40 protein-coding genes and 1 riboswitch are annotated in these 57671 nt (G+C 53.1%); of the genes, 11 read left to right on the top strand and 29 right to left on the bottom strand.

All coding sequences use genetic code 11. The annotated features are described in order from the left end of the window. The first annotated feature begins 103 nt into the window (after window positions 1-103). From HFN16_RS11075 to HFN16_RS11065, 3 genes are all read left to right on the top strand, one after another. Window positions 104-454: a DUF3088 family protein gene (locus HFN16_RS11075; RefSeq protein ID WP_168890811.1), complete on the top strand. Its 351-nt coding sequence runs from the start codon at window positions 104-106 to the stop codon at window positions 452-454. Window positions 455-458: 4 nt separating this feature from the next. Beyond that, a complete protein-coding gene (locus HFN16_RS11070; protein WP_168890810.1) occupies window positions 459-1760 on the top strand; it encodes a radical SAM/SPASM family putative metalloenzyme maturase in 1302 nt (433 codons plus the stop codon). 139 nt (window positions 1761-1899) lie between these two features. Beyond that, on the top strand, window positions 1900-2820 hold the full coding sequence (locus HFN16_RS11065; protein ID WP_168890809.1) for a YceI family protein: 921 nt from the start codon (window positions 1900-1902) through the stop codon (window positions 2818-2820). A 70-nt stretch (window positions 2821-2890) separates the two neighbouring features. Here HFN16_RS11065 and HFN16_RS11060 read toward each other — a convergent pair whose 3' ends face one another. Further along, a complete protein-coding gene (locus HFN16_RS11060) occupies window positions 2891-4597 on the bottom strand; it encodes a methyl-accepting chemotaxis protein (protein WP_168890808.1) in 1707 nt (568 codons plus the stop codon). A 165-nt stretch (window positions 4598-4762) separates the two neighbouring features. Between HFN16_RS11060 and HFN16_RS11055 the strand changes: the two genes are divergently transcribed. Further along, window positions 4763-7726, top strand: coding sequence for a PAS domain S-box protein (locus tag HFN16_RS11055; protein ID WP_168890807.1), 2964 nt, complete (start codon window positions 4763-4765; stop codon window positions 7724-7726). Between the two features lie 79 nt (window positions 7727-7805). Here HFN16_RS11055 and HFN16_RS11050 read toward each other — a convergent pair whose 3' ends face one another. From HFN16_RS11050 to HFN16_RS11025, 6 genes are all read right to left on the bottom strand, one after another. Further along, window positions 7806-10064, bottom strand: a complete 2259-nt coding sequence (locus tag HFN16_RS11050; RefSeq protein WP_168890806.1) for a hybrid sensor histidine kinase/response regulator — start codon at window positions 10062-10064, stop codon at window positions 7806-7808. A 633-nt stretch (window positions 10065-10697) separates the two neighbouring features. After that, complete coding sequence (locus HFN16_RS11045; protein ID WP_168890805.1) at window positions 10698-12131, bottom strand: sigma-54 dependent transcriptional regulator; 1434 nt, start codon at window positions 12129-12131, stop codon at window positions 10698-10700. A 16-nt stretch (window positions 12132-12147) separates the two neighbouring features. After that, window positions 12148-14781 (bottom strand): PAS domain-containing sensor histidine kinase, encoded by a 2634-nt coding sequence (locus HFN16_RS11040; RefSeq protein ID WP_168890804.1) that lies wholly within the window; start codon window positions 14779-14781, stop codon window positions 12148-12150. 72 nt (window positions 14782-14853) lie between these two features. Continuing rightward, window positions 14854-16185 (bottom strand): deoxyribodipyrimidine photo-lyase, encoded by a 1332-nt coding sequence (locus tag HFN16_RS11035; protein ID WP_168890803.1) that lies wholly within the window; start codon window positions 16183-16185, stop codon window positions 14854-14856. 19 nt (window positions 16186-16204) lie between these two features. After that, window positions 16205-17164 carry a DUF523 and DUF1722 domain-containing protein gene (locus HFN16_RS11030; RefSeq protein ID WP_168890802.1) on the bottom strand — a complete coding sequence of 320 codons (960 nt, stop codon included), beginning with the start codon at window positions 17162-17164 and terminating at the stop codon, window positions 16205-16207. A 100-nt stretch (window positions 17165-17264) separates the two neighbouring features. Continuing rightward, window positions 17265-18149, bottom strand: a complete 885-nt coding sequence (locus HFN16_RS11025; protein WP_168890801.1) for a hypothetical protein — start codon at window positions 18147-18149, stop codon at window positions 17265-17267. A gap of 316 nt (window positions 18150-18465) precedes the next feature. Between HFN16_RS11025 and HFN16_RS11020 the strand changes: the two genes are divergently transcribed. Beyond that, a complete protein-coding gene (locus tag HFN16_RS11020; RefSeq protein ID WP_168890800.1) occupies window positions 18466-21552 on the top strand; it encodes an AAA family ATPase in 3087 nt (1028 codons plus the stop codon). Between the two features lie 5 nt (window positions 21553-21557). Here the strand turns inward: HFN16_RS11020 and HFN16_RS11015 are convergent, their stop codons facing one another. After that, window positions 21558-22376 carry a hypothetical protein gene (locus HFN16_RS11015; protein WP_168890799.1) on the bottom strand — a complete coding sequence of 273 codons (819 nt, stop codon included), beginning with the start codon at window positions 22374-22376 and terminating at the stop codon, window positions 21558-21560. 310 nt (window positions 22377-22686) lie between these two features. On the opposite strand from HFN16_RS11015, the gene HFN16_RS18835 reads away from it, so the two are divergent. The 6 genes from HFN16_RS18835 to HFN16_RS10985 all read left to right on the top strand — a co-directional run bounded on the left by HFN16_RS18835 (window position 22687) and on the right by HFN16_RS10985 (window position 31123). After that, the gene (locus HFN16_RS18835; RefSeq protein ID WP_210772188.1) at window positions 22687-24966 is read left to right on the top strand and encodes a hypothetical protein; all 2280 of its coding nucleotides are present in this window, start codon (window positions 22687-22689) and stop codon (window positions 24964-24966) included. Between the two features lie 111 nt (window positions 24967-25077). Further along, window positions 25078-26772 carry an ABC transporter transmembrane domain-containing protein gene (locus HFN16_RS11005; RefSeq protein ID WP_168890798.1) on the top strand — a complete coding sequence of 565 codons (1695 nt, stop codon included), beginning with the start codon at window positions 25078-25080 and terminating at the stop codon, window positions 26770-26772. Then, window positions 26763-27275 (top strand): hemerythrin family protein, encoded by a 513-nt coding sequence (locus HFN16_RS11000; protein WP_168890797.1) that lies wholly within the window; start codon window positions 26763-26765, stop codon window positions 27273-27275. Before HFN16_RS11005 ends, HFN16_RS11000 begins: the two co-directional genes overlap by 10 nt. Next, window positions 27275-29386: an ATP-binding cassette domain-containing protein gene (locus HFN16_RS10995; RefSeq protein ID WP_168890796.1), complete on the top strand. Its 2112-nt coding sequence runs from the start codon at window positions 27275-27277 to the stop codon at window positions 29384-29386. Before HFN16_RS11000 ends, HFN16_RS10995 begins: the two co-directional genes overlap by 1 nt. 13 nt (window positions 29387-29399) lie before the next feature. Next, on the top strand, window positions 29400-30737 hold the full coding sequence (locus HFN16_RS10990) for an HlyD family type I secretion periplasmic adaptor subunit (protein ID WP_168890795.1): 1338 nt from the start codon (window positions 29400-29402) through the stop codon (window positions 30735-30737). Between the two features lie 176 nt (window positions 30738-30913). After that, window positions 30914-31123, top strand: coding sequence for a hypothetical protein (locus HFN16_RS10985; RefSeq protein WP_168890794.1), 210 nt, complete (start codon window positions 30914-30916; stop codon window positions 31121-31123). Between the two features lie 125 nt (window positions 31124-31248). Here the strand turns inward: HFN16_RS10985 and HFN16_RS10980 are convergent, their stop codons facing one another. From HFN16_RS10980 to HFN16_RS10875, 21 genes are all read right to left on the bottom strand, one after another. After that, complete coding sequence (locus tag HFN16_RS10980) at window positions 31249-32202, bottom strand: vWA domain-containing protein (protein ID WP_168890793.1); 954 nt, start codon at window positions 32200-32202, stop codon at window positions 31249-31251. Continuing rightward, on the bottom strand, window positions 32199-33272 hold the full coding sequence (locus tag HFN16_RS10975) for a VWA domain-containing protein (protein ID WP_168890792.1): 1074 nt from the start codon (window positions 33270-33272) through the stop codon (window positions 32199-32201). Before HFN16_RS10975 ends, HFN16_RS10980 begins: the two co-directional genes overlap by 4 nt. Next, the gene (locus HFN16_RS10970; protein ID WP_168890791.1) at window positions 33259-34065 is read right to left on the bottom strand and encodes a MotA/TolQ/ExbB proton channel family protein; all 807 of its coding nucleotides are present in this window, start codon (window positions 34063-34065) and stop codon (window positions 33259-33261) included. Before HFN16_RS10970 ends, HFN16_RS10975 begins: the two co-directional genes overlap by 14 nt. Window positions 34066-34074: 9 nt before the next feature. Further along, window positions 34075-34218, bottom strand: coding sequence for a hypothetical protein (locus HFN16_RS10965; protein WP_168890790.1), 144 nt, complete (start codon window positions 34216-34218; stop codon window positions 34075-34077). A gap of 13 nt (window positions 34219-34231) precedes the next feature. Then, window positions 34232-36328: an SUMF1/EgtB/PvdO family nonheme iron enzyme gene (locus HFN16_RS10960; RefSeq protein ID WP_168890789.1), complete on the bottom strand. Its 2097-nt coding sequence runs from the start codon at window positions 36326-36328 to the stop codon at window positions 34232-34234. Between the two features lie 170 nt (window positions 36329-36498). Then, window positions 36499-37962, bottom strand: a complete 1464-nt coding sequence (locus tag HFN16_RS10955; RefSeq protein ID WP_168890788.1) for a hypothetical protein — start codon at window positions 37960-37962, stop codon at window positions 36499-36501. A 20-nt stretch (window positions 37963-37982) separates the two neighbouring features. Next, window positions 37983-39248, bottom strand: coding sequence for a hypothetical protein (locus HFN16_RS10950; protein ID WP_168890787.1), 1266 nt, complete (start codon window positions 39246-39248; stop codon window positions 37983-37985). A gap of 30 nt (window positions 39249-39278) precedes the next feature. Further along, entirely contained in the window at window positions 39279-40196 is a 918-nt protein-coding gene (locus HFN16_RS10945) for a hypothetical protein (protein WP_168890786.1), read from the bottom strand. Window positions 40197-40493: 297 nt separating this feature from the next. After that, the gene (locus HFN16_RS10940; protein WP_168890785.1) at window positions 40494-40892 is read right to left on the bottom strand and encodes an Imm63 family immunity protein; all 399 of its coding nucleotides are present in this window, start codon (window positions 40890-40892) and stop codon (window positions 40494-40496) included. Window positions 40893-41298: 406 nt separating this feature from the next. Continuing rightward, complete coding sequence (locus HFN16_RS10935; RefSeq protein WP_168890784.1) at window positions 41299-41496, bottom strand: DUF4926 domain-containing protein; 198 nt, start codon at window positions 41494-41496, stop codon at window positions 41299-41301. A 13-nt stretch (window positions 41497-41509) separates the two neighbouring features. Beyond that, window positions 41510-42244 carry a DUF6883 domain-containing protein gene (locus tag HFN16_RS10930; protein ID WP_168890783.1) on the bottom strand — a complete coding sequence of 245 codons (735 nt, stop codon included), beginning with the start codon at window positions 42242-42244 and terminating at the stop codon, window positions 41510-41512. A gap of 437 nt (window positions 42245-42681) precedes the next feature. After that, window positions 42682-42927: a hypothetical protein gene (locus tag HFN16_RS10920; protein ID WP_168890782.1), complete on the bottom strand. Its 246-nt coding sequence runs from the start codon at window positions 42925-42927 to the stop codon at window positions 42682-42684. Next, a complete protein-coding gene (locus HFN16_RS10915) occupies window positions 42927-44900 on the bottom strand; it encodes a DUF637 domain-containing protein (protein WP_168890781.1) in 1974 nt (657 codons plus the stop codon). The genes HFN16_RS10920 and HFN16_RS10915 overlap by 1 nt, the downstream gene beginning before the upstream one ends. Before the next feature lie 151 nt (window positions 44901-45051). Then, a complete protein-coding gene (locus HFN16_RS10910) occupies window positions 45052-45396 on the bottom strand; it encodes a hypothetical protein (protein WP_168890780.1) in 345 nt (114 codons plus the stop codon). 11 nt (window positions 45397-45407) lie between these two features. Continuing rightward, window positions 45408-46247 (bottom strand): VENN motif pre-toxin domain-containing protein, encoded by an 840-nt coding sequence (locus HFN16_RS10905; RefSeq protein ID WP_168890779.1) that lies wholly within the window; start codon window positions 46245-46247, stop codon window positions 45408-45410. Between the two features lie 42 nt (window positions 46248-46289). After that, complete coding sequence (locus HFN16_RS10900; RefSeq protein WP_168890778.1) at window positions 46290-46949, bottom strand: transposase; 660 nt, start codon at window positions 46947-46949, stop codon at window positions 46290-46292. A gap of 469 nt (window positions 46950-47418) precedes the next feature. Next, on the bottom strand, window positions 47419-47913 hold the full coding sequence (locus HFN16_RS10895) for a hypothetical protein (RefSeq protein ID WP_168890777.1): 495 nt from the start codon (window positions 47911-47913) through the stop codon (window positions 47419-47421). Then, window positions 47906-49702: a DUF637 domain-containing protein gene (locus HFN16_RS10890; protein ID WP_168890776.1), complete on the bottom strand. Its 1797-nt coding sequence runs from the start codon at window positions 49700-49702 to the stop codon at window positions 47906-47908. Before HFN16_RS10890 ends, HFN16_RS10895 begins: the two co-directional genes overlap by 8 nt. Window positions 49703-49853: 151 nt before the next feature. Beyond that, the gene (locus HFN16_RS10885; protein ID WP_168890775.1) at window positions 49854-50069 is read right to left on the bottom strand and encodes a hypothetical protein; all 216 of its coding nucleotides are present in this window, start codon (window positions 50067-50069) and stop codon (window positions 49854-49856) included. A gap of 1 nt (window position 50070) precedes the next feature. Continuing rightward, entirely contained in the window at window positions 50071-55575 is a 5505-nt protein-coding gene (locus tag HFN16_RS10880; RefSeq protein WP_168890774.1) for a DUF637 domain-containing protein, read from the bottom strand. A gap of 15 nt (window positions 55576-55590) precedes the next feature. Beyond that, the gene (locus HFN16_RS10875) at window positions 55591-57330 is read right to left on the bottom strand and encodes a ShlB/FhaC/HecB family hemolysin secretion/activation protein (protein WP_168890773.1); all 1740 of its coding nucleotides are present in this window, start codon (window positions 57328-57330) and stop codon (window positions 55591-55593) included. A 98-nt stretch (window positions 57331-57428) separates the two neighbouring features. Next, window positions 57429-57506, bottom strand: a riboswitch (cyclic di-GMP riboswitch). Between the last annotated feature and the right edge of the window lie 165 nt (window positions 57507-57671).

The following is a 57671-nucleotide window of genomic DNA, read 5'->3' as shown; positions in this document are numbered from 1 at the left end:
TCAATGATTTCACCTCCGGGTTGCTCCATATTGGGCCTCGACGGCACTTGCAATCCGGGTCGATATAAGTATCCTCGCGCCATCCAATCACACGGGGGTTCCCATGAGTAAAGACATTCTGTTCCTGTTACAGGGCGATTTCATGCGCGGCCTTGAAGGCCCATTCTATTGCCCGGATTGCATAGCACTGGAAGGGCTGCTCGCCTATTTCCCGCGACTGCGCGACGAACTCGACGTGGTCCATTTGCAATTTGAAAGGCCACGCCCCGCCATCGTTGAAGTGCTGGGCGAAGATCATCAGGACAGCCCGTCGCTGGTTCTGGCTGATCCAGCCAAGGCCAAAGAATGGGACCTGCCGGTAAAAGAGGCCAACGGCAGACATTTCATGGACGATGAAAAGTCCATCCTCATGTACCTGAGCCTTGCGTACGGAGTTAGCCGTTCGCCTCGATAAATCAATGACAGAACAACGCCCCTATCCATCCAAGCTCTACGTGGAGACCACCACACGCTGCAACCTGCGGTGCTCCATGTGTGTGAAGCAGGCTGAAGGCGCATGCATCCCAGAGGGAGACATGCCTATGGAAGTCTTCCATGCCCTCAAGCCCGCATTTCCGCATCTGGACGGACTCATTCTCAACGGCATTGGCGAACCGCTACTGACCAAGGACCTTGTGGATATGGTGGCCGTGGCTCGTAAATCCATGCCGAGGGAAGCCACCATCAGCTTCCAAACCAACGGACTGCTCATGACCAAGCGCAAGGCCATGGAGCTGGTCCATGCCGGGCTGGATACGATCTGCTTGTCCGTGGACATGGTGGGCGATGACGGTGTTTTTCATGGCGATGAAGAGGTGGACCGTATTGTCCACGCCTTCGCTCATCTGCGCGAAGCCGCTAAATCCGTAGGGAGGAAGCTGCGTATCGGCGTGGAATTCGTACTCATGCGCGACACAGCCGAGTCTCTGCCCCACTCCATTGAATGGGCCGCAGATCAGGGCGCGTCCTTTGTACTGGTAACCCACATGCTGCCCTATGGCGAAGCCTCTGCAGATCAGGAGCTGTTCAACCCCAACACCGAACAATCCATGGCAGAGTTTGCCCGCTGGCAGACCGAGGCTGAGGAATTGGGCCTCGACATCGCCGGGTACTTCGGCAAGGCGTGGAAGATCAACCGCTCTGCTGAGGATGAACGAGTGGTCAGGTTCATCACCGAGCGAAAACGAGACGCCCTTGCCCGCAATATCCCCATCCACACTTCCAGCCTCCTCAAGTGGTCGACACCGGAGAAGCTGGCCGAACAGCAATGGCTGGCCTCCATCCTCGAGCAAGCCCAAGCTGTGGCTGATGCCTGTGGCATGGAAGTTACCCTGCCACCAGTCACCGCCACCCATGAACGCCACTGCGATTTCGTGGAAAAGGGTGTAGCCCATATCACCACTGACGGCGACGTGCGTCCCTGCTATTTCCTGTGGCACGAATATTCCTGCTTCATGGACGGCGGCGCCAAGCAGGTCACACCCAAGACCTTTGGCAACGTGCTCCAGAACGACATCCTCGATATTTGGCAGAGCGCACCGTACGCTGCATTCCGTCACGATGTGCTGGACTATGCCTACCCATACTGCTCCAACTGCTCAGTGGTTCCGTGTTCTGATGTCACCGGTATCATGGGTGAATTTGAACACGATTGCCACGGCACCAGCGTTCCGTGCGGCCACTGTGTGTGGTGCATGGGCGGGGTCCGCTGCCTGGTTTAAATCCTTTCCTTTACTACTTTCCACGAAAGTAATCGCTTTAATGGAACTTCGAGTTTCCGTTAAAGCGATTTTTAATGTATGGCTTAGGATAGAGTGGCCTATTGCAATCATTGAGAATGAACCGACTGTGGAGGTGGAGATGAATACGCAACTTGGAGATCGTTTGAACGCGAAGGACGTGGTTGCATTTCTCGAACGGGGCGAAGGAGCATTGGTGGACACTCTGACGCCCGAACACTTTGAAGCCAGACACATTCCGGGTGCGCTCAATGCCTGCGTCTACGAAATGACCTTTCTTGAAACCGTGGCAAAGCTTGTGCCGGACAAGGACACCTCGATAATGCTGTATGGAGCCGGCACCAACTCTCGGGACAGCATCACTGCCGCCGACAAGCTGGCCCGCGCAGGCTACTCGGATGTCTCCGTCTTTACCGGAGGCCTGGAAGAGTGGCGCGAGAAAGGACACCCGCTTGGTGGGTTGGCAGCCGATCAGGCGGACCCACCCCACCCTCAGTTGGAACTCGAGAGCCGCACTTATTCGTTGGTCAACGATGAATCCATCATCAAGTGGACCGGCCGCAACAACAACGGCGGACACCACGGCACTCTCAGCCTGTCCGAAGGAGAGCTGGATGCTGAAGGCGATCCGGTCGGTTCCTTTGTCATCGACATGACCTCCATCCGCAACATTGACCTAGAGGGCGACGAGTTGCATCCGGTTCTGGAAGCGCATTTGAACTCGGACGATTTCTTTTTCACCACCATGTTCCCGGAAGCCCGCTTCGAGACCACTCAAATCCGCATCGTGGAAGACGGCCACTCCACTCGTCCCAATGCCATGATTCAGGGGTACCTCTCTGTGCGCGGCGTTTCCAATGAGATCGCTTTCCCGGCCCACATCCGCAATCTCGAGGACGCCCGCATCTCCATCTCCGCCAACCTCGACATCGACCGCACCCAATGGGACGTCATCTACGGCTCTTCCCGCTTCTTCCGCCACCTCGGCTACCATGTGGTGTATGACTTTATCTCCCTCGACTTCAGACTGGTGCTTGAATAATACCGACAAGCATAGTCCAACAAAAAAAGGCCCGCTCAAAGCGGGCCTTTTCACATTATTTCCAGGTTCGTTAGAAGCGTTCGAAGTCTTCATCATCTCCCATATCCATATCGAGTCCCTGACTGGCGGCCGGAGCTGCGGCAGGTGCGGCCTGCTGCTGGGGGAGTGCAGCGGCCGGAGCCTTGCGAACTACGGGGCGACTTGTGGGCTGGGAATAGGAGCTCTTGCCGATATTGAAGTAGGCCATGGACTGCTGCAACTGAGCGGCATTGGCAGAGAACTCTTCCGCGGTGGAAGCGAGCTCTTCGGATGCCGAAGCGTTCTGCTGGATGACCTTGTCCAGTTCCTGAATGGCCTTGTTGATTTCCTGTGCGCCGGAATCCTGCTCCAGACTTGCGACGGAAATCTCCTGAACCAGCTCTGCGGTCTGACGGATGTCCGGTACCATCTTGGTAAGCATGTTACCGGCCTCATCGGCCTGAGCCAGAGTGGTTGCGGACAGTTCACCAATTTCCGCAGCAGCGGTACCGCTTCGTTCCGCCAGCTTACGAACTTCAGATGCGACGACCGCAAAGCCCTTACCAGCCTCGCCAGCGCGGGCGGCCTCAATGGCTGCGTTCAGTGCAAGCAGGTTGGTCTGGCGGGCGATCTCTTCGATGATGGAGATCTTTTCCGCGATATTCTTGATGGATTCAACAGCCTTCATAACCGTGTCGCCGCCACGTTGAGCGTCTTCAGCGGTCTGAGTAGCCATCTTTTCGGTCTGCTGTGCGTTCTCGGTGTTACGGCTGATTTGAGAGATCATCTCTTCCATGGAGGAGGAGACTTCTTCCACGGAAGCGGCCTGACGGTTGGCACCGTCTGCCAATGCCAGTGCGGACTCGGTCACCTCGGTACTACCCGAAGCCACCTGATTGGCGCCCACCTGAGCGGTTCCGACAGTCTGACGCAGGCGTGCAGTCATGGAACCGAGAGAATTGGTAAGCCGACCGGGCTCATCATTATATTCGGTGGAGATATTCTTGGTAAGATCACCACCAGCAACCTGATCGGCCAATGCAACGGCTTCGTTCAACGGCAATACGATGGAACGGATCAGCAAGAAACAGAACGGCATGAGCACAATTACGAAGACAAGGATGATGACACTGCCAAGCACCCATTGGTATCCCACGACGACTTCCTCAATGGACGCCTCGATTCGAGCCTCTTCATCCGCCACATTATCAAGATACACACCGGTACCGATCCACATGCTGGTGCCGGGGATCATCTCGGCGTAGGAGAGCTTGGGCTGATCTCCCTTTCCCGGCTTGGGCCAGATATACGTCAGATAGCCGCCGCCATTCTGGGCCAGTTTTTCCAAATCCCGGACCAGGTAGACGCCGTTCTTATCCTTAACATTACCCAAGTCCTTGCCTTGAGCGGCATGCTTGGGAGGCAATGCAACGTTGATTGTCTTGTTATAGACAAAGAAATATCCGGACTTATCCTCCTCGAAACGGACCTTGTCCACCAACTTGCGAATAACCGCAATCTTGCCTTCTTCATCAGGGATATCCTTGATGGCTTCACCTATGCTGACAGCCATGGAGTTCGTGGCCACCTGCAGCTTACGCTTTTCGCCTTCATGCATCGCATCGGCAGAACGATCAACGCCAAGACCCTTGACGTTGTTCATGCCATTCAGAAACGCCAGCGAAATGCCCACAGTGAACACGACGATGGCTCCCACAAGCACGAACATGCGAACTCGAATGGAAACCTTTCTCAACATATAATCATCCCCCATTTAGGTGTTTAACTTTTGTAAAGAGTGCCTCACAAGAAGCACTAATACCATTATAAATTATGTAACAGTTTTCAACAAACCTTCTTGTTTCATTTGCCGTTTTCCCTAATCACATATATGGTTGACGAACGATTATCTTCCGGAGCCTACATGAGCGACGAACAGAAAAGCAAAAAGGAACTTATCGCCGAACTAAAGGCATTACGCGCGCAACTCTCTGAAAGCCGCTCTTTCCCCAGTAACGAACCAGGTACCGTCGAGTACCATCGATTTCTGGATGGACTGCCCCAGGCCGTCTACGAAGTGGATTTGGAGTTACGGCTGACCTACGTCAACGCACGTATCATGGAGTTGTTCGGCGCAACGACAAAAAACGAAGTTTTAGGCAAGAGTCTCGGCAACTTCGTTCATCCCGATGATCTGGATCGGGCCAAGCGCAATGCCCTCAAATCCATCCGTGATGGGCTCTCTCCAGGGCATGAATACAAGGCATTGCGAAAAGACGGTCACATCTTTCCCATCCGCGTCTTTTCCCAGGGCATATATGAAGACGACAAGCCCATCGGCCTGCGCGGCGCCATCATCGATCTGAGCGCTCTCAAGAAAACGGAAGAAGCCCTTAAGCAAAGCGCCACCCACTACCGCACCTTGTTCGAGCACACCGGAACGGCCATGGCCATTTTCGGCGAAGATGCCATCATTTCCCAGATCAACACCCAATTTTCTATCCTGTCCGGCTATCCTTCCGAAGAAGTGGAAGGTAAAAAGTCATGGATGGACTTCATCCGACCGGAGAGAATCCGTCAGGTCGGCGACTGCGACAATCTCGACCCCATGGCGACGAGCAACATGCCCTGCACCTACCAGAGTCCATTCGTCACTCTCGACGGCAAGGAAAAGCAGGTCCAGATTTTCATTCAGATGGTTCCCGACTCCAAGGACCGCATCTGCTCGCTCATCGACATTACCGAAGCTGTTAAAGCAGAAGAGGCGCTCCGCGAAAGCGAGACATATTACCGCACCCTGTTCGGCAGCACCGGTACGGCCATGGCAATCGTGGACCAGAAGTCCATCATCAAGAGCTGCAACCCACAATTCGAAGCAATCGTCGGACTGCCCAAGAAAGAGATTGAAGGCAAGCGAAGCTGGTTTTCCATCGTGGATCCTGAGGATTTGGAGCTGGCACGCAGCTATCACGAAAGACGGACCCAGGGCGACAGCAGCACTCCGGGTGACTATGAATTTACCTGCCTGACAGCTGACGACGAAAGAAAACACATCCACGTATTCGTCCAGCTCATCCCTGGCTCAGAAGACCGCATCTGCTCCATGTTGGATATCACTGACCGGAAGCTCGCTGAAAAAGCTCTTCTTGCCAGTGAGGCCCGCTATGAGCTGGTGGTAAAGGGAGCCAATGACGGGCTGTGGGACTGGGATCTTGAGACCAACGAAGTATATTTTTCCCCGCGCTACAAAGAAATGCTGGGCTATGCTGATGAAGAGTTCCCGAACGTGGCCGAGTCGTGGACCAGTCATGTGCATCCGGACGACCTTGAACACACCATCGCTGCAAATATGGAGTGTATTGATGGCAAGGTAGACCTGTTTGAGGTGGTTTACCGGCTCCGGCACAAGGATGGCACCTACCGCTGGATTCACGGACGTGGCACTGGCGCCAAGGATGAGAACGGCAAGGTGTACCGCATGGCGGGCACCCACACCGACATCACCGACCGCAAGGTCCATGAACAGACCACCAATGCTCTCTACGCCATCTCCAAGGCGGTCAGTACCACTCAGGATCTTCAAGAGCTGTACGGGCAGATCCACAACAGCCTGGACGAAGTCCTCGATGCCACCAACTTTTTCATTTCTCTCTACCAGCCAGAGGAAGACAGAATCTCTGTGACCTATGTCCGCGACAACGTGGATGAATACACGACCATCGAGAACATCAGCGATTCAAAAGTCAGCAGTCCCACAGTGGAGATCATTCGTACAGGCAAGACCCTGTTTCTCTCCGCAGCCGACCCTGAGGCCCTCAAGGAATGGGACCGCATCGGGATGATTGGCACCATGCCTAAATCATGGGTAGGTGTGCCCCTCAAGATCAAGGACAAGATCATCGGCACCATGACGGTTCAGCACTACACGGACCCGCATCGCTACACCAAAGCCGACGTGGCTCTGCTGGAGACCGTCTCCGGTCAGGTGGCTCTGGCCATCGAGCGTAAAGCCAATGAAGAAGCTCTGACGCACCTTAACGAAGAACTGGAGAGCAAGGTTATCAAGCGTACATCGGAGCTGGAGAAAAAGGCGGCGGAACTGGAAAAGGTCAATCGTCGGCTCACGGAACTGGACAAGATCAAGTCCGGTCTGGTCTCCTCCATATCCCACGAATTACGTACGCCGCTGACCTCAATTCGTGGTTTTGCCAAGCTCACGGGCAAGGATTTCACCCGCCATTTTCTCCCTCTCGCCAAATCCTCCCAGCAAGAAAAGAAGGGACGCAGAATCAAGGCGAATCTCGGGATTATCGAGAGTGAAGGCGAGCGCCTGACTCGTCTCATCAACGACTTTCTGGATATCAACAAGATCGAATCGGGCAAGACGGTGTGGAATGATACGTTCCTCAACCCCTGCGCCATCGTACGGCAGGCGGTCAACGCCCAATCCGGTGCCTTCGCGGACAAGTCCGAGGTGGATCTCATCACTGATCTGCCCGAATCCGTGCCTCCCATTCACGCCGACCCGGATAAGATCCAACAGGTTATCGGCAACCTGCTTAACAACGCGTTCAAATTCACGGCTCGCGGACATGTCTGCGTCAACCTGAAGTCTCATCTGGACTCCATCACCATAACGGTATCCGATACGGGCGAAGGTATTCCGGAGAATGAACTGGAGCGCGTGTTCGACAAATTCCACAAGCTCAGAAGCGGCGACACGGTCAACGTCCACGATCAAGGCACCGGCCTTGGACTGGCAATCTGCCGAGAAATCGTAGAGCACTACGGCGGCTCCATCTGGGTTGATTCAACGATGGGCAAAGGCAGCGAGTTTTCCTTCAGCCTGCCCGCCATCCCCGGCAGCACCACAGCATGTGACGACTAACACCTGACCCAAGATCAAGAACAAGAAAAGGCCCCGTCTCTCAATGGAGCGGGGCCTTTTTTATGCAAAGATATCAACTTCAGGAATCACGAGATCGACGAACAATGGTCGCCAACAGTTCTTCCAGAGTGGCCTTTTCAAAAGGCTTGGTCACATAGTCGTTCATTCCCACTTCGCGAGCCTTTCGGATGTGTTCTTCGGCAGCGTGGGCGGAAAGCGCCACAATAGGTATATCTGCCAGATGAGCATACTTGGCATCCGTCCGAATACGTCGCACAGCCTCCAATCCATCCATGACCGGCATCTGAATATCCATGAAGACCAGATCGAAGTCTCCCTCGTCCAACCGGGCCAATCCCTCTTCGCCGTTTTCTGCACAGATCACATGGTGTCCCATTTTTTCCAGCAGGCGTTGGGCCATGACGCGATTGACCTTCTCATCCTCCACCAGAAGGATATTGAGGGGGCCGTTGGAAGCGACGACCCTTTCTTGATAAATGCCACTGGAAAGGGGGGTCACTTTCACCACCAACACACAAAACATGACATTGGTGCCTGATCCCAGCTCACTCTCGATGACGCAGGTTCCTCCCATGAGGTTCACCAGCTTCTTTACGATGGGCAGCCCAAGCCCTGTTCCTTGATGCCCTCTGGAAAGAGAGCCATCCACCTGAGTGAAAGCGTCAAAGATGCATTCAATCTTGTCATCCGGAATGCCGATGCCGGAATCCTCTATGGAGAAAAAGAGACGAACCCTATCCTCAGATGGATGTGGGAGCGTGAAGACCTGTACCTCAATGGATCCAGATTCGGTAAATTTGATCGCATTACCGATGAGATTGAAAAGGATCTGACGGATGCGCCCTACATCACCCATATACTGCCCTTCGGCAGCCTCACTGATATGATACTTGAGGACGATATCTTTCTCTTCTACCTGAAGGCGGAACAAATCCACACTCTGGCGCACCAGCTCTTCCAGCTCAAAAGGCTCTTCGAACAGTTCCAGTTTGCCGGCTCCCACCTTGATGAAGTCCAGCAAATCATTGAGCACCCGCAAAAGATTGCGAGAGGAATGGAGAGCCGTAGAAAGGAAGGACTGTTGTTCGCTGTCTACCCGGGTCTCTCGCAAGAGTTGGAGCATACCCATTACACCATTGAGCGGAGTCCGGACCTCATGGCTGATATTGGCCAGGAATTCATCCTTGGCCATGTTGGCAGATTCCGCAGCTTCCTTGGCGTCGTGCAAATCATTTTCGCGCTTACGCAACAGCATGGCCATGTCATCAAATGTGTGCGCCAACTGACCGATCTCACCGTCTTCATAGTCGACACCGCTGGAAACGTCTTTGCCTTCACCAAGTTTACGGGCGGCATAGGTCAAACGTTCCAACTGGCTGACGATAGTACGCCAACCAAGTATCCACGCCATTGACAGAGCGAGACAAAGGGAAAAGGCACTCACAATGACACTGTTGAACAACTGCCGGTCTGCCTGCTCCAGCACCTGTGCCCTATCCAACCCCACAAACATGTACATATAAGGCGGACTGTCAGGTGTAAGCCGGATCGGCTCGAAAGCCACGATGCGGTCAAGGCCGTCAGTGGCCTTTGCATGGACACTACCCGGAGCCTGGGCTTTATGCGCGGCCTCGAACACAGCCTGCCTGATAGGAACGCCGATGGAATCATCATCCAGGTAGGGGTAACGGAACAGTCGTATGCCTTTGTGATCGCTCAACCCCATGAAGGCACCCTTGGGAAGAGCAGCTTTCTCAAACAGTTCTTTGTAATGCCCCAGATTCACGCCAATGATTATGGCTCCGTTAGGCTTTCCATTTTCATCAAAGACGGGCATCCCGAAAGGGAAGATGGATTTATTCGAGGCCTTGCCCACCACGTATTCGCCGTGGGAGAACTTGCCGGTACGCATGGCATCCTTGAACTGTTTGCGATCGGCAAAATTAAAACCCTTGTTTTTGCCCTTGCCCATGGCGACCACGTCGCCTTTGGCATCCACAAGGATCACATTGGTATAGATGGGGTTGGCCTTAAGGAGCGTGGAGAGGACTCGCCTGGCCCCTTCCGCGTCGCCATTTCGAATTTCGGACATGGCAGAAACGGTTCGAAGCAGGTTGCGCGTGGAATCGGTGGTGCGCTCCTGCACCTCACTAAAGCCGCGGACAAAAATCTCAGTCTCGCTCTCAGCAATGCGTACATCGTTATTGCGCTGCTGGATATTGATCCACAAAAGAGCACCGAACATGGGCAACGTCGCCAATACGACGAGGTACATGAGTTTCCGGCGAACTGTTCCTTTTATCTCAATGAAATTCAAAACTTTCCCTCCACATCACAAACAGCTTTCCGATGTACAGGGTCTTCTATAGCATACACCCAACCAATCACGCGACCCCTTTATATCCATTCAGGCACAATGGAAAAGCAAAACCGCCCTTCATAATGAAGGGCGGTTCATCTAATGGGTCCGCAACCCACGCCTCTTTTTGTGATCCCGCGACGGCCACAAAAAGAGGGCGTAATTTAAAATATTTTCACCGGTTGCCCGAAAGGTCTCGTACTTGGGTCGGAGCGGCGTCCCGGAGCAAGGAGCTAACAAAAGCCCCGGGACGCCCCCCGCTTTCCCCATTTACATGACCCACGGAGTTTGCGGGCTCCGGAATCAAAGGCGAGGTTGAGGTCGCACGGTCTCTTTTATATCAAACGTCGTGCCAAACAAATATACTCAACAATTCTAAAAACTTATTGAAACAATCTACTATTCAGCCGTCCTCACAAACTCGTTTTTTCTGAAAAACAAGAATTATGGACCACACATCAACAAAAACTGTCTCTGAAAATCAGGAAATGGACAAATCCATCTGCCAAAAAACAAGGCGAGTTGAGAAACATCTCTCAAATCGCCTATTTTTATGGATTTGTGCTTTTCTGTTTTTTCAGAAAAACAAGTCTACTTTAGTGAAATGCCTGCTTTTTTCAGCAAGGAATACAAATGCGACTGGGAGCACCCAGAGATGGAGACCATGCGCTTGATGTCGCCATCCGTAAACGCCCACAGGCTTTCAAGATAATGACGCTCCATGTCGGTTTTGAACCCCTTGAGGGAGGTGCCGGCTTCCACGGCCTGCATGCCCGGAGCTTCGGAGCCGAGTCCAGGCATATTGGATACAGCCACAGGTGCGACCTGATTTTCCTCAGGTTCTGCCATTGCGACCTGAGCACGGGTAGCGGCTATACGCATCCGCGAAGAGAGGTGACGCGGAATGATCTGGGAAGCACCGTCAGCCTTGATGAAGGCGGTCTCCATGGCGGCAAAGAGTTCACGCACGTTACCGGGCCAATCATACGAAGCAAGGGCTTCAAATGTCTCCGGAGCCAATGTCACCTTGCGACCATACTGCCGCGCCAATTGGTTGACCCGGAACATGGCCAGCAACCGGATATCCCCTTCCCGCTCGCGCAGGGAAGGCAACTTGATGTGAATGGTCTTGAGTCGGTACAGCAGGTCCTTTCGGAACACTTCCTGCGCTACGTCCTCATCGAGATCACGGTTGGTGGCAGCGATGAGACGGAAGTTACTGGAGGTCTCCTTACTGTCACCCACTGGCCGGAAGGTGCGCTCCTGTAACACGCGCAAAAACGTTTTCTGAATGGAAAGGTCCATATCCCCCACTTCATCGAGGAACAGGGTGCCACGATCCGCCACACGCACCAGCCCGATGCGGTCACGCTCGGCCCCGGTGAATGCCCCGCGCTTGTGGCCAAAGAGGACACTCTCCACCAACCCCTTGTTCAGGGAGGCACAGTCTACAGGGACAAACTCGCCGTTCTTGCGCTGACTGTTGTGATGAATAGTCTGGGCCACCAACTCCTTACCCGTACCGGTCTCACCGGTAATAAGCACGTTGGAGTCAGAGCGGGCGGCAAGGCTGATCTGCTCGTAACACGCTTCCATCTTGGCGCTAACACCAACGATATTGCTCAGGTCGATGGTCTCAGACGGTGCCGTGGACATCTTCTGGCGGTGGTATTTCAGGGCGCGCTCGGCGCACAGCATGGTCTGCTTAACAGACGAAGGCTTGAGCAGATAATCCCACGCACCGGCCTGAATGGCGAGCTCGGCACCATCCGGATCGCCTTTGCCTGTAAGGATAACCACCTCCGGGCGGGACGCAGCCTCCAGAATGGTAGGCAGGGCTTCGAGCCCGTTGCCATCCGGTAAACGCACATCGAGAAAAACCAGCTCATAATCATTCTGCTCAAGCGCCCGCCGGGCCTCGGCCAATGTCCGCACCGAATCCGCCTCCAACTGGAGCCGGGCCATGATGCGGACCATGGTCTCATTGAGATGAGCGTCGTCGTCGATGATCAGTACGTTTGCCATGTGAAAATCCTAATGGTTAAACTTCGGTATCGTCCAGTACCTGCCGGATGGCGGCTGCCAGCGAGGAGCCCGTATAGGGCTTGAGCACAATCTTCGCAACGGCGGGCTCGCTTTGCGCAGCGGCTACGGCCTCGCGTCCGCCTGAAACCAGAACGACCGGCAGATCAGGGTCGAGCTGACGCAAAGTACGTGCCAGATCAACGCCGTGGAAGCCCGGAAGGTCAAAATCTGTCACCACCAGATCAAAATTCTCTCCCGAGGCCATAATATCCAAGGCAACCTGCCCACCGTTGGCCGGGACCACATCATACCCCAACCCGGTCAGGGCGCGCGGCACGAGCGAAAGCTGATCCTTGTCATCCTCCACGAACAGGATGCGCTCCACGCCTTCTAAAACAGCCTCGACAGACTCTTCCGGTCCAGCCTCCCCTTCAGCAAAGGGAATGAGGATGTCGAACACCGTATCGCCGGGGTAGCTGGCCAGTCTGACAAGCCCGCCATGGCCGTGCACAATGCCTTGCACGATGGCCAGCCCCAAACCGGTTCCTTCGCCACGCTCCTTGGTGGAATAAAAAGGATCGAACACCCGCTCCGCCATATCAGGCGGGATGCCCGGACCATTATCGTGAACCTTGAGCCGGAGCATGCGCCCGGGAGCCAGGCCAGGGGAGATGACACCGGCCATCACCTTCTCCACAGAGAGATGAACGGTAATGGTGCCACCACTCTCGCGCATGGCATGCTGACTGTTGGTACACAGGTTCATGACGATCTGCTGCAGGTGTGCAGGGTCGGCCATGCCCCAGCCCACATCATGCTGTACGTCGCGCTCCAGATGGGTGTTATCCGGCAGCATGGCTTCCACCAGATCCAGAGCCTCGTTCACAGGATCGGCGGCATCAATGAAGGCCGCCCCCTGCCGGGACGGGCGGGCATAGGAAAGAATTTGGCGCACCAACTGGGTGCCCTGCTCAGCCGCGGCCTTGGCACGAGACACATCATCGGCCACCTGACCATCGGCGTCCATGAGGGCGAGCTCGGCCGAGTTGATGACCGTGGTCAGCAGATTGTTGAAGTCATGGGCAATGCCGCCCACAAAGGTTCCCACGGCCTCCATCTTGCGCGACTGGATCAGCTCACGCTCCAACTCCACGCGGGAGGATATGTCTTCTGCCGTCGTCAGGACACCGGAAATATTCCCTTCGTCATCGTAAAGGGGAATCTTGCTGATCTCCAAATGAAGTTCGCGTTGATCGCCCCGCTCATAGGTCAGGACTTCATTGAGCACGGGGGTGTTGTGCTCCATGACCTGCTTATCCATCTTCTCGCCCTTGTCGATGAAGCCCTCAATGGTGATGAAATCGCGGTTCACCTTGCCCTTGGCCTCTTCCACGCTGCCCAGGCCGAAGAAGTCTGCGAAACGTCGGTTCACACCCACATACCGGCTCTTGAGGTCCTTCCAGTAAATAAGCTGTGGGATGGTATCGATGATGGTGCGCAGCATCTCGCGAGACAGGGCCAGCTCCTTTTCGGCGCGCACGGCCCGCTGGCGGCTGGTGGTCATCATCACGGAGAAACAGAGGAGCGTGAACAGGAAAATGACAACAGACCAGACGACCGACTTCTCCAACTCGTAGGTGCGCCCCGGGCGATTGATAAACTCCGCTCCTGCAGGCAGTGGGGCCTCAAGCAGATCGAACCGCTCCAAGACCTTCCAGTCAAAAACGAGGGGTGAATCATCCTTGGCTCGACGGAACTGACCGTCAGTGGATTTTCCATCCAGGTTCTCCACGACCATGGCTGCGGCCGCGCGTCCCTGACTGGCACCATCCAGCAAACGACCACCCACAACGCCGTGGCCCAGCAGGAATCGCCACGCCCCGTAGATGGGGGCATCCGAGTTTCTGTACAGCGCCTCCAGCACATCACCGGCCGACAGGTACTGACCCTCGGTGGCCACATAAAAAGGTACGCAAAAGAGCAGACAGTTATCAGGCAGTGCGCGGCTCCGCTCCAGCAGATCGTCCATGGGAACGTCTTTCCAGAACTCGAAGGTCAGGCGCCCTTTGAATTCCGGGATGGCCGCCCGTATCTGGGCTGCGATGGCGCGAGAACTCAGCGAGCTGTCCGTGACCACGACCACCCTCTCCTTGTTAGGATCGAGTTTGAGGGCCAAATTCAGATTGTAGACGATATCCAGCTCTTCCCTGACGCCGGAGAACCCCTTCAGGTCTTTAAGCACTTCAGGACGCAGGTCGTTTACGCCACAAAAGACAACAGGTACGCCGGGGAATAGCTCCTCATGGGTCTGCACGATAAACTGGAAAGCAGCGTTATCGGAGACAATGATGGCGTCAAAGCGTGTCTTGCTGAATTTACTGGTAAACAGTCGCTTGAGGATTTCCAGATTATCCGGGCCGGGATGCTTCTTGGCATCCATATACTCCACCTGAAGGTCCACCATGTAGGGACTTTTGCGGAAGGTCTCGCGGATTCCATGAAGGATATTATCCGACCACCCATACCCGTTCTGGTAGGAGTTCAGATAAAGCACCTGCTTGCGTCCCTGTCCGGCAAAGGAAGCCGGAGCAGCGAGCAAGCCGAGCAAACAGATAGCCAGCAGCCATTTGGTAAAAACGTCGTATCGCATCACCCTGCAACGTATCGACCGTCAGGCAGGCGTGTCAATGTCATGAGAATGGATACTAACGAGGTTTCAGGATCACAACCACGTACGGCAATACTCGTCCACGTTGAACTTTCGCCGACACCCGTTCTCGTTCATGTACCGGATGGAGCCATAGACAGACCGCGTTTTCCATGCCCGATCATGCAACCCGGCCACGGACCAGAGCACGCCGACATAGCCGTTGGGGTCACGTCCGTCGAGCTGGTAGCGGTCATTGAGCCTCAAGGCGATAGCGTGAGCGTCCTCAGGAGAAGCAGACCATTCAAGTATTTTCTTGGCCCAGAACATCCGCATGTAACCGTGCATGAAACCTGTTTTGAGGAGCTGCTGCTGGGCCGCATTCCACAAACCGGAATGAGTCTTTGCCTGCTCGAACTCCTCGTAAGTGTAGATAAAATCCCGCGGATCATCCCGGTGCTCATTCAGCGTCTTCAAAGCCCAAGGGGCTGCACCCTGCAACGAATCGTAATTCGGATTATGCAGACAGTAATTATCGGAAAGTTCTCGACGAACGATCAATTCTTCAAGATAGGACGCCTGATCTTCCCCCTTGCCGGAAGCAGCCACATCCAATGCTGCCCGTTGCGGTGCGAGCTGGCCAAAGTGAAAATATGCGGACAGCCGTGACGTGGCCTCTTCGTTGGGGTCATTTCTCTTCTCTGCATACCCCAGCAAACGGTTATGCACGAAGTCAGACAAGGCATCTCGCCCGGCCTTTTCACCCGGCCGAATGTTCACCGGGGCAACACTTCGGTCCACCTGCATGGACTGGCGCACACCCTGCCAATCAACCGGGTCGAACGAGGGCGCCCCAACCGTTACAGGCTCCAGTGGGGGCAATTCCTCCAGAAACTCGTGACTGAGCTTGTGGATTTTGGGCCGAATGGTCCGCGCAGCGTATTCCTGCTTATTGGAGACAACTCGTGCAGGAACGACATTGTGTCCGTCCACTTCAATGAGCGGCACTTCCAACTGCTGGCCGATGCCGCCCTGCCACTGCTGCTTGATTTTCACAGGATCAAAGTCTGTGACCACCGCACCTGCGCCGAGATCGCGAGCGAACTGGGGCAGCGTTTTTACCGGATCACCGGACAGAACAACAAAGGGAATGCCATGATCGGCAAGCTCTTGCTCGACCTTTTCAAGGCCGGTAAACATGAAATCGTAATGCCGGAGAGTTGCCCCCAGAAATGCCGGAGCAAGGCAGAAGGCCACGACCAGAGGACGGTCGTTCCCGGCCAGTTCCCGCGCATGGAGCAACCCCCAGTTGTCGTGAACCCGTTGTTCGCGGCTCATCCAGTAGATTATCGGCCCGGAAACAAGCGGTTTCCGGTTCAACGCAAAGATTCTCTTCTTATTGACCATGTGATGAATTGCCTTGGTCTTATACTTGATTTCGCAACATCAATTCCGCTGGATACGGATTGAGATAATATTGTTTGGCCAGATACTCTTTGTCATATTTCCTGACGTAGTGATTGATCATGGTGACGGGCACTACGAGAGGAACGAGTCCGGTCTTATATTGCCCGAAGAGTTCAAGCAATTCAGCCTTTTCAGCCGAAGTCAGGTCCTTTTTGAAGTACCCCATTGCGTGCTCGAGGACATTGACGTTTTTCTTGACCGTGTGCTTGTAGGAAAGGGCCTTGAAAAGCGTGTTGAAATAGTCCTCAAAGAGTTCATCGCTCCCGGCTTCGCCAGCCTTGGCAACGAGCTTGCCCATGGCACGATACAACTCGACATTGTGTGCCATGATCAGCATCTTGTGACGGGTATGAAATTCAACCAGTTTTCCGGCCGAGTATCCTCCAGCCATGATGTCGCGCCACCGTTTGAGGGTGAACACCCGGGAGATAAAATTCTCTCGAAGACGGGGATCATGCAGTCGGCCGTCGTCCTCAAAGGGAAGATGGGGGAAGGCATCCATGACCATGGCGGCCCACATTCCCCGCCCATCATGCCGGGGCATTCCTTTATCGTTATACACTTTGACACGGGCCATACCGCTCGATGGCGAGCCGTACTTGAAGACATAACCGCACAAGTCATCCTTCTGAAGCTGTTCAAGGCGTTTCTTGCCCCATGTCTGCATGCGATCGGTCCAATCCTCTCCAGACTGCCGTCCCACTAGGCGTGGCGAGTCCAAATCGCCTACCAGTCTGACCGCTTCCCGAGGGATGGGCATGCCCGTTTCGACTTCGGGACACACGGGAACCCACTCCACGTACTGACCAAGAGTATCACGGAGATAACGATCCAGCTTCTGCGAACCGTCGTAACGCACCTTCTCGCCCAGCAGGCATTTCGCAATACCGAGCCTGATCTTTCCTTCGTTTGACTTCATGCTGTCCTCACTTTGTATCACAAAACAGCTTAAGCCTTTTCAGGAAGATTTCGCAACTGATGCACAACATCTTTGTGATGAGACAGAAGAGGAGATCGCCTTACTCGGCAAACGGATTGAACCAAAGTTCCTTGCGATCAATGGGGGTGGAAACAGGAATATTGGGATTGACGAGGCGGATAAGTTTACGATCGGACAAGCCCGCCCTGCGGATACTCTCGCCATAATGGTTCTGGAACATCGTATCAAAAGAGCCGTCCCGAATCATGGAATCGAGCCCCTTGTAGATACGCTCGTTCAGCAACCGGCCTCGTTCGCTGTTGCCCGTCCAGAAATACCGGGCAAAGGGATAGTGCAGGAGAAGGGTTTCCTCCACATGCAACTGCGGGAGTTCTTCGTGACGCTCATCCCACTCGACAAGCGCCTCGCCCACCCCGCGGGGGAAGAACTGAAAACGATCAGACAGCAGCATCCTGAAGAGCCCTTCATACATTGTGCCTTCAACCACGGTCAGACCGTTGTGCCGCAGTATCTCCACGTCACTCCAACTGAACCCCTGACCGGCCTTGTACGCTTTCAGATCATCAATGTTTTCAACCTGTGCAAACGCTCCCTGCTTGCTTTTTCGGATAAGCAGGATTCGCCATCCGAGCAGTCCCTTGCCAAGTGGGATACGCACCGGAGTCAACAGCTGTTCCCATTTGACCGAGGTAGGCTTGATACTCACGTCCAGTCCGGGAGTTCCCCTTTCCAGCAGATCAAACTGACGCAATTGATTCATGACCAGCGAAGAAGGATGAAGCTCAAACGGTCCATACTCGGGAACCGTTCTATTCAGTGCTTCCCTAAGCAAAGAGAGATGGTAATCGAACCGGGTGTCACCGCCCGAGGCAGGCCGGGGATAGACGATGACATCTGGCTCCATTGCATGAACGCCTTGCGCCAGAAGCGCTAGCAGCAGGACCAGCAGAGCGAGTTTTCTCATACTTAAGACATAGCAGGATATGTCAGCCACGAAAAGCACTGGTGACCAAATCGTAACAAGGCACCCAATGACGTTGTTACCTCATCAAGACCCCTTACTGATAATAATTCACATTTAAGGAACAATTGTATACTTGTAATAGGGAGTATTCGGGATACAAACGCACGTCACGCTTTCAAGTCGAATGAAAGCAATGACTAACGCTGAATACTTGGGGAGCGAACAAGTGGTAGACGGTTATCGAATCAGGGAATCATTATATGAAAGCCCGAATACACATGTGTATCGGGGTATTCGAGAAGAGGACAATGCCAATGTGGTATTGAAGGTCCTCAATGAAGACTTTGCCAAGCCGGATGCAAGCGGCGAGAAGGCACGGTTCCTGATTCCACAAAATTTCTATGGCCGCGAGCATGAGATCAGCCAGCTCATGGACGGGTTCCATCGCGCCAGCCAGGGCAGACGGGAAATGATGCTGGTGGCCGGCTACTCAGGTATCGGCAAGTCCTCGCTGGTAAAGGAAGTCCACAAGCCTATCGTACAGAAGAAGGGCTACTTCATCTCCGGCAAGTTCGACCAGTATCAGCACACGCCCTACGGTCCGATCATGCGGGCCTTCTCCAAGCTCGTCGACTACCTTGTGAAGGAAGAGGAAGATCAGCTGAAGACGTGGCGCGAGCGCATCCGAAACGCCCTTGGCGACGAAGCACAGGTGCTGGTGGAAGCCATTCCCAATCTTGAGTTGATCATCGGCGCACAACCGCCAGTGCTGGAGCTGACCGGCATGGAAGCCCTGACCCGTTTCCGCAAGCTGGTCCTGCGCTTTCTCGATACGGTAAGCACCGCCGAGCATCCCCTGACCCTGTTCCTTGATGACCTGCAATGGGTCGACCCCGCTTCGCTGGGATTGCTCAAGACAATCATGATGGACAGGTCGGGCTCGCGACATCTGCTCGTGCTGGGGGCTTACCGGGACAACGAGGTTTCCGCGTCTCATCCCCTGATGCTCACACTGGATGAGCTGGCCGAAAAGGAATTGCAGGATACGCAGATCTCCACCATCACCATTGGCCCGCTTTCGCTGATGGATACCCAATCGCTGGTGGCCGACACCCTTCTGAGCGATGTGGACCACGTGGTTTCGCTGGCTGCCCAGATTCAGAAGAATTCCGGCGGCAATCCATTTTTCATCAAGCGGCTCCTGTCAAACCTCTACGAGACCGACCAACTTGCTTTCTCCACGGCTGAGCAGCGATGGATCTGGAACGAAGACGTCGACGCCATTGCTATCTGTGACAACGTGGCAGTGCTTTTGGCGCAAAAGCTGGAGACGTTACCGGAGAACACCCGAAATCTGCTGGGGCTTGCCAGTTGTCTTGGCAACCACTTTGATCTGGAGACCCTGTCCATCATCAGCTCCTCCCCCAAGAATGAGATCGCAGCAGGCCTCTGGGTTGCCGTCACCGAAGAACTGATCATCCCACAGGACATTGCCTGCAGCTACTACCGTCTGGTCCCCAACGACAGCAGCATCGAGGGTATTGGACAGGGACGCTACACCTTTTCCCATGACCGCATTCAGGAAGCAGCCTACCTGCTGCTCTCGCCCGAAGAGCGGAAGAAGACACACCTCAACGCAGGACAACTGCTGCTAGAGAACGCAGGAGACGACCCCACCGGGGAAGCCCTGCTCGACATCGTGAACCATCTCAACCTCAGTGTTGACCTCATCTCCTCCCGCAACGAGATCGAGTGGCTGGCAGCCCTCAACCTGTCGGCAGGAATGAACGCCAAAAAGTCCATGGCATATAACGCTGCCCGCGATTACTTCAAACAGGGAATCGAGCTTATGGGCAGGGATGGATGGTACACTCACCCCAACACCATGTTCCAGCTGTACCGCGAAGGCATCGAAGCCGAATTCCTCTGTGGCGATACGCCCAAGGCCAACGCCATGTTCGACGTGGCTGTTGAGCTCGTCCTTGACCGGCAGAGCAAAGGGCAGCTGTACGAATTGATGATCCGCATCAGCCAAAACGATTACGCCTATGACAGGGGTATTGAGCTGGGCTTGATCGCGCTACGCCTCTTCGACATCGTGATCCCCAACGATCAGGAAATGTACGACGCGGCCTGCGGTGAGATTCTCTCAGAAATTTCCGAGCACACGGAGAGCGAAGAAGCCCTCAGGGAGCTCGCCAACGGCAGCGAGATGACAGATAATGACATCATCGTCTGCTGCGGCATCCTTCACGAAATGTGGGTCTGCCTGTTCATGTCAGAGAACCCGCGCGTGTTGTTCCCGGCCATCAAGCTGATTCAGCTCTCCATCTCCTACGGACAATCCGCCGTCACTGCGGTGGGCTACATATTCTTTGCACTGATTCAGACCATGCAGAAGAACTATGATGCTGCCTATACCTTCGGCAAGCTGGCCATGGAACTCAAGGAACGGTTCACGGACCCGCTGCTGTCTCCGAAGGTGCTCAACACCTATTGCAACTTCGTCAATCACTACAAGGACCACGTTGGCAACAACATCCCGCTCTATGAGGAGTCCCATCGATTCTGCCAGCAATCCGGCGAAATCTGGTGGGGAGCATGGGCTGCGTCCTTCATTCGCAACGCCCGCCTCATCAAGGGCGACTCCCTTGATCAAGTGAAGGCGACAGGCGAGAAGTATGCCGACTATATCCACGAAGCGGAATTCGCCCCACTGATCCACATCATGCACGCCCAGATGTCGAAGATCACCAACCTGCTGGGAGAAACCGGAACCCGCACGTCCTTTGACACACCTGATTACAACGAGAAGGAGACCGAGGACATCCTCGCAGCCATGCCGTTTAATATGGGGCTGTTCTGGCATAACGTCACCAAGACGCTGGTCTACTATCTGTATGGGGAAAAGAAACTCGCCATGGAAGCGGCTCTGCTGGCGGAACAATTCAAGGCACACGACCCCGGTCTGATGCAGTTCCCCGATCATTTTTTCTTCAGCACACTGGTGTTCACAGACAACTGGGAAAATTTCACGGATGAAGAGAAGTCGCACTACGGCGAACTCATCGACCGCAATGTTGACCAGATGAACACCTGGCGCCAGCATTGTATGGAGAACTATCGACACCGCTATTTGCTCATCTACGCAGAGCGCGAACGCATCAAGGACAAAAAGCAGGCCGCACGCCTCCATTATGAATTGGCCATCGATGCCGCCAGAGAGAATGGGTATATCCACCATGAAGCCATGGCCAATGAATGTGCGGCACGATTCCACCAGAGAAACGGGAACGATCAGGACGCAAAACGATTTTTAAAGGAAGCCCGCCTGCTCTATCTGCAATGGGGCGCCAAGCGAAAGATCGAAGTCTTTGATGAAGAGTACCCCGACCTGGATTAAGGGAATCATTTTTCAAGGCTGCCGAATTTCAGCATGTACTTCTTGTATGATGGGTCAACGCCTTTCAAAAGCGGATTCTCAACGTCGAAAAAGGTGACGTCGCCTATCTTCGCGAATTCAAGGCTCGGTCCATAATGCTTCATCCAGAGCTCTTTTAGCGACCCGTCTTCATAGGCCATAACCAATCCTTCGAAAATTCTCTGGGCGGCCTTCTTGTCATTCTTGTTGGTGAAAAAGAACCTGGGCAATGGATAATGTATGCCTATTGTCCGGTTCAACATGAATCCGGGAATGTGGTCGTGAGACTTGAACTCCAACTCCACCTCGTTGATTCCCCTTGGGAACAACTCAAACCGCTGCTCGGCGACCATGTTAAACAGGCTCTCATAGTTGGGAGCCACGCGCACCTTGAAGCCTGCCGCCTCCAGTATTTCCCCATCCAACCAGCCAGCTCCCTGACCGATTGAGAATTCCTTGAGTTCTTTAACGCTTTTCACCTTGGAAAGCCTGTAATTCACGGTGTCTGACACGAAGAACATTCTGTATCCTACGATACCCAGATCAATCGGGAACGGCACGTATTCGAACTCTTCACACAACTCGGCACTGGCAGACAGTTTGAACATCGGATTGTCGAGTTCGTGTCCTTTGAGGAAATCAATGGCACGAGGAAAGTTCATCACAGGACTGGGGAGGAGTGAGTACCCACCCCACGTGTCGCTGGTCTTTTCCAGAGCCAACTCCAAGGCTTCTGTGTCATAGTTATATCGACTGTCATTGATGCTCTCCGGAGAACGGTAAGTAATCACCATATCCTGTGCCATAGCAGGTACTGCTAACAGCATCATGAAACAAAGACAGTAAACTATGAAACGAACCATCTACGTCAGCCCTTCGATTGCGTTGTTCAAATGGATACGTCTTTCATTATACGTTTTATGTATTTGAGAAAAGGGGGTTACTCTTCTTTTTTTAGTTCCAAGTAAGTCACTCCAGCATTTAGCGTTGCTAGGTGCTAATAAGCTTGCTCTAACTAGGAATAGTTATTATAAAGACAGAAAGGAATACTAATTGATTTCTTCTGAGATGAAGACGTATTCAAATAGTATCCCAGAATGACAACCCGGAGATGTCATGGCTGATGAACAAGATCGTAATGAAGAGCAACGGGAGCTTGATGAGCTGACGGTTCTGCAGGACGCGAAAAAGAAGGATTTGTCAGCAGAAGAGCAAGCCGAATTGCAGGGTGTAGATGGAGAGGGTCTCGACTCATCTGATCTCGCTGGAACCTTATTGGCAGGCGGCACACAAGAAGGTGGGCCCTCGACTGACGACGAGCAGACCGGTGAAGGTACCGCCTCGACCGAAGGCGACCTTACCCGTGAGAGCCAAACCGAATTCACTGATGAGGGTTCTGCAGCAGCAACTTCGCCCGGCACCGCTGCCGCATCTGGCGAAGAGACAACTTTTCCAACAGGTGACATAGATCGGCCTGCTCCCACCGCCACAGAAACGCCTCGTCCGACAGGCGGCCCCAGAATTGTTTCAGAAGATGTCCCCGCAGCCGAAGATGAAACCACTGCTCAATCCCAAGCTGGAGAAGGTGCTGATTCCGCTGTTTCAAGTGGAACCGCCCCAGCAGCCGAAGCAGCAACCGAAGCTGCCACGACTGAAGCGGAACCCATTGTAGCGGAGGACACAGCAGAGGCCGCTGAGACCGACGCCCCCTCTGATGCCGTGGAATCCACGACACCGACAGCCTCTCCCGCAGAACCGGAGCCGGAACCTGAGCCTGAGCCCACTCCGGAGCCCGAGCCAGAACCTGAACCGACTCCAGAACCGGAGCCGGAACCTGAGCCTGAGCCCACTCCGGAGCCCGAGCCAGAACCTGAACCGACTCCAGAACCGGAGCCGGAACCTGAGCCTGAGCCCACTCCGGAGCCCGAGCCAGAACCTGAACCGACTCCAGAACCGGAGCCGGAACCTGAGCCTGAGCCCACTCCGGAGCCCGAGCCAGAACCTGAACCGACTCCAGAACCGGAGCCGGAACCTGAGCCTGAGCCCACTCCGGAGCCCGAGCCAGAACCTGAACCGACTCCAGAACCGGAGCCGGAACCTGAGCCTGAGCCCACTCCGGAGCCCGAGCCAGAACCTGAACCGACTCCAGAACCGGAGCCGGAACCTGAGCCTGAGCCCACTCCGGAGCCCGAGCCAGAACCTGAACCGACTCCAGAACCGGAGCCGGAACCTGAGCCTGAGCCCACTCCGGAGCCCGAGCCAGAACCTGAACCGACTCCAGAACCGGAGCCGGAACCTGAGCCTGAGCCCACTCCGGAGCCCGAGCCAGAACCTGAACCGACTCCAGAACCGGAGCCGGAACCTGAGCCTGAGCCCACTCCGGAGCCCGAGCCAGAACCTGAACCGGAGCCTCCGGCTCCTGATCCCGATGAAGATCGGGATGATTCCGGCGGCGAAGATGGCCCCGGCAACCGCTGGGGACAGGTTGACGGAGGACCGGACGATGAAGGTGGTCAAGGCCAAGGACAGGGACAAGGTCAAAACGACAATGACGATGACTCCGGCACCGGCGATGATTCCGATGGTGGCCAAGGCAACCGTTGGGGCCAGGTCGAAGAAGGACCGGATCAAGGTCAAGCTGGCGATCAGGAATCAGATACTGGAGCCGATGACGGTGGCGCAGACCAAGGTGGCCCCAAGGGCAACATGGGAATCGGCAACGGCTTGGACGATGCCCCTCCCGGTGTGACCGAAGAGCATAAGTTCTACGATGAACGCGTAGATGACGGCAGCGGAGACGATGCTGGAGACGGCGGCGACTTTGCTACTGGAACAGATGACGATGGCGGCCGAGGTCAAGGTCGCGGGCGCGGCGGTGAAGATGATTCTGCCACCGGCGATGATGCCGAAGGTGGCCAAGGAAACCGTTGGGGTCAGGTTGAAGAAGGACCGGACCAAGGCAAGGGCGGCGATCAGGAATCAGACGCCGGAGCCGATGACGGTGGCGCTGACCAAGGCGGCCCCAAGGGCAACATGGGAATCGGCAACGGCTTGGACGATGCCCCGCCCGGTGTGACCGAAGACCATCAGTTCTACGATGAACGTGTAGATGATGGTGGCGGAGACGATGCTCTGGAAACCGACTTCTTCCTGTTCGACAACGAGGACGGCGGCGAAGGTTCAGACAGTTGGACTGACCAGACCGAATCCGACGATCCCATGGACGGAGATGCCGACATGGCAGGCGGCTGGACCGACGAAATAGAAGACGATGAAGGCGGTCGGGGGCGCGGGCAACAACGAGAAGACGACGACCAGGAAGGAATCGAAAGCGACGACACCCTTGATGCCTTTGACCAGGACGCCGAAGACTTCCAAGACAATTCTGACTGGTAAAGAGTCATTCAAATATGCGCCCCTGTTACAGGGGCGCATATTATCATCGCGATTTTGTTTTGCTTATTGTATGGTTGTATAAAAGCTGTAACCTGAAGCAAGTGAAACGCGATGGACTTATCCTATTTCAAACAGAAGCGGGGGCTCCTCAGGGACATCGTCTCCATGCCGCTCTTCCTGCGTAGCTCGCCGGACCTCCTCCTCGCATCGATTGGCATCAACGTCCTTTCACTGGCGCTGCCCATCATCCTGATGCAGGTCTATGACCGCATCGTCCCCAACAAAGCCGTGTCCACCCTGCTGTGGCTCGTTATCGGTTTCTTTGGCGCGCTGATTCTGGACTCCATCCTGCGCATTTGCCGTTCAACCATCGTCAACTGGATTTCCGCCCGGTTCGAGCATAGCCTCGCACACGCCTGTGTCTCGAGATGGCTCACAAGCAACCTCGAAGAGTTCGAACGCGATGGTGCCGGTGTTCACCTCGACCGCCTTCGCGCCGTTTCCGCACTCAAGTCATTTTACGCAGGCCAAGCGTTCCAGTTGATCATGGACCTCCCGTTTGCCTTGCTGTTCCTCGGTGTCATCGGCTTTCTCGGAGGAAGAATGGTGGCCGCATACGCTGGCGGCATGGCCATTTTGTATCTGATCATCATCAGCTTCATCAGGGCGCGGTACAGCAAGGACAGAATCCGACAAAAGACCATCGGCGATCGCCGCTACAACTTTCTGGTGGAGGCCTTGAGCGGTATCCACACCATCAAGTCCATCACCCTTGAGGAATCCATGCTCCGCCGCCATGAACGCCTCAAGGCGGACGGTGCCAAGGCAGATTACGACGTCATTTTTGTGGGCAACCTGCCCGTGAGTCTGGGCAACATGTTCTCCCAGTTCATCCTGTTTGGGGTCCTCTTCTTTGGCGGCAGTCAGGCCATCAGCGGGCAGATGACGCTCGGTAGCCTCGCAGCCTGCACCCTGCTCAGTGGCCGTTTCTTCTCGCCGTTCAAGTCTCTGGCATCGTTCTGGGTACGGCACGCTGACATCAAGATCGCCAAGGAACAGATCAAGGGCATTGCCGATCTTGGCGAAGAATACGACCCGACCGCACCATGTCTGGCCAGTGAAATCGCCGGGGTCATCCAGATGAAGAAGGTGTCTTTCCGATATGACGAAAAGTCTCCGTACGTTCTGAAAGACCTCAATCTCCATGTCTCCAAGGGACGCATGGTCTGCCTGAACACCCAAGGCTCACGGGGGACCACGACGCTACTCAACCTGATCTACGGAATGCTCAAGCCCACTGAGGGCGAAGTGTATATCGATGATGCCAACATCCAGGACATCTGCCACAACGACTACAAGGGGCGTATGGAGTTCATTCCCCAGAACGGCACGTTGTTCAACGGTACCATCTTCGAGAACCTGACACTGTTCAATCCGGCGCACCGAGACGCCGCTCTGGACGCAGCATCCCTGCTCGGTCTGGACACCATCCTCTCGGACTTGCCACACGGTTATGAAACCCATGTGGGCAACAGGCTCTATGAATTTCTCCCTTCGGGTGTGATTCAGCGCATATGTCTGGCCCGTTCGCTGGCCATACGGCCACGCATCATGCTCATGGACAGGGCCAGCTATGCCATGGATGCAGAAAGTGAAGAGCACTTCTACTGGCTGCTCGACAAGCTCAAGGGACAATGCACCATGGTCATTGCCACATCCGATCCGGTTATTCTGGCGAAGGCCGACACGGTCTACACCATTGCAGACGGACGCCTGACGGAACAGGAGGCAGAGCAATGCTTCTAACCCAACAGCAGAACATGGATCCCAAAGAGCTGGCATGGAGACGATGGGTGCTCCAGTCGGGCCGACTCTGGGCCGATGTCTCGGGGATCATCTCCAAGATCAACATCCAGATCATCGACGATGACCACAAGCGGTTCACCCAGTACGCCCTTGATCTGAATCTCATCATCCAGGCCCTGAGCAACCGTGACGTGTCCTTCTACAACCTCCATCGAGGTGAGGAAATTTTCGAAAACCTCATTGAATATGCTGAAATCCATTTCGGTCATGAGCAGCAGATCATGAAAGAGATGGAGACCCCGTTGATGGCGATGCACATGGGCCAGCACGCCAAATTTCAGGAGATGATCGACAACTATTACAAGGATTTCAAACGAGGCAGATTGCAGATGGTTTCCGGCCTGAAGCTCTCCATCCTCGACTGGTGGGTGAACCACATCAACGTCACGGATTACAAGACGTTCGTGCTGGGCAAAAAAGACAACAAGGATCAGGAGAAGTAATGCAACAGGGTGCGGTATCTTCTGAATTCACCATGCCGGGCGGATTGGGCGCGTGCATTCCTCCATTGCTTGATGCATTGGGGTGGCGTGGGTCCGACAACCATCTGGCTGAATCCATGCCGCACCTGAGTCCGGAGCTTGACCTGACCGACCTGCTCAACGTCATGGCCAACCTCAAGTTCGGCAGCCGCTCCATGGCAACCAGCCTCAACGCGCTGGAACCGCAACACCTGCCCTGCCTGTTTTTGAAGGATACAGGCGACGCCTTGGTACTGGCCAAGAGCGATGGCAACACCATACTCGCCTTTGACGCCACCACCAAAACATACAGCGAGATTCACCCGGACTCCACGAAAGGCACGGCGTTCTTCTTCTCACAGGTGGACAGTCGCGGCCATTCATTGCACCGCAAGCAAAGAGACTGGTTCATAAAGATCATCAAGCGATTCGGCTCGCCCTTGCGGCAGGGCCTCATCATCTCTTTCCTGCTCAGCCTGTTGGCGCTGACGCTCCCGCTGTTTGTCATGACCATCTATGACCAGATGCCATTTTTCAACGACAACAAGACGCTGGCCTACATTGTAGTCGGAGTGCTGGTATTCATCTTCAGCGACTTCGGCCTGCGCCTCATCCGGTCCGGTATCCTGAGCTTTGTCAGCGCACGAATGGGCAACATCGTTGGTAACGAGGTTTTCCGCCGCATCCTGTACATGCCGCCAGCCTACACCGAGTCGGCTTCCATCGGCGCGCAGGCCTCTCGCATCAAGGACTTTGATTCGGTACGCGACTTTTTCTCCGGTCAGGCCTTTGTGGCCCTGCTGGAAGTACCGTTCATCATCCTGCTCATCGTGGTCATGGGCATTCTTGGCGGCAGCGTAATCTTTGTCCCACTCGCGGCAATATGTTTATTCGCACTGCTGGCAGCCATCTACCTGCCTCTGGTCAAGGCCGCCAACGCCGAAGTGTCCACGCAAGGCTCAGCCAGGCAGGAACTGGTCATGGAAATGCTGACGAAGATGGAACAGATCAAGCAGACCAGTACTCCGGTAATGTGGGACAACCGCTACCGGCAACTCTCGGCCGAAAGCGCAGCTAAGGGGTACAAAGCCGCACAGTTGGCCTCTCAGATCAACATCCTGACCAACGCGCTGATCATGGGTACAGGCGTGGGCACCATGGCCGTTTCGGTCAACAATGTACTGGCAGGCAGCATGACCATGGGAGCGCTGGTGGCCTGCATGATTCTTGTCTGGCGGGTACTCTCTCCGCTGCGGTCCGGCTTCGTGGTCATGCTCCAACTGGAGCGCATCAACAAGAGTGTGCGACAGGTCGACCGACTCATGAATCTGGACATCGAGCAACACACGGAATCCTTGCTGACCCTCAGCAGAGAGCTACGTGGCAATGTCGAGTTCTCACAGGTCTCCATCCGTTACATGAAAGAGGCGTACCCGGCACTGCTCGGTGTCAGCTTCTCCGTATCCCATGGCGAGATCTTGGGTATTGTCGGCCACGATGGAGCAGGCAAGTCCACCATTCTCAAACTCATCATGGGCCTGTATAAGCCCCAGGCCGGTCGCATCAGTCTCGACCACACCAGCCTGAGACAGATGGACCCGTTATCCCTCAGACGATCCATCGGCTATACGCCACAGGAACCTCAATTTTTCTATGGCACCATTGCCCAGAACCTGCGCCTGATCAATCCGGTGGCAACCGATGGCGAGTTGCAGGACGCCTGTCTGCGCGCCGGTGTTCTGGATGAAGTGGAAGCCCTGTCCGACGGCCTCAACACCCGTATCGGCGACTACCAGATCAAACAGATGCCCATCACCTTCCTGAAGAAGCTCAACTTGGCCAGAACACTTATCAAGCAGGTTCCACTGTTACTGCTTGATGAGACCATGGAACGGGCAGATTTCGAGGACCGGGAAGTCTTCATTGATCTGCTGGACGAACTCCGAGGCAAATCCACGGTGATCGCCGTTACCAACAACTCAGATTACCTCGCCAAAGCCGACAAGATTCTCTGGATAGAAAAAGGCCGAGTCAGAAAATTCGGCCCCCGGGAAGAAGTGATCCCGCTCCTGCCCGAAGAATATAAATGCTGACAAGGATCATGGTATGAATTCAGCAAAAAAGAACGTGCGCGTTGCCAAGCGGAAGTCCATGCACCTGTCTCAGGCCCTCCTGCTGGAGGAGACCGGAGTTCCAAGGCTCATCAGGTTTGTGATCCTGACCCTGACACTGATCATCGCGGCCTTCATCGGCTGGGCGTCGGTGACGCAAATCGACGAAGTGGCCATAACCAGCGGTGAAATCATCCCCTCCGGCCACGTCAAATTGATCCAGAGCGAAGACGGCGGCATTGTCATGGACATCCTCGTCATTGAGGGAGAACCGGTAAAACGCGGCCAGCCCCTGATGGTTCTGGACCCGACCGAGTCCGCTTCCAACCTCGACCAGTATCTGGCGCGCAAAGCGACCCTGGCCCTTCGCAAGGAGCGCCTTGCAGCTCACATTGAGGACCGCAAGCCCGACTATTCGAATTTCGACGCCAAATTCGCTGAACAAGCCAATCAACAGATCCGTCTCCATGCGCAAAAACTCGAAGCCTTGGCTGTCAGCCGGGATATCCTGAAGAATCAGATCAAGCAGTACGAAGCGGAGCTCAAGGAACTGAGTAACCGAGAGAAGACCCTGCGCGAACAGCATGCTCTCATGAAAGAGGAATACGAGACCTACGAAGGCCTCTTCAAGCGGGAACTGGTCGGCAAGACCGAGTTCTTCGGCATCAAGCGGCAATTCCTCCAAATTCAGGAGTACCTGCATCAAATCCCCGTCAGGCGCATTCAGGTGCGGGAGAAGCTGACCGAGAGCAAGAACCGTCTCGTCAAGCTGCGCGAAGACGCCCTCGAAGGATGGATGGCTGAGCTTGCCACAGTTGAGGCCGAATATTCCGAGGTTCAGGAAATCATCAAGCGGTTCGAAATGGACGTTGATCAACTCTCCATCAAGGCCACGGTGGACGGCATCGTGCACAACCTCCAGGTCAATTCCCCGGGAGAAATCATTCAACCCGGCGAAACCGTCGTGGAACTGATCCCCGGGGGCAAGAACCTCGTCGCAGAAATTCAAATCTCCTCGCGGGACATCGGCCACGTTGAGATTGGGCAAGATGTGACCATCAAGCTCACGGCCTACGACTTTGCGAGGTACGGCGGCCTCAAGGGCCAGCTGACCGACATCGCACCGTCATCCATCGTAGACCCAAAGGGCCGGGTCTATTACAAAGGCACCATCACCCTTGACGTGGAACACCTCGAATCGGGAGGTAATAAGCACCTCATCCTCCCGGGCATGACAGTCCAGGCCGATATAAAAACTGGCAGCAAGACACTGATCGAATACTTCATGAAGCCGATCTATTTGTCACTGGCTCAATCATTCAGGGAACGGTAAGAGAAGGAATCTTTTCATATGGCGAAAAACGAAGGCACTGGAGAAAACAGCCCCCCTCCTAATTCCCCTTTTATCTGGACAGAAGACTCTGCCAAGAGGTGTCGATTCTGCCCCGCTTGCTTCACTTCAGATAGGACTTGAGTCTATTAAGGTCGAAAACCCTAGAAAGGTGACAGATGAAAAAGAATACCCAAACGCTTCCCAAAGATGACTCAAATCCAAACATCCCCCTTTCAAAGGAAGAGCTTGAAAATGCTTTTCCCCTGCTTCACTCTGGAAAGCTACATTGTTCAGGGCCGTTACGTCGTTTTGAACCTTCGAAGGAAGACTCCGATGAAAAGCCAAATGACAACCAGATAACCCTATCGACTATGAGTTCGAAATGATTGCGATAATTGCACGCAACAAGCAAAATAGTTAACGCCCATACAATTAACTTGAAATGGTTCACTTTTGAGGGGCGACGATGTTTCGAAGCCTAGTATTGATTCAATCCCTGATCTCTCCAAAACTATCGCGGCAGTGCTATAAACGTACCGCCGTTCTGCCTTGTCACTTCAGTCATAAGAACTGGGAATCGGCCCGTTGTATTATTCGACAAGAAGCCTACCGCATGAATTTTGGCTTGACGTTTGCCGTTATTCCCGGACCTGTTCAATCGGTTGATAGTACTCAGAACCTGATCAAATGCGGCTCCGGAGTAGTCATCGCCGATGATGTAAATGGAAAGGGAGGTGGCCTTGTGTGCATATTGCCTCAACGCCTTCTCAAGCCCCTCGACAGGACTGCTGTTGGAGGCGCGCTGCCAATTATTCAGGCGTTTGAGGATGGCCCTACGGCGCGACTTGGAGTCCGGAATCCATTTTCCTTGATACCCGACAAGGGCAAGAAAACCATTGTCGTTCATCACCTGAAAGCCCTTCACCTGTGGATGGATCTCAAGAATATGTTCCATCTCACGCAGCACCCGAGGCCAAATGGCCATCATACTGCCCGACGTATCGATGATGAAGATGATGTACTCACTGTCCACCGGGATGCCGCCCACTTCCTCTTTGTCCCGGACGGTAGCGGAATTTGGCCTGATAGCTGCGGCCTTCTTCAGGGACGACTGTACCAGAGCAAGACCTTCATTCTCTTCCATGAGCTTCTCAAGCTCCTGATTGGTCGCCCCTATACCCATCTTCTGGTCGGCCAGAAATTGCTTCAACCGCTGTAGCAGCAACTGACTGTCCGATAGTCCCTGCTTCTTTTCGGCAAGGAGCTGTTCAAGGCCCTGAAGTCTCTTCTCCTCGGAAAGGATCAGCTCAAGTTTGTCTTCGATCCCCTCGGTGGCCGAAACGGCAGCGTTGCTCTTGGTGAAGTTGGAAACCAACACCAACAAAATTGTTGCCCCCAAAGCACAGGCAAAGACGTCGAGAAACGACAGGCTGAAAATATCTAATTCGCGGCTCTTTCTTCTCATGGCCAATCCTGTGCAGGCGCAATGAACAGCCCACCGGTCAATGCCGTCCACTCCCAGTAATATCTGGGAGCATAGGGATCACCCTCGATGGGAAGCAAAATAACATTAACCTTGCGCGAGAGAGACAATCCGCTTTTCTTCACACTTTCTTCAAACAGCCGGGCCCGGCACTCACCAGAAATTTTGCTTGAACTCCCCAGAATGGAGCTGCAACCGGAAAACACATTGAGACGCCCCCAGCCAGAGTCTCCCTTGGTGGGCAGTCCATCGGTGATGATATACAAATCAGACGGATTGAGTTCCCGAGCGGCTTTGAGAGCGCTGGACAGATTGGTGGGACCTGTTGGAACAATCTCATTGGCATTGGACAGGATGTTCGTCAGCCCCTTTTCGTCCACAGAGCTGGTCCATTCTTTCGCGCCGAGATTTCTTGCCGTCTCGTTATAGGCGATGACAGTCACCATCGAGGCTCTGGGAAGACGGGCCAACAGCCAGCGAAGCGTGCGTATTGTCCGGCGCCATTTGGGCCCTTTCTTTTTCTCTGCATCGGAAGAGTTCTTGCGCCGAATGATGTCGATGAGTCTCTCATCGGTCATGGACGCGCTGCAGTCCACAAGGATAGCAATACGCTGGCCTTCAACCTTCAGGCCGATGAGGTAATCCTCTTCGCCAGACTGATCAGGCGTTTCGATTACATCCTCAGGGTTGTTCAGCTTGATTTTCTTTATGCCTTCGATAAGGGAGGCCTTGTTCTTGCGCGCTGTGTCGGCCACGTCCGACTGGCGGGCAGCCTTATCCTTCACCACTGCCAGCGCCTCGGAGGTATCCTTGATTTCATCACTGACCGCCTGACCGGATTGGGTGATTCTGGCGATCTCCTTCTCGACCTCAGCGCTACGGCTCTGCAGCTCGGCCAACTCCGTGGTCAGCCGCTGGTCTTCGCCGTTAAGCCCGAACACCTGCTCCTGAGCAAGGGTCAGCAACAGCACGACCGCACCCAGACCACAGGCCAGGACATCAAGAAACGCCAGGCTTGAGCCTGCGATTTCTCTGCTTTTACGCCGCTTCATCGACCCTGCTGATCCGGTTCAGGAGCTTTTCTTCACAGTAGCTTTGTGTCTCCACAAGCAAATCATCTTGGAGCCGCTGGAGATAATTCAGCAGAAACATGAGTACAATGGAGATGAGCAGGGCCACCAAGGTGGAGTTGAAGGCCACGCCCAAACTGCCGGTCATGCCGCCGATATCCCCTGAAAGAGCCTGATTGGCCTGCGAAAGGGCCTCACCGATACCCCGAACGGTGCCGATAAAGCCGATACTGGGAATGGCCCAGATGATGTAGCGGATCATGGAATTCTCCGCGTCCATGCGTGAACCCACTGCATCAATGCCCGATTCAATGGCATCGGCTGCGTTCTGGACGTTGCCGGTGATCAAGTAGCGGCGAAGGCCTGCACGCAGCACCTTGAGCAGGGCCGTATCGCGCAGGCTGCTGGGAAGGCTGTCGAGGCCGAGGAGGATATCCTTCTGGGTGACATCACCACCTCCGTTCTCCCTGGCAATCTCAATGGCATGCTCTTCGGCTTCTTTGTAGAGATCAAGGCTGAACAGATGACGTTCTTCCCGGAGGACGGCCAGGCATTTGGAAACAATCAGAAACGCGCCCCACAGCAGCAGGATGATGCATATCTCCTGCTCATAATCCCTCAGGATGATGGTGAAGTCGCGAGGAGGAGCCTGACCGGCCGCACGGGCTGCATCGATCAGCTTGCTTGCCTGCGGCCGAATATAAGCCAGATAGCTCATGTGAACCACTACGATAGAGGCGATCAGCGCCAAAATACTCTTGATCATATTGACCATGCGGGTCTCCTAAATATCTACCGGGAACGAAGCCGGAGAAGTGAGGCTGAAATACGACTGATTTGACCGAGCCATGGCGATGCCAAGGGCAGCCACCACAACCAGTGTGACAATGCTCGCGACGAGGAGCATTTTCTTGGTTTTGAACTTCATCTTGATATCTCCATTATTCGTCAGCGTACACGTACCTGGCGACTCTGAATCCAAGGTCATCCTTGCCTTGGGTAGAGGGATCGCGATAGGCGGCTCGAAGCGGCGTGCGCGTACCGGAGCGCCAACTGGAGCCTTTGTAAACGTGCTTTTCCCCTGCCGCAGGGCCAAGAGGATCAATGAGAATCTGACCTGCCTTGGGGACTTGCCATACGTAAAAATCATTCACCCATTCAGAGACGTTGCCAGTCAAGTCATACAGTCCGGATTCATTGGGCTTGAAAGAACCCACAGGAGCAAGTCCCGCGTGGTTATCATTGTAGCCCGGCACATAGAATTTGGTTTTCCCCTGAGCAGATTCGTCGGCAATGTTGCCCACGTCATCGGGAATCACAGCCGTATCGCCCCAGGGAAATATCGTCTGCTGCTTGCGCCCGGCTTTACGGGCAAGCCACTCCCACTCGGCCTCTGTAAGCAGTCGGTAGCCTTTGGATTTCTTATTCATCCCGCGCAGCTTTCCACCTTGAATCACATAAAACGGCGGCAGATGTTCCTGCGCGCTCAGCCAGTTGCAGAATTTGGCGGCTTCCAGCCAGGTCACGTTTACCACCGGTTGGTTTTGGGGGCCTCGAGGGCTGCCAGAGAACCGGGCAAACTGTCCGTTGCTGACTTCATATCTACCTGCCAAGAAGGGACGCACAAGCTTGACCTTGCGCTGAAACTCATTGGCACGCTGCCCCTGCTCGTGACGGGGTGCTCCCAGAATGCACATATCACCAGCGGGTGAGAATAAAGCCATCTCCATGCCCACAGCGCTTCCCTTGCCACCGCTCTGGGCAGCCTTCGTCGCCTTGGCCATGGCCGCCTGCTTGTTCGACACAAGCTTGACGTTCACCCGGGTCGTCACTCCTTTCTTGGGAATCACCTTCTGCGTGATAGACTGATATCCCTCGGCCCGAAGGACAATGGTCTGCTGCACGGTCGGCATTGAAATCGTCAGCGGCGCCTGCCCCAGAACGGTTCCATTCATCACGACCTCGGCCGCAGGAGTGGAGATGATTTCCACAACGCCCTTCTCGCTCTTGAGGTTCATGGTGATAGTGCGCTTTTCGCCGGGGGCAAGTGTCACGGATTCAGTCTTCTTGCTGAACCCGGGAATCTTATAAGAAATGAGAACTTCTTTTCGCGGAGGCACGGATTTGACCTCGGACGGTGTCGCCTTGAGGCCGTTGACCAGCAGTAGGCCTCCCTTGGGAGCGGCGTTGACGGTCAGCTCTCCCGGTTGCAGGAAGAGGTGATATTCGCGCTTTGCCTTGGTCTTTGCTGAGGTGATGGCAATGGTTTCAGTGACAGGTGAGTGCTCTGCCAAGCTGATCATGACCTCGTGCTTTCCGCCGAGGACATCCACGGTCTGGGGCGTAACGCCGATATCTTCCCCATTAAGAAAGATGGTTGCCCCTACAGGTGTGGAGGCCAGATCAAGCTTCCCCTTCACCGGTTCTACTACAAGGACTTTCCGAAATTCCTGGCCTCTATCGACAGTAAAGCTTTGCTCTGTTGGCATGAAGGAAAGGCTTGCTACCTTAAGTTCATAATCACCTGCAGGCACCTCTTTTTCGAGGGTGGCCCCCGTCCCAACAAGCATTCCGTTCAGTGTCCACCGGGCGTCTTCATATGCAGGTTCCAGCTTCAACGACAATTGGGCTGGGCTTTCTTCCAGCGAGACGTGCAGGGTTACATCCCCGTCCGGAAAATCGACTCGAGCCGTTTGATATCCGGGAGATGAGACTGTGACTGCTGGGTCCGAACTGAAGGAGAGGGCATAGTCACCCATAAGGAAACCGAAGCCGCCAACATCTATGGAAGCGTTCTCTGCAGCCTCTTGGGGTTCCACAAGAACAGTCGTTCCATGAGCCATAAAGGCAAGAGTAGCCGCCACCGACAAAAACACACCGGCAACCACGCCGATCACCAAAAGCAATCTGCGCTTCTGCGCCTTCTCTTGCTGCAACTTCTCCGTCAGCCGATTGTTCAGTTCCGGTTCCTGACTGTCACCGTTCGCACTTCGCCCGGCTCGCAAGGCTTCTCGAAACTGATCCTTCTTCATGGCCATTCCTGTTCTTCTCCCCTGATCGAGAGCTGCAAAATGGCAAAGGCTCGCGGTCGAAGAAGTCTGACACACTGAGCCGCACTTGCAGCCACTGAAAATACTAATGAATCAACTCTGTATCACATTTGCGTGAAGCTGATTCTCATACTGGAGCAGGAGTCATCTTGCCTGCCCTAGATAGTTGTCTCACAGACCACATGAATCACCATGGTCTTGCCGGAAGGCGGTATCTCAACTGTCGTCGCCTTGGACACAAACCCGTCACGTTTCCCCTCAAAGACATATCGTCCTGGGCGGATTTGAATGGTTTTCTCGGTGACTTTGCCGACTTTGCCCACACCCTTGACCTGCACGAACGTCTTGCCGTCGGAGGTGACGCGGACCATCACTGGTTTGGTGTACAGTTGCAGAAGTGCGTCCAGCTTCTTTGCCAGCTCCTCCGTGGACGAACTGATTTCAAAGACCCCGCTGGCTTCCTGAAGAAGCGCACGGGCCTGCTTCTCACCAACCTTGGTGGACAGCCGGTACGGTTTGCCAAGTTTCTCTTTTATGGCGGCACGGATTCCCAACACGGTCTGCGCCCGTTTGATGCCGCTTACGACTTCGGCTGAGGAACCATTGATCTTGGCGGCATCGTTGTAACTGGACAGCACGCTGGACCAATCGTCCTTGGCCGCATACGCCCTCGCCTGCTTGACCAATGCATTGTATCTAAGCTCTTTGGCAAGTGTATTGATCTCTCGTTGAAGATGAACAACCTCGTCACGTTTGGGGGCCATTTGGCGAGCCTTATTCAGGCTTTTCTGGGCCAAATCCGGTCGACGGGCTTCAAGGGCTGCCATGGCCTTTTGCAAATGAGATGAAAGCTCCTGCTCGAAAATGGTGTTCTGGATCAGGGCAATTCGTTCCTCAGCTTCCCCGTTGGTCGGATCGACTTTCGCTATTTCCTTCCAAGCCGCCAACTCACCCTTCATATCACCTTGAACCTTCGCCAAGTGTGCCTGCTCCAGCAACTCCACCACCTGCGGCAACGTTGCTACTTGAGGCTCCAGGGCCGAAAGTTCGGGCGAATGAGGCGCAAGTTCCTTGACGCGTAAGAAGTGAGCACGAGCCTTTTGCGGTGCATTTTCCTTCAGGGCACTCTTCGCTTGTTCGATGCTCTCCGCCACAGCGGCGTCACGCTCGCTGATCACTTTGGTCGCCTGTTGAATGAGTTCTGCCAGCTCGTCCCGAGCGCGCCCATATTTCCCAGTGCCCACGTCGGCCATTATCTGTCCCTTCATTTTAAGGAACCGGGCCTGTGAGACTTCATCCCAAACGGCGAATTCTGGCGCTTCCACGAGAGCTTTGATGTTCGACTCGTACTCAGAAAGCATTGCCTTGAACGCAATACGCTCTTCTTCCGCAGCCTGTTCCCTGCCATTTTCCGACTGTTCCGGCTGGACCGAAGGCGTTGACGCCTTCTCCACAACGGGCGCCTCAACACTGTGCGCCTGTTCCTCTGAATTGTCCGGATTCAGTATCAACTCAGCAGCCAACAACACGGTTACAGCGATTACAATAACAATGGCTGTCGCAAGGATAAGGAACGACTTATTCGACCCCGCCTGCGAGCTCTTCAGTTTTTCTTCAAGCATGTCAGGATCAACCTGGGAACCTAGAGTTGCACGTCAGGGGTCTTTTCCTGTTCGTAGATGCGCTGCAGGAATTCACGCCACTGGCCGAACTGCTCCTTGGCCGAACCAGTGATCTCCTCGGTCTGGTCATTGAATTCCACCACCTGCGGCCCCAGTTCGATGTCCAGAGACTTCCCAAGCTCGTTCAAAGACTCCTTGTGGAACTCCGCTTCTTCTGCCGTGTCAGCAGCTTCCATGAGTTTGGCTGCACCAACGACACCCAAGGTAACACCTGCAATGGCTCCCGTGGTCTGGGTTGCAGCATTGCCGTTACCCGACGCGACGGCAAGCCCCACGCCCAGTGCCACCAGAAGTATACCGCCAACAGCCTTACCGAAAGACTTTTTGCGAACCTCGGCCAAAGCGATCTGCTCGTTGAGAGCCGACTCCTGCCAAACAGTATAGGATTCATTCATCTTGTCGTTGAACGCACGATAATTGTCCTGCAAACCGTCCACGAACATCTGATCCCGATATCGGATGGCCTCGAGACGGTTCAGCATGGCATCCTCTGAGTCAGGATAGGCGGTGATGTAGACTTTGCCGCGTTTCTCTTCAATATACTCGGCGAAGTAGGCCTCAGAAAAATTGGCACCGAAGCGAAGCTTTGCCAAACGCTGAAGATCCTCGGCACGCTTGGCGTCCTGATCTTTCAGCTCCTCGACAATATATTGCGCCGCTTCAACAAAGACAGGTTCATAAGGATCCTTCCCCTTGTTACTCGCAGTTGCGAAGAATGTCTCGTCCACCTCATAAGAGAACTTCTTGGAAAACCACTTATGGCCGGAAATATCCGTGACTGTAATTTCGATCTCAACATCCATTCCATTGGATTCAAGGATTTTTCCTTGGACATAGATCTCTCCGGTGGCAGTGGCGTCGGGCGTCACTCGCACGGCCCCGAACGAGTCCGTCTCTTCAAGAGCCTGCTTCATCTTGTAGGCAAATCGATTGGCCTCGGCGCGGCGCACTTCGGGCCAAAGTCCCTCGTCCTTATCCTTCTTTTTCTTATCGTTGGGGTCAGGAAGATTCGGATCGAACACCGGCACAATAACGTCCAATCGAGGAGCCTTGGCGACCTCGGCCTCGGCCATCGTCTGATCATCTGTCTCCAGCATTTCCGAAGACGGAGGCGGGCCAATGGGAGGCGGGGAGCCGAAGCCGGTGGTTTTGCATCCTCCCAGGGCCATGAACGAGCACAGCCAGAGGATAATCAAATTCGTTGTATATTTCTTAAGCGATTTCATGCGCTACTCCTTGCTCCGGGAAAAGCCAGACTATTTCTGTGGCAACCCTTTGTATCGACGATATTCATTCCATAGACGGGCCCGGACCTCCGGGTCCTTTTCCCGCATTGCAGCCTCACGAATCTGCGCTTCGAGAACACTATCGTTGTCAGCCTTCTTGACGTCCTCCGGAATGGCTCCGGTTGATCCGGTGGCCCCGCCAGAGCTTTCCTGCCGGCCGCCCTGATCTCCCTCGATCTGCCCATTATCTCCGGCCGTCTGGGCGGTCATCCCGCCATCCTGGCCATTCCCTTGGGAACCTGCATTCTGTCCAGAATCCCCATGACTGCCAGTCTGACCCGATTGATGCGTTGTGCTGCCCGTCCCCTGAATATCAGAGGTGGCCACAGATGACACAGGGGCGCCATTGGAGGTGCCTCCGGCCAAACCATTATTCCCATTTTGGCCCTGCATGCCTGAAGCGCCGGAGGAGCCAGATTCAGCCATCGCGCCAGCCTGTTCTCCTGCCTCACCGGCAGAGCCTGCACCGGCCATTTCGCCTGCCTGCTCGCCAGATTGACTGCCAGAACCATCTCCAGCTTTCTCGCCAGAGTCCTGCCCGGATTCATTGCCGGAACCGCCACCAGCCCCTTGCCCCGAGCCATTAGCAGCCCCTGAACCGGACATTCCGCCGCCCCCTCCGCCTGAACCGGAGTTGGCAGCACTGTTGGTGGACATCTGTTCCTGGCACAGATCGTACATGCCAAGAGATTGTTGCAGGGCACGATCCATCGCCTCAAGGCGCTCTTCACGAGTCATGTTGGGATCGTCCATGAAGTCGACGCCCACAGTGGAACAATCGATTGCAGATTCCGGTCCGGCGGCCACACTTTTCGACTGATCAAACACCAGACAAAAACAACTAAACAGACACGCACAGACAAGTATGGAAACTCGAGCTATTTTCACGGACACTTTCTCCTACCCATATATCCAGAACCTCATAACAGACATCTGAACAACCGTAAACACACCATGACAAAATGGGGTTAAATTACCAACAATTACAGCTTAGAATACTATTCACTGTTTATGACTCCCTCCCTCACAAGAGGTCCTTTACATGCATAAAAAAGATAATCTGTTCTGAAATGTAAAAAAGACCCGCTCATGGCGGGCCTAATAGATCGTATGGGGAGAGGGCGTAAATAGGTATGGTGTCCCCATAATTTTGGGAGGTGTCCCCAAAATTTTTCCATAATTTTTCTATTCATCCTCGTAGGGGTACTTCTTTAAAATCTCGTCAATCTTCTGCTGCCCCCTTTTCTCCCACCTGGGGCCGATTCTCCTCAACAGTTCTAGGTAGTGTTGAAACATAAGTCGCCTAAAATCTTGTCCTGGAATTTTATTATTTGCAGCATAACGAGATGAGAGAGAAAACGCTGCAGAGCTTATGAATAAAAACATGAGCTCAAACGATGAGTTTGTAATAATTCTTTTTTGTTCATTTCCGCGTTCAATAACTATGTAATGATATTCATCTCCGTGAATTTTGACATCAATGATGACGTCTACTCCTTCACCAATTCTAAGATAATCTTCATTAGCATTTATGATCTGCCCAATTCGCAAAAGCTCATTTTGTAATTCTTTGATTGTTTTCATTAGTCCACATCTTCTATATATTGAAGCACTTCAACTCTTCCACCGTCATGCGAATTAGGGGGACACCTCCCTAATTATTCATTTTGGGACCTGGCTTTTGAGGTCTAACATCTTTGCCTAAAACTTTTGCAAACGGTCAAAAAAAGCATTGCTGCCCAAAGGGCGACCTGTCCGGCTGTGTTTTTTGATATGCTCTTGCATCTCGGCGCTGTCAGCCCTAGTCAAAAAGCTTTCCCAATAATTAGGGAGGTGTCCCCATAATTACACAAAACAACAAAAAGAAAGACCTGACCCCATTCTTCAAAGAACAAAAAAAGGCCCGCTTAGGGCGGGCCTGATTAATCGTATAGGGAGTGAGAAATAGGTATGGTGTCCCCCTAATTCCAGATTTTTAATGCCGAAAATTTCAAATGACCTTTTCTATTTCATCCGGCTCGAGAGTAATCGTTTCAATTGTCTTGCCCTCCTCGTTACAAAATTCAATTTCATACGCGGATCTAGGCTTATCAAATATGAAGACAACAACACCCAACATGCCTTTATTAACATGCTCACTATTAATATCTTTTATCACTACAACCACATCGTTAATATCTATACTCATTTTTCAACGCCTTTTACTTGACAAAAAGTGTTGTCAACTTGGGGACATTCGACCCAGGCTCGTAAATCCAACCAGTTCTCACTACACCAGTCCCTTTTGGGCCTGTGACGGGGATATCTACGGTAAATCTAGAGCCATACTCATTAACCTTACCACTAATTGCTATATTGTTTTTTACGCCCTCTTGAATTTGTTGCAACAACGAGTTCGCATTGGCCTGATTAAAGCCTAAAGCAGACTCAAAAACTCGGGCCTTATCTTTGCCTTTAGGGTGACTCGGATTTAGTGCATATCCAGTCAACTTTTGCGGATCAATATAAGCTTTGCTTGAACCAATCAACCTGCTTGTATTATCAATATATTTAGTTGCACCATTCCCAACCTTTGGATTCTTCTTAGCAACGAGAGCCTGGATCTCATCGCTATTCTTCAAGGCCTCGAAATCCAATTTATCGATCTTATCAACAAGTTCTGGGAAATGATCTGCCAAATTCGTTTGGATTTTGGCAACAGCTTCATCCAGATTCTTGGTAGCCAACTTTACGGTGCTATCTGGAAGTAATTTAAGAATGACATCCAGTTTACCCGCTTTAATTGCTGTACGGAGTGCGGCGTAACTACCAGGGATTATGTTGCCTACGGAATTTTCAATAGCCATCCCAACCACGAAGCCAACTATAAGCTCGTCCTGTTTCGCTTTATCTCCTGTCAAAACGGCTTCGCCAAACTCGGCTATATCCGCAGCCATCAATACTTTATCAGCAACTTCAAGAATTACCGGCGCTGCAAGCCAAAATGCATTGTTTTCGGCAGCGTTCTCAGCAGCTCCTGCGGCAGTATCAACGTCGGCACCTGCAGCAGCAGCGACAAGGCCTGCTGCAAGCTTTGAGACATCAACTCCAGGAATTAGGGGGACACCTCCCTAATTATTCAAAAAAAGTGGGAAGACGCCGGTTTCCCCGTTGAATGACATGATGAGGTTCCCCCGGGACAACAATTCTGGGTATTCTTGGCATGCTTAAAGGTGCATCAATCTGATATTGCAGTCAATAATCAGGGAGGTGTCCCCATAATTGGGACAACAATTCTGGGTATTCTTGGCATGCTTAAAGGTGCATCAATCTGATATTGCAGTCAATAATTAGGGAGGTGTCCCCATAATTCTCATGTTGGAAGCCAGATTTCCTACAATGCAATGATATTGGACTTTGGATCATAATTAAAACCTTTGTCTACGACAGCTCGATAGTCCAGGTTCCCATCTTCATCATAAAACTCATCAGACTGAAACAAATCGTTCATAAATGAAGGATCAGGAATAATATCAAGTAACTCTATAATTATCTCATCTTGTCTTTTTTCAGTTGTTCCTTTCGTAAAAAACTCCTGCAAAAGTTTAACAGCTACTTCTTTTTTATTCTTTGTATCCATTATTTCCACTTCCCTTTAAGAATATGATCTTTAGGTGTACGAATTACAATATTATTCATGTCATAAACGTTTCCACCATGTTGTAATTCCTCAACATGATCTAGTTCATAACGCTTCCGTCCTCCAACTTGCTGCTTTAAGTCTGGAAATGGTGCATAACCATCTTTCATTAACTGTTGGTTACCAGGGTTAAACTGCTTACTCAACACCGGATCATTTCCGACTTCTGTCCAAAAAGCCCTTCTAAATTCATTGAAATCCTTAAACTGTCTTCCATTCAGCCTCTCCGCAATCTGAGCAGGCACTTTACCCGCATTTCCGACATTTCCTTTTAACCATCTTTCCCCTTCAACAATTCTCGGAAGATTGCTGCCATGCGATGCAGCTCCTGGAGCCAATCTTCTAGCAGATAACGACCCTTCCCAGCCCGGTAATTGTGGAAGCCCTGTTTTCTTGGCGATAGCAGTATAAGTATCACCAAAGGTTTCCGTGATGGCACCGACTGCATCGCCACTTTTTTTGACAACCCATTCTGCCGCTTCTGGGCTAGCTTTTGCAAGTAGCTTTCTTGCCAGCCCGACATCACCGGCTTTGAGGGCTGCCTTAATGGCCGCATAACTGCCGGGGATTATATTACCAACAGAGACTTCTATTGCCGCTCCAATAAGGAGCCCTTCTGCTATTTCCGACTGTTTCTCAATATCGCCTTCATGGCCCGCCACAAAGAAATCAACGATATCCTTACCAAGAAGGAACTTATCAAGAGCCTCGGCACCAGCAGTTGCTGCAGCAATAAGAACGGGCAAAGTAAAGAATGCATTGTTTTCAGCAGCATTTCCACCTGCATCTGCAGCGGCGTCTATATCTCCCCCTGCCGCGACTGCTGCAAGACCTGCGGCGAGTCTGGCAATGTCTACACCTGCGTCAGACCACCGTTTTGCCTTTTCCGGTGTAATCTCGCCACTCAACAGACTTTCTTCAATTTCATTGGCCAAGGCTTCGGCTGTTATTTCGCCAGCAACACCACCAATAGCTCCTGAAATACCATTGCCCCCGGAAGCCAAATCCATTGCTCCACCAAGGGCCGCGTGGGCTATCTTATGGGTCACATAACCAATGTCCCCATTGCCCTTATTGTATGCCTCACCAATTTCGTTGGCGACCTTTGCACCCAACACTGAGACAGCCGCCCCACGCAGGTTTGCCACCAAGTTCTCGCCAAGGTTGCCGCCGTTGACGGCAGTGCCGACACCAGCATTAACGCCAGCCTGTACAGCGCCTTCCTTGAGTTCCTGCGCAAGGTTGGCGATCATTTTATCATAATCGCTGACGCCTTCAGCGAGCTTCTCCGCTTTCAGGCCATCCAACTGCATGGCCTCATGCATGAGCCCTGCGGTGAGCATGGCGGTGGCCAAAGAGCGCACTGTTTCAACAGACGCCATTGCCTCGAGCGCGGCACCGATATCGCCGCCATTTTGAACGACCTGCATTCCGGCCTGCATGACCAGCGAGTTGAAGCCTGCGGCCATGGCAACCGCCATTGAAGAGCCTTCGGTAAAGCCCATAAGACCAACGGCAAAAGAAGATCCTACCCCTGTAGCAGACAACGCCACAGCCATGGCGAGCGACACAAGCTGCATGCCCGGTCCGCCGATGCCGCTGTTGGATTCGCTCCACTGGTTGTGCACTTCCTGAATGGCCTGCCAATCCACGTCGTCGCGACTGGCAACCTCCGCCATCCATTCAAGGCCGGGAGACTGGGCGAGTTGTGCGATATCCTCCTGAACGTTGCCCGTCTCTTTATACTGGACAACGATTCCTTCGGCGGTGGTGATAGTCAGCCCGCCACCAGCGTTGATTTCCGTGTGCTGAACAGTCTCGTCAACGCTTCCCTCATCCTTGGTTGAGAATGAGAAGAAGCCCATATCAGACTTGACTTCGCGCTTGTATTCCCTGTCCTTGGTAACGAGCATGGAAACCTGCCCGCCCTGTGCCGTGATCTCGGTCTCACCACCGGAAGTAATGTCGGTTGGATGTCAAAGAACAAAAAAAGGCCCGCTCATGGCGGGCCTGATTCATCGTATAGGGAGAGGGTGGAAATAGGTATGGTGTCCCCTAATTCTATTATTCCTTTCTTGGGAATATATCATCTACTGATTCTTTTGATTCAGTAGTCCAAATAAAAAGTCTGCAACTGTTTGGATGCAAATAAAACCCAAGATGCTCTACGGGGTAATCATAAGGATATATCTCTAGGAACTCATCTTCATTTTTTAATGCAGACCTAATAAGAGCCATGCCCAACCCCAGTTTCGCGTCGTTCGTTAGCTCTAAATGCACATGGCGGGTAGCGTCACATTTTACCTTATCATCTCCAGGGCACTGAACCCCAATACTAATTATATTGTTGTTGTTTTTATGATAGATTTCATCTTCTTGTTCTTCAAGTGCAACAAAAATTCCATCCATTTGAATAACTCCTATTTTATAATGGGCTTACCGTCTTCAAAGTAAATATGTTTGTTGACTTTAGGCTTACTGTAGCCTCCCTTACTGTTGGGAATTTGAATCTCAACATTGAAATGATCAACTTTAGGGCCATCTTTGCCGGTAAGAGAGTGTGCATGTTCTCCGAAATCTTTCCTAAAGACAACTTTTGAACCGTCATCAAGTTTTGTTTCAAAACGAATTTTGCCTTTTTTGTCGACAATCTTTTCAGACTTACGCAATACGTCAATGAGCAAATTAGGCTTCTCGACAACATCATCAGCTTTCTTGACAACATCGACGACATCATCGCCCCATTTAACAACCTTGGTAATTCCAGCAGGGGCAAAAGGCACAAGCAATGCTGCTGAGTCTAAACCTAAATCGATATACCCCTCTTTAACTAACCCATCGTCGTCTATGTAATAACCGTAGGCAATCTTCCCGGAATCATAGAGAACATTTAGAGCATCCCAAATCGTATCCAAGGCGTTATTGGCTGCGGCGTTTTCCGCTGTCCCGGCTGCAGTGTCGACATCCATTCCTGAAAGAGCCGCAGTTAGCCCTCCCGCTAGTTTTGCAAGGTCGACGCCTTGCTGGTGCAGCGAGTCTATATCTTCCTTGGAGATACCTGACGTCAGACGAAATGCAAGATACTCCTCTCCTACAACTTCACCAACAGCGCCGCCGACCGCTCCACTTGCGATATCGTCACCATTTGCAGCAGCTATGGCTCCACCAAGGACCGCATGGGCGATCTTGTGCGTTACATAGTTTAGGTCACCTGTTTTTTTGTAAGCTTCTGCAATTTCACCAGCCGCAGTATCACCCAACGAAGCGACAGCCGCCCCTCCGCGAATTAGGGGGACACCTCCCTAATTCTTCATTTTGGGACCTGGCTTTTGAGGTCTAACATCTTTGCCTAAAACCTGTTGCAAACGGTCAAAAAAAGCATTGCTGCCCAAAGGGCGACCTGTCCGGCTGTGTTTTTTGATATGCTCTTGCATCTCGGTGCTGTCAGCCCCAGTCAAAAAGCTTTCCCAGTCTGGGACAAGCGACAAAAGAGGAGCGACGTCGACGAATTGATCATCTTCGCCCTTTACATGAGCCCGTGCACTGCTCCATTTATACTCGCAAGGATATTTGACGATGCCAGCGCGAACCGGATTAAGTTCAACATATCGGGCGGCAGCAAGAAGATAGGCTTCATCCATTGGATATGAAGAAAACCTTCCTTGCCAAAGATGACCAGTCCACCTTTCCCGTTTGTTTATATAAGCCGTATAGCGTTTGTGGGTTTCTCCAAGGGCGAGACGTAACCCTGATTCCTTAGCTGGAACCAATATCAGATGTACGTGGTTTGTCATAAGGCAATACGCCCATATTTTTACTGCATACTTTTCGCAACACGTATGAAGCCATTCAAGGTAAAAGCAATAATCGTCTTCACAAAAAAAAGTGGGAAGACGCCGGTTTCCCCGTTGAATGACATGATGAGGTTCCCCCGGGACAACAATTCTGGGTATTCTTGGCATGCTTAAAGGTGCATCAATCTGATATTGCAGTCAATAATTAGGGAGGTGTCCCCATAATTCCTCCCCATAATTCCCCCATAATTCCCCATAATTCCAAGGGCGAGACGTAACCCTGATCCCTTAGCTGGAACCAATATCAGATGTACGTGGTTTGTCAGTGTCAAAATCGTTTTTGACCGCATTATCAGTATCCTTATTTAGGTAACGTCCTTGTCGGGTCTGGGCCTCTTAACCACTTTCCTTGCAAGCTCTTTTTGCCAAGGTTCTTTCCTGTATTTCGACTATATACCTCAACAATAATTAGGGAGGTGTCCCCATAATTCTGCATAATTCTGTTGGGAGGTGTCCCCATAATTCTGTTCTTAAAATTCGTTAATATTTACAACTTCAAAAAAAGAAAGGCCCGCATATGGCGAGCCTGAAGAATCATATGGGGAAAGAAATAGGTATGGTGTCTCCCTAATTCTTTTTAAAGATAACATTTAATCTGAATATTCCTATAGAAGGGATAATCCCCTTCAATATCTAGCGCCTCCCTTTCACATTTATAAAGAGCAGTACAATCATATTCATCAAGCCTTTTATCAACTTGAATCGGCCGAATATAAACTTCACGATCTCCTTCTCGAAAATCCAAATCGTCTCTTTTATAGATATACAATGACGGGGGGGGAAATCTGCTATCGGATACAAAGTTGGGGATGTCCAATTTAAGTGAATCATAATCATTTGCTATAATTCTATTGCTTTGAATAAGTGGAATATTTAAAAAGACGACTACATCCTTAATTCCTTTTAATGAGACATACTCGATTGCATCAACCAAGAGTTTGATACAGTCGTCATAAATATCCACCCATTCATTTTTCTTAATAAACTGATCAACATGATCATCATAATTTAAGTCATTGCTTGCGAGATCATCAATGCGTTCTTCTAGCCATATTTGTAATTGATTATTCATTGGGGAGCTTCCACCCGTTCTTTTTTAACCATTTCTTCTGTTTGGTTGTTAGCTTTTTTGGTTTGACATTCTTATCTTTTCTTCCAGTATGCTTCCACCTACCATCTTTGTTCAAAGCTCTTCCATCTTCAAAGTGTACATGTGGTTGTTCCTTATAAATAAGCCCGATATCTATTCGCTTGATTCCAGAAGGAGCTTTTCCTGTCTCAATTTCTTGATTCAGTTGATTGATAGACTTTTCATGAAGTATATAATCCTCAGCCTTCTTCTCTTCAATAGGAATTGTTTCAACAATAGGCTTGTTGGCGTCTTCCTCAGGCAAGGTCTCCAATGGGCCTGTATCTACATCCGGAGCCTGTTCTCCGTAGCCTCCAGGATTAAAATCGCCTAATTCGCCTGGATCATAGCCGGGGAGCTGTGCAATTTGCTGTTTCTCGCCCTCTGACAGCCCCTGATATTTCGAGGTTATCCAGTTTATTAGAGAGGTGACATCATTGGCGACAGCAATGGCGATTTGTTTCTTTTGTTCTTCAGGCGTTACTATAGCGGCAGCTGTAAGCACAACCAGAGCAGTCAGTGTTACGGGATTAAGCTCGCACAAGACTAAAGCTGTCGTAGCAGCAGCTCCTAACGCATTGTTCTGAGCCGCATTCCCTCCTGTCGTTGCAGCGGTATCAATATCTCCACCAGATGCTGCAGCGGCAAGCCCTGCGGCGAGTTTAGACAAGTCTACTCCGGCGTCAATCCATCTTTTCGCGTCCTTAGGTTCTATGCTTCCAGTTAGCATAGCCTCCTGGATTTCATTACTAAGCATCTCGCCAGTCATTTCACCCACTGCACCGCCAATAGCACCAGAAGCGATATCTTCTCCACTCGCAGCGGCAATAGCTCCGCCCAATGCGGCGTGGGCTATCTTGTGGCTAACGTAGTCGAGGTCGCCGTTGCCATTGTCATAGGCCTTACCAATCTCATTGGCCACTTGCGCGCCCAATATTGATACTGCCGCCCCACGCAGGTTAGCCACCAAGTTTTCACCAAGGTTGCCGCCGTTGACGGCTGTGCCGACACCAGCATTTACGCCAGCCTGTACAGCGCCTTCCTTGAGTTCCTGCGCAAGGTTGGCGATCATTTTATCATAATCGCTAGCGCCTTCAGCGAGCTTCTCCGCTTTCAGGCCATCCAACTGCATGGCCTCATTCATAAGCCCTGCTGTAAGCATGGCGGTAGCCAAAGAGCGCACTGTTTCAACAGATGCCATCGCCTCGAGAGCGGCACCGATATCGCCGCCATTTTGAACGACCTGCATTCCGGCCTGCATGACCAGCGAGTTGAAGCCTGCGGCCATGGCAACCGCCATTGAAGAGCCTTCGGTAAAGCCCATAAGACCAACGGCAAAAGAAGATCCTACCCCTGTAGCAGACAACGCCACAGCCATGGCGAGCGACACAAGCTGCATGCCCGGTCCGCCGATGCCGCTGTTGGATTCGCTCCACTGGTTGTGCACTTCCTGAATGGCCTGCCAATCCACGTCGTCGCGACTGGCAACCTCTGCCATCCATTCAAGGCCGGGAGACTGGGCGAGTTGTGCGATATCCTCCTGAACGTTGCCCGTCTCTTTATACTGGACAACGATTCCTTCGGCGGTGGTGATGGTCAGCCCGCCACCGGCGTTGATTTCCGTGTGCTGAACAGTCTCGTCAACGCTTCCCTCATCCTTGGTTGAGAATGAGAAGAAGCCCATATCAGACTTGACTTCGCGCTTGTATTCCCTGTCTTTGGTAACGAGCATGGAAACCTGCCCGCCCTGTGCCGTGATCTCGGTCTCACCACCGGAAGTAATGTCCGTGGGATGTCAAAGAACAAAAAAAGGCCCGCTTAGTGCGGGCCTGATTAACAGTATAGGGAGTGAGAAATAGGTATGGTGTCCCCCTAATTCATTATCAATCCTGAAAGCTCATATCTTCGTTTGCTTGATTCAACACCTCAATAAAATCAGTCAATGGTATCGCATCCCAGCTCTCCTTCGGAGGGCCATATATAATTATCTCATTTTGCTTATTTTCATGAATTACTTCAGCAAGCATTGAATCATTATAATAAATTTCTACATATACATTTTTTCTTGTCGGATCATCTGCAATTAATCTGCTAAACATATTAGGGCTCCAGCACTCCTATAAAGTTGCCATTCTTTCCAAATCTCAACCCTTTACCGTCAGGTGCAATCATATCAATATGATTACCAAACCTATTACTTGTTTTCTCAACCACAACCGTTTTGGGATTATTCATTATTTCTTCAAGCAACTCCTGAGCTTTTGCATTTTTCACATTAGGACTACCAGATACCGAATTATACACGCTCCCAGAGCGTGATGAATGTTTATCAATAGCTCTGCTAAGAGGAGATATACCATGTTTATTTGGAGTAACAGCATTTCGAAATAAATCATTCGCGCTATGACCGAATGACGACGGCATTTTATCCGCAACCTTAAAGGCAGCATTTGCAAAGTTACCCCCAACCTTCCCTACGATTTTGGTCCCAAGTGCAACCAAACCCAAACCGTCGAGGGACTTCGCGAGCATGAGGGCAATTTTGTTGCCGGGAATAAGGTCAGTAGCCAAGCCAGCAGATATTTCTAGACTGATCTCGGCTGCTTTTTCGGTATCATCGTCGTTTAAAGCTTTTACAAGTCGCCAGGCGTCATAACCGGTGATCACTTTGTCTGCGAATTCCAGGGTAGTCAGAGTCACGGCGATTGCCAGACAGAAAACAGCATTGTTTTCCGCTGCATTGGCACCAGTTTGTGCGCCGACGTTGACGTCGCCACCCACGGCTGCCGCTGCCAAGCCTGCCCCGAGTCGTGCAAGGTCTACACCTCTGGCTTGCAGTTCGACAACTTCCTTCTGGAAGTCTTCAGCGGTACTGAAGTTGTCCGGATTGGAGAGCTTGTTGTTAACATATGTCGCAACAAAGGTGTCTGCAACAATTTCGCCTGCGACTGCCCCCACTGCTCCTGATGTTCCGTCTCCGCCGGTAGCCAAGTCGATTGCCCCACCTAATGCGGCATGAGCAATGTAGCGACTAGCAAGATTCAAATCCCCGTTTCGATAACTTGTACCAATGAGATTGGCACCTTTGGCTCCCAAGGTCGAAACAGCCGCCCCGCGAATGTTCGCGACCAAATTTTCACCAAGGTTGCCGCCATTGACGGCAGTACCGACGCCTGTATTGATCCCGGCCTTGATGAGATTTCCTTGAAGATCGTTGGCTAACCCTGCGTAGAATTTATCCAGAGCAGAAGCTTTTTCTCCAACATCAACAAGGCTATCGAGGTCCTTAAGGGCTGCTTGTGTCAGGTTGGCGGTCAGCATGGCCGTTGTGATGGCCTTAAGGCCATCTTCGGAAGCGATGGAGGCGAGACCTTTGCCAAGATCGCCACCTGCTGCCGCATTGCCAAGAGCCGTAATTGCTTGGCTTCCGATAGAGGTAAATGCGGCTGTGAGAGCAGTATGCAGCAAAGTAGCTCCTGCGCTGGCTTCGATTGCTGACATAGTCATTTGCATACAGGCTGCCGCTAAAGTCGAAGCGCCGCCAGCAGTCACGGCGGATGCGATGAGCGATACAATCAGCATTCCGCCCGCGCCGAGGCCACCGTCGGACTTGCTCCACTCGTCGTGGAATTCCTGAACGGCCTGCCAGTCTACGTCGTCGCGCTCCAGCAGGTCGGCCATCCATTCGAGACCCTCCGCATTGGCGAGGAGTTCGACGTCCTTGCGCACGTCACCGGAGGATTCCTTGAACTCCACGGTGACGCCTTCAGGCGTGGTAATCGTAAGGCTGGCACCCGGCTCGATGAGGGTATGCAGGACTTTCTCGTCGATCTTGCCCTTGTCCTTGGATGACCATGTCAGGAAGCCCATGTCGGTCTTCACTTCGTGCTCATAGGACTTGTCCTTGGTCACCAGCATGGCGACCTTGCCTTCCTCGGCTATGATCTCTGTGGTGTCACCAGACTTGAGGCTGGCGGATTCCAACACTACGTCATTCTTAGCCTGAAGTTTCAGCCCTCCTCCAGCCTCAAAGACAGGGCGGTTGTTGGTAGTGGTATCTTTTTGAGTCATGTCCATGGACGTAGCGCCCATGATACCAGAACTCTTCTCTTCAAACTTAAATTGATTCAGAATCTGATTGACTTGGGCCTGAATATCTTTCGAGGCCTGAACTGCTATGTCATCTGTCGCCTTACCCTGACTGCCTTTGACGATGACACTGCCCTCGCCACCATCGGCACCAGCTTCTATGTTGATCGAGCCATTTGATTTGATAACGGACGCGACGTTTCGCTGTTCCAGAGCATCAATGGTCGTGGACGATTTGCCACCAAAGAAGCCGCCTTTTTTGCCCTCTGAGTGGAGGTAGAAATCGAGCTCGTCCGTGGCTGCGGTGACAGCGACGTCGCCCTTGGCCTTGATCGTGGCATCGCCCCCGGATTCAACCTCGCTGCCGTGGATAGCGGCGCTCTCGCCAGCATCGACGGTCAGGTCGCCACCCGTCTTGATCTTGCTGCCCATGTTGTTTTTGGCAGTGAAGTCGACGTTGAAGCCGGAACCGCTCTGCTTGGACGTGGTGGTCGTCTCCACGGTGGAGATCGCCACGTTGCGATCTGCCTTGAGCGTGGCTGCGCCGTCCACTTCCACATCCGAGCCAAGGATGCCGATATCCTGCCCGGCTTCGATGGAGAGGTCGCCAGTGGCCTTGATGCTGCCTTTCTGTGTGACGTGCTCGATCGTGGTGCCGTCCGAGGACGACGTGGTCGTTGCCGCGGCAATGACAACATCCTTACCCGCCTTGAGGGTGATATCACCGCCATCAAACGTACCGCCTGTGGCGCGGATGGAATCCGTAGCCGTGGCGTCAATGGTCTGGCCCTTTACCGTGCCACTGTTGTAGAAATTATCGGCAGTGATGGTAACTTGATTTTTGGCCTCAATAAGCCCGGCGTTGGACGTATCACCCGTGGTATTGATGGCAACCTCGGCGCCAGTGATAACTGCCCCGCCATTGGCGATTTTACTGAGGCTGGCCGTACCGAGATAGACCACGGGGACCAAGGCTTCCTGCCCGTTCACCGTGCGCTTCTCAAGCCACACGATATCCTTGGTGAGCGAAGCAATCTGCTCCTGCGTCAGGGCAATGCCCGGAGTGAGGTTCAGGTCGCCCTTAACATCAACTGCATTGTCCATGAGCCGCTTGAATTCCTCGGTATCGGTGGTCCGGGCATCGCCAAGGAAGCGCTTGGCAGAGAGCGCCTGTATCTGCTTGCGCACAAGCTGCGTTTCGTAGAACGCATCACCTATGCGTTTGTTGGCTTCATCGTTCGGGTCCATCCCGAAGCGGGACATCATGTAGTCCGAGCCATAAAAACCATCGAGGTCGGTCAGTGCCGGGTCCGTCTCGATGACGTAATTCTGCGCCGGATTCGTATTGAGGTTGAACATCCCGTTGGACGGAAGCAAGTTGGTCTCATCCGTTACGGTGGACGCCTTGCGCTGCTGTTCGTCCGGGTCGGGAGCATTGATAATGCCATTTCGCTCGGTCAGGCCGTTGGTAACAGTGCCGCCAGTGATGTTGACCTTGTTCCCCGCATCCAACGTGCCGTAGGCGTGATCAATGGTGGTGAGGAACTCCTCGGTACCGCCAGCGATATGGGCGATGCGCGGCGTATTATGGTTGGCATAGCGACCCAGAATCCACCGGACAGCCTTGCGCTTGTAGATATCCATGCCGACGTTCTCAAAGGAGTCGGCCGTGATGTTGATATCACCTGTGGTCGATGTAATGGCGCTGACCGTGTTCTTTGCGGTGCCGGACTCAATGACGATGTCATTATGGGCCGCGATCACAGAGCCTTGGTCCTGCCCCGTGGCAGAGTCTTCGGTGACGATCTCGGTCCAGAGGAATCCGCTGCCGCCAGGACGCCATTTACCGAAATAGGGAGGATTGTATGACAGACGACTTTTGATCCGGTTGAGCTGTGTCTTCTCAGCGGAAGTCAGCGCACCTGGATCAGCAGCAAGCTTGGCCTCGGTGGCCGCGATGGCTTCTACGACCTCTTCATAGGTAAATATATTTCTCGAGGTATCAAGCCCGATAGCGCTGACTTCGGCAGGCTCGATGTTGCGGGTATTGTTCGGCAGTCCCTGACGGGGCGCGTGGCCCATCTGAGCACGGAAGTGATCCCACGCCTCGTCCCCTTCATCTCCATAGAACCAGACACCACCCTCACGGTAGCTCAACTCGGTAGAGCCTCGAACAAGAGTGAATTTCGAGTTGTTATTATTAAACGTGGTCGCGCGGAAGATCAGGCCGCCCTCAAGGGATTCAATAGTGCCGGAATCATTCTGCAGGGTCGCCATGCGGGAGCCTGCGGTGGTTCCCTCAAAGACGGCATCGCCCTTGGCAAGGATGGTGCCTTCGTTATTGTACAGGGTGTCGCCGATGCGGAAGGTAGAGGTGCCGCCAGAGTAGATGGTACCTGTATTAATGGCGTTGTTAGCCGTGATCAGCGCCTCGGTATCCGCCGCCATGAGGCGCTGGTTGTCGAGGGTTCCGGCGTTCACTTCGATATTACTCGCACTAACCAGAGCCGCATCGGTGGGATCAACACGGGCCACGGTGACGGTGGGGGCAGTGAGCGTAGCGGTCCCCGTGGCTTTGACCGTACCGGAAACGTCAATGGAATCCTGCGAGGTCAGGGCCAGCGTATTCCCCGAAGAGACCTTGTTGGTAATCTGAATCTTGCCGTCAGCCGTCATCTCCAGATGCTGGGTGGACTGCACCAGTCCCTTGGTATTGACGCCCACGCCTGCCTCGGTGCCCACGAGCTTGATGCGGCCCGCGTACATGCCGCCAAGGGCAGAGGAATCAATGGAAATGGTGGGCGCGGGGGTACCGTCAGATGCCAGCGTGGTCGTGGTGCCAGAGACCGGATTGTGGCGGTTCTGGCCGGTGATTACGCTCAGGCTCTTGGCGTGAATATCGGCATTGATGGTGGCCACACGGGTGACCAGTTCGAACGCATCAATGTTATTGGTGTTGATGCCCGCGCCATGCACGAGGATGTCACCGCTGCGCACATCGAGGCCCACGAAGGTATTGCCACTGAACTGCGGCACACCCGTGGTCATGGTGGCCTTGGGCGTGTTGATGAAGCCGCCGCCGTTGATGGAAATACCGTTGGGGTTGGACAGGATGTAGTTGGCCGACTGACCGAATATTTCCGTATGCCCCTGAATCGACGAACGCCCGGTGCCGGTGACCTCGTTGAGAATGGTGGTGGCTGCCGCGCCCGAGAAATTCGGGTTCGGAGCCATCGCGCCACCAAGTTGAGACACGCCGGGGGCAACGCCGTTATTGATGATGACGCCCGAGCTGCCGACATTGAAGTCGGTGAACATGTTGTGGGACATGCCGTTGGCGCCCGGTGCAGCAATGTTGACCACATCCACGCCGTTGGGGGCGGTGTCCATGGTGGCCTGATTGGCTGCAGGCGCCGCGGCGTCTGGGGTTATGCCCCCGGCGTGAACCATGGAGGGCGGGCAGAGAATGAGACTGATAAGGAAGGCGATGAAGAGCTGTTTGATGGATTCAAGCATGATGATCACTCGCAGCTAGAAGGAGTATTTGATGGAGGTGTAAATTTCGATGTCGTCTTTTTGCAGAAAGGCAGGCGCGTCAATGGAACGGGCAACGGCAAAGTCCATGACCAGTCGTCCGCCGCTGGTGCGCATACCGACCACCGCGCCCTGGAGCGAACCGCGCTCCTCCAAATCCTTGGGATCGGATCGAATGACGCCCGCGTCGTATCCGGCATAGAGCTGCATGGTGCCCATCCATTCGGATGCGACAGGCGACTTCTCTCTGATATTGGGCAGATTGAGTGTCATCTCATTGCGCATGTATCCACCGATATCACCGCTCAGGCTGTCGTCATGAAAGCCCCGGACGGTGTAGCGGCTGCCGATGCTGATCTGTTCTGCGCTATAAAGGGTATGAGGGGCCCACTGGCCAGTGACGGAGGTATTCCACGAAAGGTTGAGATCCTTGACCTTGAACGGGCGAAAGAAGCTGCCGTTGAACACAAACTTGTTGAACTCGTTACGCGCGGTGTCGAGTGAGGGAGATATATCCCGTTTGGCTCCCAAAAGAGGCAGGCCGTGGCTGTATCCCACCTGTGCGCTGGCTACACCGCCGAGCACACGGTGCGTATGCGCGAGGGTGGTCCCAATGGAAGTAAGAACCTGACTGGTAGCGGCCAGTCGTCCGCTGTTGAAGTAGTTCTGCGTATCCCGATGGGTGAGGGAGACATTCAGTGATGTTTTGCCATTTTGATCACGATGAAGAACACGATCAACGCTCAGGGATGTCGTCGTTGTGTCGCCTTCCGAGGGATAGTTAGCACCGCCGCTGGTCACTTCCGTGCGATATTTATAGTGGCTGAAGGAGCCGGAGAAGGTCCAGTAGCCTAGCGGCACCGAGTAGAAGGCGTTGTAAGTGGCGCTCTTCTGATGCTCATCTGTCAGCCAAGAGTCTGAATCGCCGTTGATGGTGATGTTGAGCAGGTCATTGATGCCGAACAGATTGTCCTTAGCAAGGGCGAGGACATACTGATTGCGGCCGGTGGAATCCTGCCCCGTGTTATCCAGACCAAACGAGGCGCGCCAGGTCTTTTTTCGCTCGTTGGAGACGACAACACGGCTGGCGCCTTGCTCTTCACCAGGAAGCAACTCCATCGATGCATTGTTGGAAGGGAGGCGGTTAATCTGATCAAGCCCCTGTTCAATGTCTCTCAGGTTCAGATACTTTCCGGCCAGTCCGGGAAACGCACCCTTAATCTCCCGCTTACTGCCCTGCCCCTCTTTGAATTCGATCCCCTCGACCTTTCCCTCTACAACCATGATCACCAGATGGCCGCTGGAGAGATCCTGCTCCGGAATGGCCGCACGGGTGGTGACATACCCCTTTTCCACATAGGCATTGGTGATGTCGCGGACGAGATTGTTGACGTCGTTAAGCGTCAGGCAACGGCCGATATACTTGGCCGTAATGGCATCGATATCTTTTTGATCAAGAAGGGTTACGCCCGTAATCTCAATGGACTTGGTCTCCATGCATGGGGCATCAGGAGCCGCCTCCGGGATCTCCGGCAACCGCAAATCCTCGCCAGTCGGAGCCTTTTGCAATTCTTCACGATGCTGCCGCTCCAACTCCAGTCTGCGCTGTTCTTCCTGCCGCTGAAGCTGTTGCTGTTGACGAATGGCATCGTCGACAGGAGCAGCCCAAGCCACAGGGCACACAATAAGAACAATCAGAACGGCAAACGTTGCCGTAGAACAGAAAAAACCGCGCACCAATACCTCCCCGAGCACACAGGAAAAGACCTGTGTTCAACACACAATCGTCGAATCAAAAGCACGTGAGAGGAAGTGGAAGCTGTGACAACGCTTCGCTCGGCAACCCGGCTATCTCCTGAAAGAGACCCGTGGCTTTCCGTCTCCACCTCACGATGGATTTGGCTTTTATAGATAAATCAACTGGTTGGAGCTCCACCCCTGGAATACCCACCAAATGAATTAAAGGTGTCTATCAATTTCTAAACAAATGAGCAAATTGATATTCACCTATTCTTATTCGTATAGGATATTGATAAAAACAATATCACTATGCCTGTAGTATTTGGATGTACGATTTC

Source organism: Pseudodesulfovibrio sp. zrk46 (assembly GCF_012516435.1).
GTDB lineage: Bacteria > Desulfobacterota > Desulfovibrionia > Desulfovibrionales > Desulfovibrionaceae > Pseudodesulfovibrio.
The sequence above is the reverse complement of the archived record's forward strand: the minus strand, read 5'-3'. Positions and strand labels throughout refer to the sequence as shown.

What these genes read in the sequence shown, in the direction of transcription:
- HFN16_RS11075 (WP_168890811.1), top strand. Translation starts at nt 104, where the DNA reads ATGAGTAAAGACATTCTGTTCCTGTTACAGGGCGATTTCATGCGCGGC.
- HFN16_RS11070 (WP_168890810.1), top strand. Translation starts at nt 459, where the DNA reads ATGACAGAACAACGCCCCTATCCATCCAAGCTCTACGTGGAGACCACC.
- HFN16_RS11065 (WP_168890809.1), top strand. Translation starts at nt 1,900, where the DNA reads ATGAATACGCAACTTGGAGATCGTTTGAACGCGAAGGACGTGGTTGCA.
- HFN16_RS11060 (WP_168890808.1), bottom strand. Translation starts at nt 4,597, where the DNA reads ATGTTGAGAAAGGTTTCCATTCGAGTTCGCATGTTCGTGCTTGTGGGA.
- HFN16_RS11055 (WP_168890807.1), top strand. Translation starts at nt 4,763, where the DNA reads ATGAGCGACGAACAGAAAAGCAAAAAGGAACTTATCGCCGAACTAAAG.
- HFN16_RS11045 (WP_168890805.1), bottom strand. Translation starts at nt 12,131, where the DNA reads ATGGCAAACGTACTGATCATCGACGACGACGCTCATCTCAATGAGACC.
- HFN16_RS11040 (WP_168890804.1), bottom strand. Translation starts at nt 14,781, where the DNA reads ATGCGATACGACGTTTTTACCAAATGGCTGCTGGCTATCTGTTTGCTC.
- HFN16_RS11035 (WP_168890803.1), bottom strand. Translation starts at nt 16,185, where the DNA reads ATGGTCAATAAGAAGAGAATCTTTGCGTTGAACCGGAAACCGCTTGTT.
- HFN16_RS11030 (WP_168890802.1), bottom strand. Translation starts at nt 17,164, where the DNA reads ATGAAGTCAAACGAAGGAAAGATCAGGCTCGGTATTGCGAAATGCCTG.
- HFN16_RS11025 (WP_168890801.1), bottom strand. Translation starts at nt 18,149, where the DNA reads ATGAGAAAACTCGCTCTGCTGGTCCTGCTGCTAGCGCTTCTGGCGCAA.
- HFN16_RS11015 (WP_168890799.1), bottom strand. Translation starts at nt 22,376, where the DNA reads ATGGCACAGGATATGGTGATTACTTACCGTTCTCCGGAGAGCATCAAT.
- HFN16_RS18835 (WP_210772188.1), top strand. Translation starts at nt 22,687, where the DNA reads ATGGCTGATGAACAAGATCGTAATGAAGAGCAACGGGAGCTTGATGAG.
- HFN16_RS11005 (WP_168890798.1), top strand. Translation starts at nt 25,078, where the DNA reads ATGGACTTATCCTATTTCAAACAGAAGCGGGGGCTCCTCAGGGACATC.
- HFN16_RS11000 (WP_168890797.1), top strand. Translation starts at nt 26,763, where the DNA reads ATGCTTCTAACCCAACAGCAGAACATGGATCCCAAAGAGCTGGCATGG.
- HFN16_RS10995 (WP_168890796.1), top strand. Translation starts at nt 27,275, where the DNA reads ATGCAACAGGGTGCGGTATCTTCTGAATTCACCATGCCGGGCGGATTG.
- HFN16_RS10990 (WP_168890795.1), top strand. Translation starts at nt 29,400, where the DNA reads ATGAATTCAGCAAAAAAGAACGTGCGCGTTGCCAAGCGGAAGTCCATG.
- HFN16_RS10985 (WP_168890794.1), top strand. Translation starts at nt 30,914, where the DNA reads ATGAAAAAGAATACCCAAACGCTTCCCAAAGATGACTCAAATCCAAAC.
- HFN16_RS10980 (WP_168890793.1), bottom strand. Translation starts at nt 32,202, where the DNA reads ATGAGAAGAAAGAGCCGCGAATTAGATATTTTCAGCCTGTCGTTTCTC.
- HFN16_RS10975 (WP_168890792.1), bottom strand. Translation starts at nt 33,272, where the DNA reads ATGAAGCGGCGTAAAAGCAGAGAAATCGCAGGCTCAAGCCTGGCGTTT.
- HFN16_RS10970 (WP_168890791.1), bottom strand. Translation starts at nt 34,065, where the DNA reads ATGGTCAATATGATCAAGAGTATTTTGGCGCTGATCGCCTCTATCGTA.
- HFN16_RS10965 (WP_168890790.1), bottom strand. Translation starts at nt 34,218, where the DNA reads ATGAAGTTCAAAACCAAGAAAATGCTCCTCGTCGCGAGCATTGTCACA.
- HFN16_RS10960 (WP_168890789.1), bottom strand. Translation starts at nt 36,328, where the DNA reads ATGGCCATGAAGAAGGATCAGTTTCGAGAAGCCTTGCGAGCCGGGCGA.
- HFN16_RS10955 (WP_168890788.1), bottom strand. Translation starts at nt 37,962, where the DNA reads ATGCTTGAAGAAAAACTGAAGAGCTCGCAGGCGGGGTCGAATAAGTCG.
- HFN16_RS10950 (WP_168890787.1), bottom strand. Translation starts at nt 39,248, where the DNA reads ATGAAATCGCTTAAGAAATATACAACGAATTTGATTATCCTCTGGCTG.
- HFN16_RS10940 (WP_168890785.1), bottom strand. Translation starts at nt 40,892, where the DNA reads ATGAAAACAATCAAAGAATTACAAAATGAGCTTTTGCGAATTGGGCAG.
- HFN16_RS10935 (WP_168890784.1), bottom strand. Translation starts at nt 41,496, where the DNA reads ATGAGTATAGATATTAACGATGTGGTTGTAGTGATAAAAGATATTAAT.
- HFN16_RS10930 (WP_168890783.1), bottom strand. Translation starts at nt 42,244, where the DNA reads ATGGCTGCGGATATAGCCGAGTTTGGCGAAGCCGTTTTGACAGGAGAT.
- HFN16_RS10920 (WP_168890782.1), bottom strand. Translation starts at nt 42,927, where the DNA reads ATGGATACAAAGAATAAAAAAGAAGTAGCTGTTAAACTTTTGCAGGAG.
- HFN16_RS10915 (WP_168890781.1), bottom strand. Translation starts at nt 44,900, where the DNA reads ATGCTCGTTACCAAGGACAGGGAATACAAGCGCGAAGTCAAGTCTGAT.
- HFN16_RS10910 (WP_168890780.1), bottom strand. Translation starts at nt 45,396, where the DNA reads ATGGATGGAATTTTTGTTGCACTTGAAGAACAAGAAGATGAAATCTAT.
- HFN16_RS10900 (WP_168890778.1), bottom strand. Translation starts at nt 46,949, where the DNA reads ATGCCAAGAATACCCAGAATTGTTGTCCCGGGGGAACCTCATCATGTC.
- HFN16_RS10895 (WP_168890777.1), bottom strand. Translation starts at nt 47,913, where the DNA reads ATGAATAATCAATTACAAATATGGCTAGAAGAACGCATTGATGATCTC.
- HFN16_RS10890 (WP_168890776.1), bottom strand. Translation starts at nt 49,702, where the DNA reads ATGCTCGTTACCAAAGACAGGGAATACAAGCGCGAAGTCAAGTCTGAT.
- HFN16_RS10885 (WP_168890775.1), bottom strand. Translation starts at nt 50,069, where the DNA reads ATGTTTAGCAGATTAATTGCAGATGATCCGACAAGAAAAAATGTATAT.
- HFN16_RS10880 (WP_168890774.1), bottom strand. Translation starts at nt 55,575, where the DNA reads ATGCTTGAATCCATCAAACAGCTCTTCATCGCCTTCCTTATCAGTCTC.